This window comes from Clostridium sp. CM039, from assembly GCF_055081075.1.
In genome coordinates this window covers 1,153,428-1,211,098 of the sequence record NZ_CM143649.1, presented here as the reverse complement: position 1 = coordinate 1,211,098, position 57,671 = coordinate 1,153,428, and the positions used below count along the sequence as shown (strand labels likewise).

Sequence of the window (57,671 nt, the reverse complement as noted above, 5' to 3'; positions counted from 1 at the left end):
TAATATAAACCACTGCACACCTAAATGTCTTTTTATTCTTTGGATTTTATTGTCTCACTGAAAAATTCACAGGCTTATTGTAACATTTACAAACTACTATTCAATTTGAAGTCAATATATTTTTCAAAACTAATTACAGTTTTGAATTTACAATGAATTTGTGCGGAAAGCCCACTCCTTAAGGTGTGGGATGGATAGCACTTGTCGATAGGCAATAAAAGAATTATAAAAAAAATAATAAAGGAACAAATATAACACTATAATTAATTATCATTTTTGTATATTGTCCAAGGGATAGGAGAAAATATTATTAATACATAGTGTAGAAGAAGACTTAAATACATAACTAAGGGGATTAAATCATCTCCTGCGGAGCTGAAGTATTAACGACTTCAGAAGGAGATTTATACTTCCACTGAAGTTTTCTGTTTGTTAGGGTATGTAACTCCAGCTTATAGAAGTGGGAGACTTCCTTCTGAAATGTCGTTAAAATTGAAACTTCAACTATAGAAAGTGAGGTGAATATTCAGTGGCAAAAAAAGAAGCTAAACAACGGTTCGTATTGAACCTAAATCTTAAACTTGAAAAATTTGAAGAAAAGATATTGGATAAAAGATTTGAGATTGGAAGGAAGATCTATAATTCAGTTTTAGGTAAAGCTTTAAGTAGGTATAATGAAATGAGCAAGACTAAAAACTGGAGGAAAAATCAATCTGAATTATCAAATATTTATAAAAATAAATTGGACAAGAAAGAATTGAACAAGCTTTGCACTCCGTATTTTGATATTAAAAATGCAATGCTTAAAGAATTTAGGCTAACCGAATATTCACTTCATGAAGATGTAAGATCAACGCAACATACATTTAAACATAATTTAGACAGCTTCACTGCTCAGAAGATTGCATCAAGAGTATGGGAATCTTTAGAAAATAATTTATTTGGCAAAGGTGAACAAGTTCACTTTAAAGGTAGAAACAATCCGTTAAATTCATTAGAAGGTAAATCTAATGGCACTGGAATAAAATATGATATTGAAACAAATACGCTTAAATGGAATGGGTTAAAGATTGAAACAATGCTTAATATAAATAACCAATATGAGATAGATGCTTTAAGGAATAAAATATGTTTCTGTAGAATTAAAAGGAAATTTGTACGAGGGCGTTATAAATATATACTTCAAATAGTTTTGGATGGAGTAGCTCCTACTAAGTTTAACCAAGAGACAGGAGAAATTAGAAATGATATCGGCCTTGGAGATTGCGGAATTGACATAGGCACACAGACAATCGCTTATACTTGTGAATCTGATGTTAAGCTATATGAATTGGCTCCACATGTACAAAATATTGAAAATGAAAAACGTAGAATTCAAAGATATATGGATAGAAGTAAGAGAAAAACTAATCCTAATAATTTCGATGAAAATTGCAGTATAAAAAAAGGTGTTAAATTAGAATGGAAATATTCAAAGAGATACGTAAAAGCTAAGAATAAACTTAAAGATATATATAGGAAACAAAGGGATATAAGAGAACAAGATCATAATATAATGATTAATGAAATAGTAAAAAATTGCAATGTAGTCTATGTTGAAGAAATGAATTTTAAAGGATTGCAAAAACGTGTTAAAAATGCAACTACTAATGATAAGACTGGAAGGATTAACAAGAAAAAGAGATTTGGTAAATCATTAGCAAATAAAGCACCTAGTAAATTTTTAACAATGCTAGAAAATAAGCTAAAATCTAAAGGCGGAAAATACTTTGAAATTAATACGTGGCAAGTGAAAGCTTCACAGTATAACCACTTAAATCAACAATATAGTAAAAAGAAATTATCTCAAAGGTGGAATGATTTTGAATATAATGGCAAACAAATCAAAGTCCAAAGGGATATATATTCGGCATACCTAATTAAAAATGTTAATGATGATTTATGCAGTATAAATTTTGATGCATGTAATAAAGATTTTGAAAAGTTTTTAGTATTGCATAGTAAAGAAATTAAAAGATTGCAAGGATTAGATAATTTAAGTAGTATGGGAGTTTAGAATAAAAAAATGTCTTGAAACGGGCATTATGCTATCGCTAATGGGTTGGTTGCAATCCTTGATGGTGAAATTTTTGGGGAAAATAATTAGTGTTAATATCATTCGTGATATTAAAGAAAGTTATTTAGTACCTAAGAACCACATGCTTTTAATCGTGGGAGTTTCAGAATAAAAGAAGATAGTATAAAAGGGATGAATGTATTAATATTTCTTATCAGCTATGTTATCATTGATATAGATGTTTAGCATTTAGAGAACAATGTTTGCGATAAACAATAACTAAATAAAGGGGAAATGCAATCTTGGTAAAGGATAAATTAAAAGACCATATTATGGAAACTGTTGAAAATCAAATAAAGGATAACAATCCTAAATGTACAACTGAAGTTTTTGAAAAATTAGTAGCTTGTGGATATGCACAAGATATGGCAAAGAAAATGATTGGAGCAGTTTTAGTGGAAGAGCTATATTATGTTTTGAAAAACGAGGAGTTATTTAATGAAGAAAGATATAGTGAAAAATTAGATAAGTTACCATTATTAATTAAGAAATTATATTGAATTCATAGAAAGTGTATAGTAAAATCAAATTTTGCTATGCATTTTCTAATACAAGCTCCATAATGTATTTGTACAATAGAGGAATCATTTAAAAATATAAATAAGACTAAAGAAGGAGTATAACATATGGTTAGATCAATTATGAAAGACATATTTTTTCTTAATCAAAAATCAGAACTTGCTACAAAAGCAGATGCTCAGGTGATACAGGATTTGCTTGATACGCTTAAAGCAAATAAAGAAGGGTGTGTAGGAATGGCAGCTAATATGATTGGTGTCAAAAAAAGAATTATTGTGATCAGTATGGGTGATATGAACGTTCCGATGATTAATCCTGTGATAGCGAATAAATCGGGTCAATATGAAACAGAAGAAGGATGTCTTTCACTTATAGGTGTTAGAAAAACTAATAGATTCAAAGAGATAGAAGTAGAGTATTTTGATTCGGGATTTAAGAAGCGAAGGGGAAAATACTCAGGATGGATTGCTCAAATTATTCAACATGAAGTAGACCATTGTGATGGGATAGTCATATAGAAAAAAGGTAAGAGCGCTGTTCAAGGTGCAATCACAGCAATTAAAGAAAAATTCATGATAATTAACCAGTTATAATATAAAAAGCTATAAGTAAAATAAATACACAAACAAAATTGACTGAATTATACTATATGATATTCTAACGAAGAATATATATATGTAGTTTTTATAAATATCAAAGCATAAAAGGAGTAAAAATGAAATACGAATATAAAACACTTACTGATATTAGACACAAAGTTTTTACGGCCGTAAGTAAGATGGCCTTTGAAGACAATTTAAAAGATATAGAGAATATTCCATATGAGATCATTCGTGGAGAGGTGGGTAAGTATAGAGAAAGTACATTTCTTGAAAGAGCAATAGTTAGTGAGCGAATCCGTTTGGCAATGGGACTAAATTTAAGACCAAGTGATAAACCAAGATCAATTACGGAGGGATTAGAGGGGGCAACCAAACCTTCAAAATATTATGAACCGCCACTTGTAAATATTATAAAATTTGCTTGTAATTCTTGTCCAACAAATAGCTATGAAGTTACAAATATGTGCCGTGGCTGCCTAGCACACCCTTGTGTAGAAGTTTGTCCTAAAGGCGCAGTTAGTATAGCTAATGGGAAAAGTGTTATTGATCAGGAAAAATGTATAAAGTGTGGTTTATGTGCTAAAGTGTGTCCGTATTCAGCAATAATAAAACATGGGCGCCCATGTGCCATGGCATGCGGAGTGGATGCAATATATACGGATGAATATGGCAGAGCATCAATAGATTATGATAAATGTGTTAGCTGTGGAATGTGTTTGGTAAATTGTCCTTTTGGAGCAATATCTGATAAAAGCCAAATATTTCAACTAATTCAGGCAATTAATCAAAAGAAAGAAGTAATTGCAATTGTAGCTCCATCATATGTGGGGCAGTTTGGTAAAAATGTTGGATTTAATGATTTTAAAAGAGCGATGATTACAATTGGATTTAAAGATGTTGTTGAAGTTGCGATTGGTGCAGATATTTGTACAATTGATGAGGCAAAAGATTTTATAGAAAATGTACCTGAAAAACTTTCCTTTATGGCTACTTCATGCTGCCCTTCATGGTCTGTTATGGCTAAAAAATTATATCCTGAATATGCTGAAAATATTTCAATGACTTTGACTCCAATGGTTTTTGCTGCTCGACTTGTGAGAGAAAAACATAAAGATGCAATGATTGTTTTTGTTGGGCCATGTAGTGCGAAAAAATTAGAAGCTTCCAGAAAAAGCGTAAAAAGTGAAGTTGATTTTGTAATTACATATGAGGAGTTATCTGGAATGCTTACAGCCAAAGAAGTAGAAATAATTGGTACAGATATGAGCTTGAGTAATGAAGCAACTGGTTCAGGAAGAGGCTTTGCGGTTGCAGGTGGAGTCGCTAAGGCTGTAGCTGATTTGATAAAAAAAGAACATCCAGGGCGAGAAGTAAAGATTAAAGCTGCGAATGGACTGAGAGAATGTAGGGAGATGTGTAATGATGCCATAAAAGGAAAGTATGATGGATATCTCATTGAAGGAATGGCGTGTCCGGGCGGCTGTGTGGCTGGAGCTGGGTGTATTGTCAAACCTAACATAGCTGGTGCTCAGGTTAAACAAGCGGCTAAAAATTCTGAGCTGAAGATTTCAGATGAGTCTAAATATGCTGATAAACTTTACTTGTTAGATGGAAAAAGCTAGAGGAAGAATAGAAAATCGTATTTATTATACAGTAAAACCCACAACTATTTAATTAGTTGTGGGTTTTCTTACATTTTAAGTTATGTTATATGGATACTAAATTAAGAATTTTTATTTATAATCTGAAGGAGTTCCCCATAGTTCTAAACGATTAAACATAGGATAAACAGAATTAAATTTCACATAAATAGGTGCTTTATCTAAAGAGGGATTTTCTCTGAAAAATTCTCTATCTCCATATCTAAGCGCCTGCAATGCTAGCGGTAATTCTTTTGTGAAAATGCTATTACGTACAGCTGACATTATTGGGTTCTTTTCTTTATCTACCATAACATTAACCAGCAGTGCGTACTCACTATTAACTATGATCCATTCTGCCAGCACTTCATCCCTCATGGCAGTGATTTTATCATAATCATACTTTGCTGCAATAGTCAAAAATAATTCTCCGGTAACGTCTGAATGAGTAAGGGTATATTTCCTAGGAATAATTGGTTTTGTTTCACCTGTTCCCATGCCAAAATTAACGTGTAACATTTCCGTATTAAATTTGCTCAAAGCATTCCCTCCATAATATAAATACATTATATATATTATGAAGTTAACTGTTGTTATGTTCTTGTTATGTACTTAAATCAAGTCCTGCGCAGATGATTTAACAAACTAACATTTTTTCTAAAGTCCAACATACATCGCTTTATTCATTGATACTGATCCCCTTTATAAATTATTTTTAAAATAGTTTGATATATGCGCCAAAATTGTAAACAAAAGCATATATGTATTGTAAAAGGATAAGTTCCACAGAACTATATATGCATCACATTAATAAATATATTAAATTATTATAAATAGGAAGAGAAAGTATAGAAAGTATAGCGATAATAGGGGGTTCGGTTTTGCCATTCTCGTGGCTATATAGTAGAGGGACTAATTAAAAGTCTTAGATAAAACATTAGGAGGAACAAATAATGGCTAAATATAGACAGCTTTATACAGAATTTTGGAGTGATAGCTTCGTTCTTGAACTTACTCCACAGGAAAAGTTTTTTTATTTATATCTTTTAACAAATACTAAAACAACGCAAAGTGGTATTTATGAAATTTCCAAAAGGTTTATAGAGATGGAAACAGGGATTAACAGGGAAACTGTAGATGAATTAATTGAAAAATTCTGTGAGTACAACAAAATCTTATACTGTGAAGAGACAAAAGAGATTATGGTGCTAAATTGGATAAAATACAATGTTCCTAATAATATTAACGCAATTTTAGGTGTTCAAAAAGAATTAAAAAAGGTTAAAAACAAAGAATTTCTTAAAGTTTTGCTTGAAAAATGCAAGGCAGATCAACTCGATGTGGAGAAAATTTTTGAAAATATTATTGTAGAGAAATTTATAGATGATGATTTTTTTTTAGAGAGCAATTCAGATGATGATGTAGAAGAGAAAGAAACTGGACAAGTCAGTGAATTTTCAATTAATAGGCCACTTGATAGCCACTTACAAGCCCCTTACATGAGGCTACCAAGTAATAGAATAAGAAGTAAAGAACAAGAAGTAATAAATAAAGAACAAGGATTAAATAATAAAGAAGAAGAAGTAAAGAGTAAAGAAACAGTGGCAATAGACTATAAAAATAAATCTGCGGCTACTTCAGAAGGCCTAAAAAAAATCATTAAAGTTTTCGAAGAGAACATACATGTCATAACTCCTTTTGTGTATGAAAAAATATTAGATTTTACAAGACAGGTGAGTAGTAAAGTCATCATTATGGCCATCTATGAGGCTGTGAACTACAATGCCAAGACCATTAAATACATTGCAAAAATACTAAATAACTGGATAAGTAATGGCATAAAAACTGATGAGCAAGTAATAATATATCAAAAACAATGGGCTAATAAAAAAAGTAGCAGGACACGTCAAAACGTTAAGAGTGGTGGGTTCTGCGACTATGAACAGAGAACATACGATTTTGATATCCTAGAAAAACAGTTATTGGGACTAGCATAGCAGTAAATTATTTTTGAATATATTCTATATGGAAATTTTTAAAGGCTGTGTTTTATCATGGGAAAACTAGTTGGAAAGGCTAAAAATAAATAAAGTGGGGCAACAGAGGCGATTAGATGGGATGATTTAGCTAATAAAGAAAAATATAAAGTCACTGAAAGAGATATGGTATCTAGGTATTAAAAGAAAAATATTCAACTGTAGCATACTAGATATATATAAACAACCAATACTAATGATGGAAGGATAAATATTATGAAGACACCAAAAGTTATAAAATCTGGAGTATTAGAAATATTTAATGATTTACCATGTTATGTATTAGATGATGGACAAAGAGTTTTAGATTATCTAGTTTGACAAAGGCTTTAAGAGAAAAGGAACATGGTAAGTTCGGTAATTATTTAGCAGCATCAAATATAATTAAATATATACCCAATAGATTGAAACCTTTAACTGATGAAAATCACGATAGAACTCCTCAAGGTGCTATAGAATTTGAATTTGATGAAAAGCTAGAAAAGGGATATAACTCCGAGGATTTCATGGATGTATGTAGTGCATTTGTAATGGCCAACTTGAATAATGAGAAGATATCGGAAGCTCAACAAGAAATTGTTAAAAATGCGAATAAGTTTATTTTAGCTACGGCCAAGATTGGTATTATAGCATTAATAGATGAAGTTAAGAGTGAATTACATGTAATTTTAGATTATGAATTAGTACATACAGGTGGTATTCTTTAATTAAGAAAAACCAAAGGAGTGATGTATTTATGATTAAATCAACAGATTACTGCGATATCTTAAAAGAGGCAAGTATAGAATATGAGGCCGCAGGACGTAAAATGGCAATAGAGAAGATATATATTAATGATAAAGCAAGAGATGAGATTAGATTTGCATATTATAAGAAAAATATAAAGGATAACTACAAGCTTGTTATTCGGCCACTTGATGTAACCGAAGATGAATTATTTGAGTTATTCCAAAAGGCTATAAACAAAGATGTAATTAGCGATGGGTTTGTTAAGAGAATAAATCAGATTATTGAAAATACAAAAGTTGGTAATCCTTATGACGAAGCATTTTGTGATACCGATTATTGTAGATATTATGCTAGAGGATCTTTTTCACTGGGTGATGCTAGGTTTAGTTTAGATCAAATTTTTATCAAAGATCTTGATAGGAGAGAAATAAGATTTGGCTATTATAAGAAAAATAAAAATGGAAAATTTCAACTAGCTCCACGACCAATTGATGTTACTGAGGATGAATTCATAGAAATGTTTGAAGACGCTATTAAAAATGGAGTGTTCTCAAATATATTTCTTTTGGCATTTAAAACAATAATTAATAATAAGATAAAAAGACAGATTTAATAAATTTGTCTTTTATTGATAAATATATTAATATATCAGTCTATAAGTGTTGTTGTGTAATAATGGACGAGAATTAAATTTGTAAGCTATGCTTTATTTTTAGTTTTTAACACGTTCCTATAATAGCTAAATATAATAGTTAAAGAGATTTTAATAGTCCTATTTCATTTATGGACATAATATACCATATAGTGTATGAAGTTTGGAAGTTGGTGAGAAATTTATTTAATAGAGGTATAAAAAATGAAAGTATATCGAGAAAAGGATAGCAGTTATGATGAATTTAATACAATAAATTATTTCTTGCATATAGAAACCGCTGTTCAAATGAAAAACAGTATAGATAATAATCCTGATTTAATGTATGAAATTAATGAAATTGATGTTATTTGTGATTGAGTTGTAAAAATGTTGTTAGCGGTAAACTAAAAGGGTGATATTTCGGCAAACAAAAAAGGAGAATAATTTCCAGTTAAGTACAATAATAATTCCTTCTCTGATACAATTAGAGATATATTTTACAGAGGGGGAATTTAAAATTGAAAGGATGGAATATGTTTAGTGAAATAAAACAATATAAAGCACTTGGATTTAATAAATCACAGGTTGAAAGAGCTCTAAATATAAATTACAAAACAGTTCAAAAGTATTGGGACATGGATCCTGGTGAATATGCTAAAGTCACTATTCAATCGAAGAATAGACATAAAAAAATTGATATCTACAAAGATGATATTTTAGAATGGATTACTGATTTCAGAGATATGTCAGCAGCACAAGTACTTGATTGGATAAAGGAAAGATATGGTGATGTAAAATTTAAAGAAAGGTCTTTAAGGCTTTATATTAGTAATTTAAGGAAAGAATACAATCTGCCTAAGGCTTCGCCAATAAGACAATTTGAGGAAGTACATGAACTTCCCATGGGCTACCAAGCTCAGGTTGATATGGGTCAAATATGGCTCAAAAGATTAAATGGAAACAAAGTAAAAGTGTATTGCTTTGCAATGGTTTTATCACATTCAAGGTATAAATACATACTTTGGACAGACAAACCATTTACTACCGCCTCTTTTATTGATGCTCATAATCGAGCTTTTGAATATCTTGGTGGTATGCCTATTGAAATAGTGTATGACCAAGATCGTGTGCTTGCAGTAGCCGAGAATTCTGGAGACATTATTTATACCGAAGGTTTTCAAAATTATATTAATACTATGAAATATAAAGTTAGGCTTTGTAGAGGTTTTGATCCTCAAAGTAAGGGGAAAATAGAATCTGTGGTAAAATACTCAAAATATAACTTTGCTATAAACAGAGTATTTATAGATGTTGATTCCTTTAATGAAGACTCATTCAAATGGCTAGATAGAACAGGCAATGGTAAAAAACATGAAATAACGAAAAAAATACCGGCAGAAGTGTTTGCTCTCGAAAAGAAACACTTGCTACCAGTACCTGAACTCTTTGAAAAAAATTCATCTAATACTAGTTTAACTTATGCTGTACGAAAAAACAATGTAATTTTGTATAAACAGAACAGGTATCAAGTGCCCAAAGGAACTTATAGCCCAGGTAAAGAACTTAAATTAATGATAAAAGGCTCCAAAATGAATATAGTTGATTTTGATACAGGTGTATTAATAGCAAGTCATCAAGTAAGTACAAGGCAGGGTGAACTTATAAAAATAATTCATCCCGAAAGGGATATTCACAGTTCTATTGACCAAGTTTATGAAAGATTGTTTTTTGCTCTCGGTAAAACTGAAAATGCAAAAATGCTACTAGATGGCATAAAACGTGAAAAACCAAGATACTGCAAAGATCAATTTGGATCAATACTAAATATAGTACATTCATATGAAGCTTCGCTAATAGAACAAGCATTGAATTATTGTGTTATACGAAACTTGTGGAGTGCTGGAATGTTTAAAGAAACCCTTGAATATCTTGCGATACAGGATATTGCAAAAGTTGATAAAAAATCTGTAATTGACAAGTTATCTATACCATCAAAGTATAGAGGGTTAAAACCGGAAGTAAGAAGTATAAGTGACTATATTGATGCTTTGAAGGAGGACAAGCAATCATGGAGAAATTAGAATTAATCAAAGAGTATGCCAAAAATCTTAAGCTAAACTATTTAAATGTAGATGCAGATAAAATTATTGAAAAAGGCGAGTTAGGTAATGTTTCCTATCAAGACTTTCTGTTATCAATACTTAAAAATGAGGTTGGTTTGAAGGATCAGAAAACACAAGAAAAAAGACTTAAATATGCTGGCTTTCCAGTTAAAAAGACAATGGAGGAATTTGATTTTCTATTTCAAAAATCAATAACAAAGAAACAAATAAACAGACTCATGGAAATGGAATGGATAGATAGGATGTATAATCTTATATTTTTAGGCCCACCGGGCGTTGGGAAGTCTCACACAGCTATTGCCTTGGGTTATAAAGCCGTTGAGGCAGGTTATAAGGTAAGTTTTGTAACTATGGATAATCTGATGCATGTTTTGAAAACTCAGCAGATATCAAGAAAAAGCAAAGGTAAACTAAATAGAATCCTTTCTTCAAGCCTCGTTATAATTGATGAGGTCGGATATCTTCCTATAACTAGAGATGAGGCTAATTTGTTCTTTCAATTAATATCATCCCTTCATGAACAGGCATCACTAATTATAACTTCTAACAAAGGATTCGAAGAATGGGTAGAACTTTTAGGAGACCCAGCATTAACAACAGCTGTATTAGATAGAATATCTTATAGGTGCGAACTTTTTAACATGATTGGAAAGAGCTATAGATTGGAGCACAGAAAATCTATATTCTAGCAGTTAAATGGTAAAAATATACTGGGATAAATTCAGTAAAATAGTTTGCCGAAATTTCTCCAAAAGTACTTGCCAATAACAAATGTAAATGATTTAACCTTTATAATGGTATAATATGCTATAAGTGGGGTGATAATCATGTCAAAGAATGTAGAATTAATTAAAAATTTATGTGATAATTGGAAAAGTGAAGTGTTAGGCGAAAATGGGAGTATTTCTATCGGATCAAAATCAGAAAAGTATAGACTTATTAATAATAGGATACAGGTAGGCTTTAAATAGATAAATTTATAATGAAGATATGAACGAAACAATTTCTGAAAAATAGATAAAATTATTAACAAAATTCATATGAGAAAACTAACAATTTTAACAGCTTTTAGAGATGGATAGTAATTTTATTGTATATTAGCGCTGGTATATTGGGGAAATAATAGTCTAAGATGGTGTACATATTTTCTTGAGTTACATACGAAATTATGGGGGATAAAATGAATTTAACATTTGATAAAATAGATATTAAAGAATATCAACAACTTAATCCTGTTGATATTGAATATAAAGAAATAGAAAACACCGAATTTCTATTAAATAATAAGTTAATAGTGAATTCAGAAAAAGGAAATCTATTAGATGAGCTTAAGAGGTGCTTAAATGAGTGTGAAAAGTTTTATTTTAGTGTAGCATTCATTAATTTTAGTGGACTTCAGCTTTTATTAGACACTTTTAAGGAACTTGAGGAAAAAGGCGTGGAGGGTAAAATATTAACATCTACATACCTTAATTTTACTGAACCAAAGGCACTTGAGAGGATAAATAAGTTTAATAATATTGATTTAAAGATTTTTGTTGCTACTAATAAAAAGGGTTTTCATACTAAAGCCTATATTTTTGAAAACAAAGATGAGTATAAAATAATTATAGGATCTTCTAATATAACTCAGAGAGCTTTAAAAAGTAATGTAGAGTGGAATATTAAAGTTATTTCTAAAAAGGATGATAGCTTTACCCGCGAGGTTTTGGAGGAGTATTTAAGTTTGTGGGAAACAACTTCTATTGTTGATGATGAATTTATTAATAGATACAGTGATTTTCTAAAGCAAATAAAAAAAACTCAACAAAACAATAGCTTGGATTTTAGCAGCTATGAATTAATTAAACCCAATTTTATGCAAAAGAAAGCTATGGAGAATTTACATAGATTAAGAGCTTCTGGTGAAGATAAAGCATTAGTTATTGCTGCTACTGCTACAGGGAAAACCTATATGTCAGCATTTGATGCTGTTAGCTATAAACCTGAAAAGTTGCTTTTCTTAGCTCATAGGGAAGAAATATTAAGAGATGCAGAGAGTGCTTTTAAGAAGCTCGTTAAGAATAAAGATAAAACCACAGGGCTTTTAACTGGTACAAGTAAGGAATTAAACGTAGATTATTTATTTTCAACTATACAATCAATGAATAATAATCTTGGGGATTTTAAGCATGATGAGTTTGAATACATGATTATAGATGAGGCTCATCACGCTTCGAGCCAATCTTATGAAAAAGTTATGGAATATTTTAAACCAAAGTTTTTGCTTGGGATGACTGCAACGCCAGAAAGATGTGATGGAGGAAATATATTCGATATTTTTGATAATAATGTGGCCTTAGAAGTGAGACTTAGGGAAGCTTTGGAGCTAGAACTAATTATTCCTTTTCACTATTTTGGTATATCTGATATTGAGGGTATTGACTTAAGTGATGTAAATCTTCAGGATATAGATGAAATAGTTAAGAGATTAAAGGTTAATGAGAGAGTTGACTTTATTATCGATAAGATGGAATTTTACGGTTATGATGGAGAGAAACGTAAAGGGATAGGGTTCTGTGCCAGTATTGATCATGCGCAGTATATGGCAGCTGAATTTAACAAAAGAGGGATAAGAAGTACCTGTTTAACAGGAAAGAATTCTGCTGATGAAAGAGAACATTACATAAAGAAATTAGAAGCAGATGAGGATGACTTAGAAGTTATATTTACTGTAGATATTTTTAATGAAGGCGTGGATATACCAGCTATTAATTTAGTCATAATGCTTAGACCAACTAACTCTCCCATAATATTTATACAACAGCTGGGTCGTGGACTTAGAAATCATAAAGAAAAATCTTTTTTAACTGTACTAGATTTTATAGGAAATCATAAAAAAGTATTTTTAATAGCATTAGCTCTAAATGGTGCAAGATATTATGATAAAGATAGTTTAAAGGTAGCTGTTGCAACTCAATTTGGTAATATACCTGGATGTTCAAATATTCAAATGGATAGAATTGCTCAGGAAAGAATATTAGAACAGTTAACTGAAGAAAATTTTAATTCCATGAAATACTTAAAGGAAGAATATTTAGAATTTAAGATGATGAATTCTGGAAAGACTCCTTATTTTCTTATGGATTATATAAAGTATGATGGAGCTCCAAATCCTTTAAGATTTTTAAATAAGGAAAAAACTTATATTGGGTTTGTGGCAAAGATGGAGAATGATGAAGCTTTAAAAAAACTATTAGAAGAGGATGTTTTCTTCAAAATCCTTAAAGAACTTTCAACAAGATTGCCTATAAAAAGAGTATATGAATTTAGTATAATTAAATATTTACTAAGCCATGAAGAAATATGCTTAAATCAAGCTAAAAATGAAATATTAAAGTATATTGAGTTTGTAGATGATAATAGTATTATTCATGCTTTCCAGTGTTTAAATCAAAACTATTATGATTCAGCTCAAGTTAAAAACAATATTAAATGTTTTGAGCTTAATGGTGACGTTCTAAATTGTACATGGGATTTTAAAATGGTAATACATAATAAGAAATATAGAATATACATTGAAGATGTTATAAATTATGCTCATATAAGATATGAAAAAGAGTTTGAAAGTAAGTATTATGGAGTGCCATTCTTTAAGTTATACGAACAGTATCAAATGACAGATGCAGCACTACTTTCTAATTATACTAAAATTCATAGCTCCTTTAGAGGGAGTGGACTTATAGCAAACGGTCAAGAATATTTTCTTTTTATAGATTTACATAAGGACGAAGATGTTAAAGAAAGTATAAATTATAAAGATAAATTTAAAGGCAGCAAATATTTTCAATGGCAAAGTCCAAATAGTACAGCTCAAAGTTCAGAAAGAGGACAAAATATTATTTTTAATAAACAAAGAGGAATTAACCTTCATATTTTTGTAAGAAAGTATAAGCAAATTGATGGAGCCTCCGAGCCTTACATTTACATAGGCAAAGGTGATGTAATAGAGTATGAAGGAGAGAAACCTATAACTGTTAAAATGAAATTAGAAAATGAAATGCCAGCAGGTTTGTATACAGAATTCATAAAAAAGGTATAGCAAAATTTTTGCTATACCTTTTCTAGTGCAAGCTGATTTACAGCATTCATATCTGCTGGAGCCCATTTTAGAGAAAGTAAATTATCTCTATGTAACCATATCAATTTTGAATGTTCACTCGCAGTGGGGGTACCAGATGCTATGCGGCACCTAACAGTAATTAAATTTACTATGAATTTATCGTATTCGTGAGTGTTATCATTAAATATATCAATGAATTCAACATCGCATGATAGCTCTTCTTTTATTTCTCTTTCAATAGCTTCTTTTAAAGTTTCACCACACTCTATCTTACCGCCAGCAAACTCCCACATGTTTGGAAGAGCCATTATTGGAGACCGAAGAGCGCATAAGATTTCATTCTCTTTATTTTCGATAATAGCTCCTACAACTTTTATTAATTTCTTCATATAAAACACCTCTAAATAAGTTTAGCATAAAAGGGGTGAATGTAAAAGTGATGGCGCATTTAAAAATACACAAGTATTCCAAAATTCAAATTCCATGTTCGAATACTTTTTATTTTAATAGACAAAACAAGAATTACTACCTAAATTAGCAAATTATAATTCATAAGCCTCATTCTGCAATAATAAATTAAAGTAATGTTCAAGTAAAATATCAATTCTTTTTCTGTCATCTGCAATAGAGACTTTAGCTCATAAAAAGCTAGTTGGAGTCGTTGAGAAACTATATTTTAGGATAAAAAGCCACCTTCATATAAAGGTGGCTTTTTATCCTAACAATATTAATTATGAATCAACAGTATTACATTAACTTACCCTTCAAAAATTGAAGTAGCTCCATCTTCATTTATAACTTCTTTTGGTTTAATTAAAATATTAGAAATTACAAAAGCTATTAAAGCAGGTATAAGCCATGAGAATCCAACACTTGATAGAGGAATAAATTTAATAAATCCAATGCTATTTGCGTAGATACTATTTATAGTATCTAAAATACTTATAATTAGCGCTGTGTATGTAGTTATAGCAACAGCCGTATTACTCTTCACAATATCTCCAAGCAATGTAATAACTATTAGAACAATTACAATTGGATATAAAATTTGTAAAACAGGCCCTGCCAATGTAATTATACTATCAACGTCTTTCGTAGCTATTAATCCACTTACTACAGCCATAATAACAGCAGCAGTCTTGTAAGATACTTTATTATTTGAAAGATTAGCAAAGAATGTTGCTCCACTTGCGAGTAACCCTATAGCGGTTGTTAAGCATGCAAGAGCAACACATAAACTAAGAATAACTGCACCAACGCTACCTAGGTCTAACTTAACAAGCTCTGTAACTAGCTTAGTTCTAGATATATCTGCGGGGAACAAAGTACTTGTTTGTGTTCCGAGATACATAAGTCCAGCATATACAAAGGTTAAACCCGCTACAGCAACTAGTGCTGATTTTATAGTCATATTCATTATATCTTTTGTATTTTTATAACCTTTTGCTCTAACAGATGAAATAATTATTCCTGCAAATATAACAGAAGCCATAGCATCCATTGTTTGATAACCTTCTATTAAAGCTTTTGAGAATCCACCTTTATAAGATGTAGCTACAACTGGTCCAATAGGATCTATTATTCCTTTAAATATAATTATAGCTAGCATTAATAAAAGTGCGGGGGTAAGTATTTTACCTATATTATCAATTATTGAAGAAGGTTTAAGCACAAAGGCAAGTGTTATTGCAAAATACAATATAACTACTATGTTTTGTGGCACAGATGGAAATATTGGATGTATTCCAAGCTCGAAAGTTGATGCAGCGGTTCTTGGAATTGCAAATAACGGACCGATAACAAGAATTAAAGCTACACCAGTTATTATAGCAAATTTTTCACCTACTCTATTGGCCATTTTGTCGTAAGTACCATTAATTTTGGCACAGGCAATTACTCCAGTTAGTGGAAGACCAACGCCTGTAATGAGAAATCCTATTATGGATGCAAAAAATGCGCTTCCTGCAGTTTTTCCTAAGAATGGTGGAAAAATTAGGTTTCCTGCACCGAAAAACATTGCAAATAGTGCAAAACCTATAATCACGGAATGTTTTGTTGAATCTTTCATTAATGCATACCTCCAAATTAATTAATATATGTAATTTAAAAATTAAATTAGTTCTATTATAGCTATTTTTCTTAATAAAGCAAGGAATAATTAACTTTTAGTTTCCGCTAATGCCAAAAAACATACACTTTGAGTACAGTGTATGTTTTTCATACAAATTAAGGAAATTGATTGTTTAACACCTTTTTTATTAGCGTTATATTATAAATGTAGAATTCTTATATAAAAATATAAGTTTAAAGAAAGGATGGCGATGATATAATATTAGTAAAATAAACCTGAAATATAAAATATAGGGAGGTATCATTAATGAATAGTTTTGTAAAAAATCCAAATGATATTAAAAAATATATTAGTAAACCTACAACTTTTTACGATGCTCAGATGCTCACAGCTTATTGGGAAACAAAGCCTGAGATTATTGCACGTATACTTCCAGCACCTCTAAAGCCTCTAAAAGTACCTTTGGTACATGCTTTTGTAGCTAATTATCCTAGAACAAATTTTTGCCCTCCATACAAGGAAGCAGCTTTATTTATACCAGCAGATTTTAATGGTCGAATTGGAATGTATTGTCTTTCAATGCCTATAAGTGATGGCATGGCTATGGGGCTTGGCAGAGAAATTTATGGTTTTCCAAAGAAGATGGCAGAAATCGAACTTAAGAAAGATGGAGACTCTGTTTACGGAAGTGTATCTCGAAATGGAATAAACTTCTTTAGTGTAAAAGCAAATCTTAATGGAAAATGTAATGCTGAAGATGGACAGAAAATAATTGCTGATAATTATGGAGAGGGATTACCTATATTTAATTTCAAATATTCTAAGTCACCAGATGGCAGTGGATTCGACTTAAGCCCACTACTTATAGAGCAAGGTGCAACTATGGATAATAAAGTGTTTAAAACTGGAGAATTTGAGATGAATCTGAAAGACTCACCACATGACCCTTGGGCAGAATTAGAAGTTGTAAAGATGCTAGGTTGCACTTACACTGTAGGAACTTCAGTACTTTTAAGGGGTAAAGTTTTGGCAGAAGTAGATCCAATTGCGTATTTACCATATTCAAATTCAAAATGGGATTGGTGGGAAGATACTCTATAAAACAGTATAAAAAGGAGGAGTTATATTATGAAAGAGTTTAAAGGTAAGGTAGCAGTTATTACAGGGGCTGCAAATGGAATAGGATTTGCAATAGCTAAGGAATGTGCACGAAGAGAGATTAAAATAGTTATAGCAGATATTGATGGAAGGGACTTAAAAAGAGCGGAAGAACAACTTAAGGCAGAGGGAGCTGAAGTATTAGCTGTTGAAATGGATGTCATGAAATTTGAGGACATGGAGATGCTAGCGAAGATTGCCCTTGAAAAATTTCAACACATAGATTTATTGTTTAATAATGCAGGAGTCGTAGTTGCAGGGCCAGCTTGGTTACTATCTTTAAATGATTGGGAATGGGTTATGAAAGCTAATGTCTGGGGCATTATCCATGGCGAAAAAGTGTTCATTCCAATAATGTTAAAACAGGATACTGAGTGCCATATTGTTAATACTTCTTCTGTAGCTGGGCTTTTGGATTTGAATGGAATGTCAGCTTACCATACTTCGAAATTTGCAGCGGTTGGTCTTTCTGAATCTACCTACTTAGATCTTCAATGCGAAACGGACAAAATAAAAATGTCAGTATTCTGTCCAGGATTTATTCAAACAGACCTTGATAATTGTGAGAGGCACAGACCAAATATTTATAAAAATGATATGAGCCAGCCTTATTATCAAAGTGATTTATATAAAGAAGAAGAGCAAAAGAAACATAAGGTTATCAAAGGCGGTATACCAATTGACACAATTGGGGCAACTATATTCAAGGCAATTGAAGAAGAAAAATTTTATATCTTAACACATGAAGAGTTAAATCCACTTATAGGTCTGAGAGTAAAAAACATGTTTGAAGGTGGAAGTCCATCTATGAATGTAATAAGAGGCGTTAAGTGATTTTAATACAGTATATGATAAAGGATTAGTGAATAAACCAAAAAATAGGAGGCGAAAATGGAACAAAACTATAAAAATATAAATGAATTTTCTAATGGTGATAATTATAAAATAAAAGCTTATCTTGTTGGAGGTGGAATTGCATCCCTTGCTAGTGCTGTTTATTTTATTAGAGATGGACATGTTTCTGGAAAGAATATATCAATATTTGAAGAGTCTAATATAACAGGTGGTAGTCTAGATGCCCAAGGTTCAGCTGAAAATGGGTATGTCTATCGTGGTGGAAGAATGTTCGATGAAGAAGCCTACACCGCCACTTTTGATCTTTTATCAAGCATTCCGTCATTAACTGATTCAGAAAAAACATTATATGATGAATTTGTTGAATTCAATAAGAAATTTAAGTCCAGCGCTAAAGCTAGATTAGTTGGTGAAAATAAAGAGGTAATTGATGTATCTTCTCTTGGATTTAATCAACAGAATAGATTGGATTTAATTAAAATTATGGCTCAATCTGAGGAATCACTTGGAACAAGTAGGGTAAAAGATTGTTTTGGAGATTCATTTTTCAAAAGTAAATTTTGGTTTATGTGGTGCACAACTTTTGCGTTTCAACCATGGCATAGTGCAGTAGAATTTAAGAGATATCTTCATAGATTTATTCATGAGTTGCCTCGTATTAACACTTTATCTGGTGTCCGTCGCACGCCGTACAATCAATATGATTCTATGGTTTTGCCAATAGTTAAATGGCTAAAAGAACAAGGCGTCCACTTTGAAATGAATTGTGAAGTCACTAATCTAGATTTTAAAACTTCTGAAAATGAAAAAACTGTAGAACGTATTCATTATACTAGTAATGGAAAACCAAAAAGTATTCACATTGAAAACGGGGACTATGTTCTTGCAACCATTGGATCTATGACGGCAGGATCAAGCCTTGGATCAATGTCAACTGTACCTAAGGTTGAAGCTAAGAGCTTAGGAGGCTCGTGGAAACTTTGGGAAAATATAGCGAAAAATAGACCTGAGTTTGGTAAGCCATCCGTTTTTGATGATCATATAGATGAATCGCTATGGGAATCATTCACAGTTACTTTTAGAGATCCAACATTTTTCAGATTAATGGAGAGTTTTAATGAAAATTCTGTATTTACTTTCAAGGACTCCAATTGGCTTATGTCAGTTGTTTTACCTCATCAACCATATTATAATAATCAACCTGAAAATGTTAATATATGTTGGGGCTATTGCTTGTCTCCAAATAAAAAAGGTAACTATGTGCAAAAAAAGATGTCTGAATGTACTGGTGAAGAGATATTAACAGAATTATGTTGCCATCTTGCTTTGAAAGAAGAAATGCCTTTAATTCTTAAAACATCTACATGTATACCATGTATAATGCCTTTTATAACAAGTCAATTTTTACCTAGATCAATGGGAGATAGGCCTGCGGTTGTACCAAAAGGATCAACTAATTTGGCATTTATTGGACAGTTCTGTGAAATGCCTGACGATGTTGTTTTTACAGTTGATTACTCGGTTAGATCAGCACAAACAGCAGTTTATTCTCTTCTCAAATTAGATAAAGAGGTTACTCCTATTTACAAGGGCCAATATGATACCCGTGTAGTAATTGATTCAGCTATGACTATGCTAAGGGATGATAATCTCCGTGAATCACTTAGCTCAGTATTGAATATATTTAAGGCTCCCGAAACAAAATAACAAGTCAAAGATGCCTAAGTAGATTAAATAAACTGGTACCTATAGCGAAATAGCTATAGGTACTTTTTATGGACTCAAAGGATATATGAATAGAATGCGAGCATAATATCAAATTTCAACGATTTTTTAGTATTAAAGAAATTAATAATTTCAATATATGCTTGACATAATCAGTAAACTATCGGTATAATAATATAAATTAAGTAATAATTATTAGTAACGAATAATCTTAAAAAAGGAAATTAAGGAGTGTATTTAAATGAATTTAAAAGAAGTTTTTAAAAATAGAAGAGCTATCAATTTTTTTGATGTAAATAAAGGTCTTGAAGAGGGAACACTAAAGGATATAATTAATCTTGCGGTATTAGCTCCATCAGCATTTAACCTTCAACCTTGGGAAATTATAGCAGTGAAATCTAAAGAAGCTAAAGAGAAATTGTATAAACTTTCAAGTAGTCAGCCTAAGATATTAGAGGCTCCAGTGACCCTAATAATTGTAGGTAATAAAACTGGATATGATGAAACAAATCCTACATGGAAGGATATGTTAAAGCTATTTGGTGGTGATAAAGAAAAATTAGCAGGTACACAAGGGTTTGCACATAGTTTATATGGTACATCAGAGGAAAATAAATTAAAGTTCGCTGAGAGTAATGCAGGACTTCTAGCAATGTCTATAATGTATGCAGCTAAGAACCTTGGAGTAGATTCTCATCCAATGAGTGGCATGGATTTTGAGGGTGTGAGAAAAGAATTTGGACTTGATGAGAATAAGACAGTAGTAATGCTAATCTCACTTGGATACTTAGATGAAAGTAAGACACTTTATCCAAGGGCATATAGAAGAGGCTACGATGAGATAGTTAAAGAAGTTTAACGACATTTCAGAAGGAAAGTCTCCTATAGTTTCCTCGGGGTATTGAACATCTGTATTTGGTTATTCAATACCACAAAAACACATCCAATTGTAGTTTTGTAATTCTACAGCTTGGATGTGTTTTTGTATTATATATGAACACCTTTCTTGATAAATTTTCTTATTATTTTTCATAATGGTTCTTACAACTTTTATTAATTCCTTCATATATAGCACCTCTAAATAAGTTTAGAATAAAAGAGTTTGGATGAAGGTTCGTGAATATGAGAAGACTATGATAGTATATAATTATATAAGGAATACCCTATATTTTTTGTGGATTTTAAGTTCGAAATTGATATTCTTATTAAGTTGTAAAGAGGAATAATAGGATTCAACTTGGAGACTTTAGCATAGAATTTTGCATATTTTTCATGTTGAAACAATAGATGAGGTGATTTAATTGGTTGATTTAGCACTGCTAGGATGTGGAGGGGGAATGCCAATTCCCGAAAGATATTTATCTTCACTTCTCATAAACTATAAAGGAAGAAAAATACTTATTGACTGCGGAGAAGGTACCCAGGTATCCATGAAAATACTTGGCTGGGGGTTTAAGTCGATAGATGTGATTTGTATAACTCATGGACATGCGGACCACATTGTAGGACTTCCAGGTATTCTTGCAACGATTGGTAACAGTGGTAGAACTGATCCCATTACTATAATTGGGCCTAAAGGTATTACTGATATTGTGAAAGGGCTAAGGGTTGCAGCACCTTACCTTCCTTACGAACTTAATATCTTAGAAAATCCTCAAGAACCCGTGAGAATACAAGCTTCATTAAAATGTATTAATACTTCAGTAGGAGAATTTAATGATTTAATAATTTCAACACTAGAACTTGAGCACTCAACTAATTGTTTGGGTTATAGCCTCTATTTTAATAGAAAACCAAAATTTGATGTAGGAAGTGCAGCTAAAAATGAAATACCAAAGAGATTTTGGAGTAGATTGCAAAAAAATGAGATTATAAATGAACATGATAAAACATATTTTCCAAGCATGGTGATGGGAAAAGAAAGAACAGGGATAAAGATTAGTTTTATAACAGATACAAGGCCAACTCCTAAAATAACAACTTTTATTAAAGGAAGTGACTTGTTCATTTGTGAAGGTACTTATGGTAATGAAAATGATATTGAAAAAGCCATAAGGAACAAACATATGACATTTAGTGAGGCGGCAGAACTTGCTTTAAGTGGAGATGTACAAGAACTTTTATTAACGCATTTTAGCCCTTCAATGATTAATCCGGAAGAGTATAAAGATAGAGCAGAAGGCATTTTTAAAAACACTATTATTGGCTTTGATAGAATTGTACGGAGTATGTCTTTTAAAGATTAGAAAAAATATTTCTTAATGTAACCACTACTTATAGGAGTAGTGGCTTTTTTAGCTAGTACTACAAATGACGTAAGTTTTTTTATGGTAGATAAAGAGGTAGTTGTAGCATTTAGCCATGCGTATCAGGATGCGAAATATTGAATTATTTAGACCAATTTGTAGTAATATGAGTATAATCTAGCTAGAGTACCTATGTTGTGAAATTATGCTCTTATTTATGTGATAGAATACTCCTTGTCGTCACAACCGAGTGGCACGATAAGCTAACTGTTAATAACTTTTAAATAAATTTTTCAATGAAAATAAATTAAAAAAATGTTGACAAAACAAGAAATACCTAGTAATATAGTAGAAGTCGTCACATGATGACAAAGCAAATTGGTCTTTGAAAATTAAACAGAGAAATAGGTAAAGATAGCGAAATAATATTTCGTTAAACCAGTTAATTACTTTAGTATAAAGTAAAATTTAGTCGTAAGACTAAAAGTATGTAATGAGCTTGCGTAACAACTTAACAGTTGTCGCAGATTAATCATTTCAACTAAAAAAGTGTAAACTTTTAAATTGAGAGTTTGATCCTGGCTCAGGACGAACGCTGGCGGCGTGCCTAACACATGCAAGTCGAGCGATGAAACCTTTCGGGGTGGATTAGCGGCGGACGGGTGAGTAACACGTGGGTAACCTGCCTCAAAGAGGGGAATAGCCTCCCGAAAGGGAGATTAATACCGCATAATATGTTTTGGTCGCATGATCGAAACATCAAAGGATTTTTCTTCGGAAAATTCCACTTTGAGATGGACCCGCGGCGCATTAGCTAGTTGGTGAGGTAACGGCTCACCAAGGCGACGATGCGTAGCCGACCTGAGAGGGTGATCGGCCACATTGGAACTGAGACACGGTCCAGACTCCTACGGGAGGCAGCAGTGGGGAATATTGCGCAATGGGGGAAACCCTGACGCAGCAACGCCGCGTGAATGATGAAGGCCTTCGGGTTGTAAAGTTCTGTCTTCTGGGACGATAATGACGGTACCAGAGGAGGAAGCCACGGCTAACTACGTGCCAGCAGCCGCGGTAATACGTAGGTGGCAAGCGTTGTCCGGATTTACTGGGCGTAAAGGATGCGTAGGCGGACATTTAAGTCAGATGTGAAATACCCGAGCTTAACTTGGGTGCTGCATTTGAAACTGGGTGTCTAGAGTGCAGGAGAGGTAAGTGGAATTCCTAGTGTAGCGGTGAAATGCGTAGAGATTAGGAAGAACACCAGTGGCGAAGGCGACTTACTGGACTGTAACTGACGCTGAGGCATGAAAGCGTGGGGAGCAAACAGGATTAGATACCCTGGTAGTCCACGCCGTAAACGATGAATACTAGGTGTCGGGGGTCGAACCTCGGTGCCGCCGTTAACACATTAAGTATTCCGCCTGGGGAGTACGATCGCAAGATTAAAACTCAAAGGAATTGACGGGGGCCCGCACAAGCAGCGGAGCATGTGGTTTAATTCGAAGCAACGCGAAGAACCTTACCTAGACTTGACATCCCCTGCATAACCCAGAGATGGGCGAAGTCCTTCGGGACAGGGTGACAGGTGGTGCATGGTTGTCGTCAGCTCGTGTCGTGAGATGTTGGGTTAAGTCCCGCAACGAGCGCAACCCTTATCATTAGTTGCTACCATTAAGTTGAGCACTCTAGTGAGACTGCCCGGGTTAACCGGGAGGAAGGTGGGGATGACGTCAAATCATCATGCCCCTTATGTCTAGGGCTACACACGTGCTACAATGGTGAGTACAAAGAGATGCAAGACCGCAAGGTGGAGCCAAACTCAAAAACTCATCCCAGTTCGGATTGTAGGCTGCAACTCGCCTACATGAAGCCGGAGTTGCTAGTAATCGCGAATCAGCATGTCGCGGTGAATACGTTCCCGGGCCTTGTACACACCGCCCGTCACACCATGAGAGTTGGTAACACCCGAAGTCCGTGAGGTAACCGTAAGGAGCCAGCGGCCGAAGGTGGGATTGATGATTGGGGTGAAGTCGTAACAAGGTAGCCGTAGGAGAACCTGCGGCTGGATCACCTCCTTTCTAGGGAGTAGATGTATTGACTTCGGTCGATGCAATAGAAGAATATTAATTTGTTCTTCAAAAATATCTATTGTAATTAATCGTACCTAGTTCTCTGTTTAATTTTGAGAGACTAATTTTATCTAACTCTTAGGAGTTAGATAATGAATAGTTTTTCTTAAAATGTTCTTTGAAAATTGCACAGTGAAAAAAGTTGTTTTAAAAAAATTAAAACTACGCAAGTAGTTTATAAATTGATTTAATACAATTTCGCAAAATTAATATAACCGTCTATGTAAATAGACAGAATCAAGGTCAAGCTACAAAGGGCGCATGGCGAATGCCTTGGCACTAGGAGCCGAAGAAGGACGCGTTAAGCTGCGATAAGCTTTGGGTAGGCGCAAATAGCCTGTGATCCAAAGATTTCCGAATGGGGGAACCCACATAGTAACAACTATGTACTGCATACTGAATAAATAGGTATGCAGAGGTAGACCCGGGGAACTGAAACATCTAAGTACCCGGAGGAAGAGAAAGAAACATCGATTTCCTAAGTAGCGGCGAGCGAAAGGGAAAGAGCCCAAACCCAGGTCTTTGACCTGGGGGTTGAGGATAGATCATAAATACTGCAATTCCTTAATTGAAGATAGCTGGAAAGCTGCTCCGCAGAAGGTAATAGGCCTGTAAATGAAAAGGAAAAACAGTCAGATCTAATCCAGAGTACCACGAGACACGTGAAACCTTGTGGGAAGCTGGGAGGACCACCTCCCAAGGCTAAATACTACCTAGTGACCGATAGTGAAGAAGTACCGTGAGGGAAAGGTGAAAAGAACCCCGGAAGGGGAGTGAAATAGAACCTGAAACCGTGTGCCTACAACCGGTCGAAGCACTTTATATGTGTGACGGCGTGCTTTTTGTAGAACGAGCCAACGAGTTACGATATGTAGCAAGGTTAAGTACTTAAGGTACGGAGCCGAAGGGAAACCAAGTCTGAATAGGGCGCATAGTTGCATGTCGTAGACCCGAAACCGGGTGACCTATCCATGGCCAGGATGAAGCGGAAGTAAAATTCCGTGGAGGTCCGAACCACGTTGGTGTTGAAAAACCATGGGATGAGCTGTGGATAGCGGAGAAATTCCAATCGAACTCGGAGATAGCTGGTTCTCCTCGAAATAGCTTTAGGGCTAGCGTCGATTAATTGAGTAATGGAGGTAGAGCACTGAATGGGCTAGGGGCTGACAACAGTTACTGAACCCTATCAAACTCCGAATGCCATATACTTTTATTTCGGCAGTCAGACTGCGAATGATAAGATCCGTAGTCAAAAGGGAAACAGCCCAGACCATCAGCTAAGGTCCCAAAGTGTAAGTTAAGTGGAAAAGGATGTGGGATTTCTAAGACAACTAGGATGTTGGCTCAGAAGCAGCCACTCATTTAAAGAGTGCGTAATAGCTCACTAGTCAAGAGATCCTGCGCCGAAGATGTCCGGGGCTAAAACTTACCACCGAAGCTATGGGTGTACACAATTGTGTACGCGGTAGAGGAGCTTTCTGTACTGGCTGAAGTCATACCGTAAGGAGTGGTGGACGGTACAGAAGTGAGAATGTTGGCATGAGTAGCGAGAGTTAAGTGAGAATCTTAACGGTCGAAAACCTAAGGTTTCCTGAGGAAGGCTCGTCCTCTCAGGGTTAGTCGGGACCTAAGCCGAGGCCGAAAGGCGTAGGTGATGGACAATCGGTTGATATTCCGATACCACCAATGGACGTTATTAGAAATGGGATGACGCAGGAGGATAAGATGTGCACACTATTGGATGTGTGTCTAAGCATTTAGGCGGAGCAGACAGGCAAATCCGTTTGCTCTTAACGCTGAGATGTGATGGGGAAGGGAATTTATTCCTGAAGTATCTGATTCCACGCTGCCAAGAAAAGTCTCTATCGAGGATATTGGTGCCCGTACCGCAAACCGACACAGGTAGGTGAGGAGAGAATCCTAAGACCATCGGAAGAATTGTTGTTAAGGAACTCGGCAAATTGACCCCGTAACTTCGGGAGAAGGGGTGCCTACGTAAGTAGGTCGCAGAGAATAGGCCCAAGCAACTGTTTAGCAAAAACACAGGTCTCTGCTAAAGCGAAAGCTGATGTATAGGGGCTGACGCCTGCCCGGTGCTGGAAGGTTAAGGGGATTACTTAGCGCAAGCGAAGGTATGAACTTAAGCCCCAGTAAACGGCGGCCGTAACTATAACGGTCCTAAGGTAGCGAAATTCCTTGTCGGGTAAGTTCCGACCCGCACGAATGGCGTAATGATTTGGGCACTGTCTCAACAACACATCCGGCGAAATTGTAGTGCAAGTGAAGATGCTTGCTACCCGCGATTGGACGGAAAGACCCCGTAGAGCTTTACTGTAGCTTAGCATTGAATTTCGGTATTGTCTGTACAGGATAGGTGGGAGACTGAGAAACATGGGCGTCAGCCTGTGTGGAGTCATCCTTGGGATACCACCCTGACAGTACTGAGGTTCTAACTGGAGGCCATGAATCTGGTCACAGGACATTGTTAGGTGGGCAGTTTGACTGGGGCGGTCGCCTCCAAAAAAGTAACGGAGGCGCCCAAAGGTTCCCTCAGCGCGGTTGGAAATCGCGCGAAGAGTGCAAAGGCAGAAGGGAGCCTGACTGCGACACTTACAAGTGGAGCAGGGACGAAAGTCGGGCTTAGTGATCCGGTGGTACCTCGTGGGAGGGCCATCGCTCAACGGATAAAAGCTACCTCGGGGATAACAGGCTGATCTCCCCCAAGAGTCCACATCGACGGGGAGGTTTGGCACCTCGATGTCGGCTCGTCGCATCCTGGGGCTGAAGTAGGTCCCAAGGGTTGGGCTGTTCGCCCATTAAAGCGGCACGCGAGCTGGGTTCAGAACGTCGTGAGACAGTTCGGTCCCTATCCGTCGCGGGCGTAGGAAATTTGAAGGGAGCTGTCCTTAGTACGAGAGGACCGGGATGGACAAACCTCTGGTGCACCAGTTGTCACGCCAGTGGCATCGCTGGGTAGCTATGTTTGGAAGGGATAAACGCTGAAAGCATCTAAGCGTGAAGCCCACCCTGAGATGAGATTTCCCATAATGCGTGTTTTTAACACAAGTTAGTAAGACTCCTGGAAGACCACCAGGTTGATAGGTTAGAGGTGTAAGCATGGTAACATGTTCAGCTGACTAATACTAATAAGTCGAGGGCTTGACCTAAATAATTAAAAATAATGCGATATACTTCTTTCGTAAGAAAGAAGCGAGGCTTTGAGCGTGAGCGAAAAGACTAATTCACTGTGCAATTTTCAGAGAATATTTATATTCTCAATCTGGTGATTATGGCATGAAGGTAACACCCGTTCCCATACCGAACACGAAGGTTAAGCTTCAATGCGCCGATGGTACTGCAGGGGTGACCTTGTGGAAGAGTAGGTTGTCGCCAGGTAAGAAAAAAACACTAAGTTTAACTTAGTGTTTTTTATTTGGTTATAATAAATATATCTAATTACATCATAAAATACTTTATCACAATTATTCTAAAGGATACGTATAATATAGTATCAAATATTTAGGAGAAATATTATGAGTAAATATAAAATTGTTAGATATAATCCTGTAGGCCCAACTAATGTATATTCATATTTTGTTAGTAGTAATCCACCTACGTCTTTTAATCCTATTAGTATGTATCCCAGTATTGATAAAACTGCTTTCATAGGCCCTTTCGCGAGCATTATAGGCGATGTAAGAATCGACGCAAAAGTATTAATTGGATGTAATACAACTCTTAGAGCGGATGAAGGAACACCATTTTATATTGGAACTAAAACTAATATTCAAGATGGAGTAATATTACATGGGTTGAAAAACATGAAAGTCTCTGTAAATAAAAAAGAATATTCTATTTATATAGGAAATGAAGTTAGTATTGCTCATGGAGCTTTAGTTCATGGTCCATGTATTATTGGAAATAATACTTTTGTTGGATTTAACGCTATTGTTTTTAATTCTATTGTGGAAGATAGCTGTTACATTGATTTGGCAGCTGTTGTTACAGATGGGGTAAGAATTCCTGCTAATAGATATGTTCCTGTTGGTGCCATAATAAATACTCAAGAAAAAGCCAATGCTCTAGCAATGGTATCACAAAGTAATGAGGATTTCGCTAAAGGAGTAGCTAAATCAAATATCGAACTTTCACAAGCTTATTCTCTACAATTTGGTGATACTAGATGTAGTTGTGGTATTTGCTGTAATAGTGATACTTTTAAGAATTTAGAAAATGAATAATACATAAAAGACACAATAATACAAACTGTATTGTTGTGTCTTTTATGTATTATTAGCAAAACAAATTATATTCGTAATTTATTAATATCCCCGGGGATCTTCTAAGTGAGCTTATTAGTTTCAACCTAAAATAAACCAATTTACTATTGACAATGGAGTCATTTGGTTATATAGTTAGTTACATAAGTAATTAACCAAGTAAGTGAAGAAGGTGATAATATGAAATTAGATTTTAATAATGAGCTACCTATATATATGCAGATTGCTAAAGCTATTGAGAACAATGTTCTTAAGGGGGTATTTGAGGAAGAAACTGCAATTCCATCTACAACAGAAATATCTGTTAAGTATAAAATAAATCCAGCTACAGTAGCAAAAGGATTTAATCTACTTGTAGATGAAGGCATTATATATAAAAAAAGGGGCGTTGGTATGTTTGTTGTAACTGGAAGTAAAGAAAAGTTAATGAAAAAAAGAAAAGAAAATTTTTATGAAAGCTATATATTAGTCTTAATAGAGGAAGCTAAAAAATTAGATATTTCAAGTACTGATATTATTAAAATGATTGATGGGGGGATTTAATATGGGCACAATAAAGGTTTTAAATGCAAGTAAGAAATATGGGGATACCTTTGCATTAGATAATATTACATTAACATTAGAAGAAAATAAAATTTATGGATTATTAGGAAGAAATGGTGCAGGTAAGACAACTCTTTTAAACGTTATAAACAAAAGAATTTTCTTGAATGAGGGGACTATTTCTATAGATAATAATAGCTCGCCCTCGGATGGAAATGGTCTAGGGAAAATTCATTTTATGACAGAGCAAAACTTATATCCACAGTCTATGAAAGTAAAAGAGCTATTTAATTGGACTAAAGAATTTTATCCAAACTTTGATAGGTCTTATGCATTAGAGCTTTGTAAAAAGTTTGAACTAAATATAAATAAAAGGATTAAGGAACTTTCAACTGGATATTCCTCCATATGTAAAATTATAAATACCATGGCATCAGGTGCCGAAATATTAATATTCGATGAGCCAGTTTTAGGATTAGATGCTAATCATAGAGAGCTGTTTTATAAAGAACTTATGGAAAGTTATATAGAAAATCCTAAGACTATTATATTATCTACTCATATTATAGAAGAAGTTGCACAACTAATAGAGCGGGTAGTTATTATTAAAGATGGGAAATTAATTAAGGACGAAAGTGTAGAAGAACTATTAAAAGGGTGCTACTGCGTTTCTGGATTAAATAAAAATATAGATGCTTATATTGAAGATAAAAATTGTGTAAGTGTAGATGGAATAGCATCTTTTAAATCAGCTATTATAATAGGAAAAAATGCAGATGATGAAAAAAGGCAACAGAAAAAACTAGATTTAGAAGTTTCAAAGGTTGAACTACAGAAACTATTTATTCATTTGACTACTGACGGGAGGGTAAAATAATGACAAGCTTTAAACTTGCTAAATACAATATTAAAAGCAGCCTAAAACCAATAATAATTTATTACACTATTTTCATAGGTGCATTAACATGTATAGAAATGACAAACAAATTTTCAAATGGAGGAAGTGGTTATACAAAAGGATTAGAATTTTCATCTGTAGTATTTTTATTTGTGATAGGGTTAAACTTTTTTAAAGAAAATTTTCATTTTGCCCAAGCTAATAATATTACTAGGGTAGATTATTTTAAAGCTGCAGCAGTAGCTATTTTATCAATAGGACTCGCTATGTCAATATTGGATGTCATAATAAATAGAGTGTATAATATATTTATGGTAAGTCCAACAATGTATGATATGGTCTATAACGAGTCTTATAGTGTAGGCACAGTATGGATACAAAGCAATAGCATGCAAACACTATTTGGGACAGTTATATTTTTATTTGCTGGTTACATTGTAGCGTTTGCAATAGGATTATTAATAACTATGATATATTATAAGTGTAATAAAATAATGAAAATTTTAGTTTCTTTAATACCTATTACTATATATGGAAGAGCTTCATGCAATAATCCTAACCTTGGAGAAAAGGAAATGATTTTTATTGATAAGATACTTGGGATAAGCACGAGAAACTCTTATATGGCTGTATTAACATTCATATGTTTATTTATAATAACAATGGTTTTTGTTTATTTGCTTGTTAGAAAAGCTGTGGTTAAAAGGGTTTAACAGCTTCGAAGCTGATTTAACGACATAGATATTATGGGAGGGCTATTATGAAAGTCACTGATCTAACACATATTATTTGTTCCGACATGCCAGTTTTTCCAGGAACTGAGAAACCGATTTTTGAAAAGTCAAATACTTTGGAAAAGGATGGTTTTCAAGAGGCTAAAATCACTATGCACTCACATACAGGCACACATATAGATGCACCTGCACATATGCTCAGTGATGGTCCTTATTTAAATGATTTAGATATAGAACATTTTATTGGAAATGCTACTATTCTTGATTTTTCAAATAAAAACATGAAACTAATAGATGTTGATAGCCTAAGGTCCTATGAGGAAAAGATAAAAAATGTTGAGTTCATTATAATAAAAACAGGATGGAGTAAATACTGGGGTGATAAAAAATACTTTGAGGATTTTCCTTCTTTAAGTGAAGAATCAGCCAATTGGTTGTCAAAATTTAATTTAAAGGGTATTGGTATTGATGCAATTTCAATTGATGATATAAACTCAACCACATTTGCAGTTCATAAAATATTAATGCCAAAGAACATTATAATTATTGAGAACCTAGTGAATTTAGATTCCATCAGCAGTGAGTATTTTATCTTAAGTATTATGCCACTTAAAAATAAAAATGCTGATGGTTCACCAGTCAGAGCTATTTCCATAGAAGATATGTAACAAAATTAACTTCTATGACTCTACATAACTCAGCTACTTGCTTTGATTTTTTTTGAAAACTTACTCCCCCCTAATAATTTGTTTGAACAATATTTTAAAAACAGTATAATTACCTTCAAAGAATAGCTGAACATCACTGCCTTTTCTTTCAGCTATTTCTTTTATATTGTAAAGTCCATAGACTCTATTAACCCCTTCTTTAGTAGAAAGACCTCTTTCAAATATTTGTTCTATATTATCAAACTTTACTGTTATTCCGCTATTTTTAACTTCTACAATATTAGAGTTTTCTTCTTCACATATATTTAATATAAAGACCTTATCCTTAGTACTATTTATGACAGCTTGAAAAGCATTGTCCAATAGATTATTTAGCATATCTGAAATTTCATAATCATTTAGACTATTTTCTAGTGTATTATTGGCCGCATTAAATAAGAATTTTATATTTAATCTATTCGCTTCACATAATTTATTGTAGATTATAGCTTTAAAAATAATATTATCTATATATATATATATAATATCTTCTATAATATTATTTGAATATTTTAGAGACATAATATACTTGTTCAATTCATTTTTAACTTCTTTTTCACTTGTAATTTCTACTATTGCAGTTATGGTGTTTTAAAATTTTTAAAATCATGTTGTTTCCACCTTGTCTCTTCTACTATCTCAAATACCAATTGTTTTCATCTTTCAAAGAAAACTTTGGCCATAATAACATAAAGATAGTCAATTCAATAAAACTAAGTAATAATAAATAACTATTTAAAGTTTAATGAGTAAAATATTGAAGATAGGAGAAGATATATGAATAATAAAAAAGATAAAACTTTAATAAAAGCATGTTAGTTATACTGCGTGAGAAAAAGAATCGATAAGCATTAAGGAGGTCCATATGACTGTTGGCTCTAAGGTAAAGCAAACATTAGCCACTTTAAAAGGTTCTGAAGCTACTTTAAGATTATATTCATTGCAAGAACGAAATAAAGAAGCTAGGGCTATTTATACTGAGGCATTTGAAGAGATAGGTAAAATTAAAATAGATTTGGAAAAAAGAGTAGGCTCTATAGAGTTTCAGGAGCCTCAATACAAAGGTGACTAAGTGAGGTGAAATGATGAGTAATTGGTTAACAATATTATTCAACACGATAATTTTATATTTTTTAACACTGGTTTTAACAAGATTTATGAAAAAAAGAAACTTATTTAAGGTTACGCCTTTTGAGTTTATTTCTTATGTAATTATTGCTCTTATAGTTGCTTTAATTTCATTGGGTATAATTACGAATATTTATTTTGGACTAACTGCACTAGCTGTTTGGGTACTGATGCCTATTATCTTAGATTATTCCTCCATGAAAAGTAAATGGATTTACAATGTAATAAATGGAAAAGAAAGGGTATTAATTAAAAATGGTAAAATTATGGAAGATAATCTAGCTAAAGAAAGGATGACTGGGCAAGAGTTTCTACAAGAATTACGTTCAAAAAAAGCATTTGATTTAGCCGATGTTGAATTTGCCGTTATGGAAACAACAGGAGATATCAATGTTAGTTTAAAAGCTGATAAAAAGCCTGTTACTTCATATGATTTAGGAATAAAAGTTGCGTCTAAGGCTGAATCACAAACAGTTATTTTAGACGGGAATATGTTAAATGAAGGTCTTACCAATATTGGATTGAGTAAAGGGTGGCTTAAGACTGAGTTAGAAAACAAAGGAGTAGCAATTGAGAATGTTTTTATTGGTCAAGTAGATTCTTCTGGAGATTTATATCTGGATCTTTTTGATGATTTGATTCAAGTCCCAAAATCACAAATTAAAGAAATGCTATATGCCAGTATTCAAAAAAGTCAGGCGGACCTTATGTCCTTTGCTTTAGAAACAGAAACTGAAGAAGCAAAATCTATGTACTTAAAAAATGCTGAAAATCTAGAAAAGGTTATGAAAAAAATAAAACCATATTTATTACGTTAGAGGGTGAAATAATGTCTAATATGAAAAAGAAAAAACTAACGCCAACTCAACTGCAATATGGTGAAGTGGTGAAAAGCATAGAACCTAAAAGACCTATTTTTAAAAATTGTATTAAAGCATTCCTTGTAGGTGGTATCATATGCACCATTGGTCAATGCTTACAGGTGTTCTTTATCACCTACTTTAATTTTAGTGAAAAAACAGCAGTTAGTCCGACTTCAGTAGTTTTAATCTTTGTTTCAGCGTTACTTACTGGACTTGGGATTTACGACCGCATTGGCCAATGGGCTGGAGCTGGATCTGCTGTTCCAATTACAGGTTTTGCTAATTCGATAGCTTCTGCTGCAATTGAGCATAGAAGCGAAGGATATGTACTTGGAGTCGCTGGAAATATGTTTAGGCTTGCTGGAGCAATCATTGTTTATGGAGTTTTTTCTGCTTTTGTGGTTGCTACGATAAAAATCACAATAAAATGGTTGGGAGTGATGTAGATGCTTAAAGGACATCAATCATGGATTTTCAATTCTAAACCTACAATATTAGGTTCTGCGGCAGTTGGTGGTCCTTTTGAAGGTAATGGGGCCTTAGCTGATGACTTTGATATAATTCATGAAGATTTATGGATTGGACAGGATAGTTATGAAAAGGCGGAAAGAGTTCTTCTTGAACATGCTTGTGAAAGAGCGATAAAGAAATCAAGTATAAAAAAAGAAGATATAAATTTTTTTATAAGTGGAGACTTGATGAATCAGATTACTTCCAGTAGTTTTACTGCGCGAACATTAGGGATACCTTTTTTAGGAGTTTTTGGCGCTTGTTCTAGTTCCATGGAAGGGTTAGCCATGGCCGCTCAATTGATAGAAAGTAAGTCAGCTAAATATGTTATAGCATCTGCAAGTAGCCATAATGCGGCTGCAGAAAAACAATATAGATATCCTACAGAGTATGGTGGACAAAAACCACCTACTGCTCAATGGACAGTAACGGGGGCTGGAGCTGCGGTGCTTGGCAAAGAAGGATTTGGACCTAAGATTACTTCGACTACAATAGGAAGAGTAATAGATATGGGAATTTCAGATCCATTTAACATGGGGGCAGCTATGGCACCCGCGGCTGTAGATACAATTGAAGCACACTTTAGAGATTTAAATGTTGATGCCTCCTATTATGACCTTATTGCTACTGGTGATTTAGGCAAGGTAGGGCATAAACTCGCTATTAGTTTATTAAAAAGCCATGGTATAGAAATGCCATCAGATATATTTACAGACTGTGGACTTTTAATATATAAAAAGGACCAACCAGTTTTTTCTGGAGGTAGTGGCTGTGGCTGTTCTGCTACTGTAACTTATGGGCATTTTCTTAACCGTATGCGAAGAGGGGAATTAAAGAGAATATTAATAGTTGCAACTGGTGCTCTAATGTCTCCAATATCCTATCAACAAAAGGAAAGCATACCTTGCATTGCTCATGCAGTTTCTATTGAAATGTAAAAAAGAGGTGTGAGTTTATTTATGGAAAAATTTATTTATGCATTTGTAATAGGCGGTCTAATTTGCGTTATTGGCCAACTTATAATGGATATTTTAAAGATTACGCCTGCACATACTACGTGTACACTAGTTGTAATTGGAGCAATTTTAGGAGGACTAGGTTTATATAATCCTTTAGTAAAACTTGCCGGTGCAGGGGCATTTGTACCTATAAGCAGCTTTGGAAATACTCTAGTAACAGGGGCTCTAATTGATGCTGAAAAAACAGGATTTATAGGGATATTTACTGGCATTTTCAAGACAGGAAGTTCGGGGATTTCTGCTGCGATAGTTTTTGGATTTATTGGCGCTATACTATTTAAACCCAAAGGTTAAATACATATTTGAAGGGAGGTGAAAACTATGACTGTAGGAACTCAAATGCAACAAGCAATTGCAGGAATGCAAAGCGCTTCTGCTACAATGAAGACTTTTTCTCTAGAAACAGAGGATCAACAAGCAAAAAATGATTTTACACAAATCGCAGAGCAACTTGATTCTGCAATGGACATTTTAAAGGGAAGACAGAAATATATTCAAAAACAAGAGCCTCAATATAAATAGTGTTAATTCTTATATTTACAATATAAAAAGAAGTTCTGAACTCAGATTTTGTATTGAAATTAACCGAATGGTGAAAACATAAAAACTTTAAATTAAATATATTTAGTTTTAGATATTTTTATGCATAAAATAGCAGTGACTGTTAATATAATTATAAAGAACATATCTACATCCTTAAGGATATTTGTTCCTCATTTAGTCCTCCACATTATTATAAGAAAAGTTATTATCTATAGAGATAATAACTTTTCGTCTTTTATTAAATAAATTTTACTTTCATACCCTTATGGAAAATTGCCTATTTCGACATGAGTATGGTATTCGCATTTTGTTAATGCAAGATTACATAACAAAAGACTGCATTTAATTTAACTGATGTCAGTTTAATCAAATGCAGTCTTAATTGCATAATACAAGAAATAAATTAAATCAATAGTTTTTTTATGTAAGATTTAATTTTATTTGCTATTGCTCAAATGTTTATAGCCAAGCAATATTAATTTTAAACCGCCGTAATATCTTCAGATTCTGGTTTTGACCTATCATGTACGTTCCAAGTAAGAGATAGAAATACAATAGCAAGTACAGCAGAAATCATAAGAAGCATGAATCCCCCATCCCAGTTGTATTTATCTACAATCATTCCTAGTACAATTTCAGCTGCAACTTGCCCACCAAGATATCCAAAGAGTCCTGTAAATCCAGCAGCAGTTCCAGCGGCTTTTTTAGGAACTAGATCTAAGGCACTTACTCCAATAAGCATAACCGGTCCATATATTAAGGCACCTATTAAAGCTAAGGTAATATTTATTGCTAAAATACTTGAAGATTGCCAATAAACGAACACACCAACCGTAACACCTACCATGCAAGCTACGCCTACTGGTGCACGACGACCATGGAATATTTTATCACTGATCCATCCGATGAGTATAGTGCCAGGAATTGCGGCATATTCAAATAAAGAAAATGCAAGCGCTGATTCTTTAATATTAAAACCCTTTACTTCTTGTAAGTATAATGGAGCCCAATTAATGACACCATATCGTACTAAATATACAAACACATTTGCAAGAGCAATAAACCATATATATTTATTATTGAGTACATATTTAAATAGTATTTCTTTTCCAGTCATTTCTTTTTCTCTATTTTCTACTTTTACAGCAGGGTAATCATTTTTATATTCTTCTATAGGAGGAAGTCCTACAGATTGAGGTGTATCTTTTGCAAAAACCATATACAAAGTTCCAATTACGATTGCAATAATACCTGGCAAATAGAAAATTCCTTTCCAGCCTCCGAACATATGAACACCAATAAGAGCAATGGTAGCTATAAATCCACCACCAACATTATGTGCGGTATTCCAAATAGACATTTTAACTCCACGTTCTTTATCAGAAAACCAGTGGGTCATGATTCTTCCACATGGTGGCCAACCCATACCTTGAACCCAACCATTCACAAGCATCAACATAAACATTATTGTAAGACTTGAGGTAATTGGGAAAAATAAATTTGTAATACCAGACAAAATTAAACCAATACCTAAAAAATACCTCGCATTGGATCGATCTGATACGTTACCCATAACAAATTTACTGACACCATAAGCCATTCCTAGCGCAGATGCAACAAAACCAAGTTGTGTTTTTGTAAAGCCCTCTTGAATGAGATACATCTTAGCTAATGAAAAGTTACTTCTAACAAAGTAATAACCCATATAACCAATATATATACTTATAAATACTTGTAAACGATATTTTTTGTAAGCTGGGTCAATTTTTTCTTTTGGTAATCTCTCGATAGGTGCAGCAGGTTTTAAAAAATTAAATAAATTCCACACGTTTTCATCATCCTTTCGTTTTTAATTTTATTAATAATCGGTTACTTGAATTTTATAGAAACACGGTATTACATTTATTAATACCGTGAATTTCCTCCATCTAACTGCCTTGAGTTAATACCACTATGCAGCTCCAATATCCTTAGTTGCTATAATATTTACGCCTGTGTCAAGTACGTTTTCTAGAACCACATCACCTATAGAAATAGGAGCTTTTACTATAACATTTTTTAATGCTCTTACGCAGTCATAAATCAGATCCTTTGGAATATCTCTCTCAGTTTTAACAGGAAGTATCTCATTTTCCCCACCTGAAACTAAAACAGAGGATGTAACGACTCTTGTTGGATTAGTGCATTCTTTCTTGCCGTAGGTTTCTCCAATCTTACAGGTATTTCCTTTAACGCTAATAACTTCTTTGCCCTCAAGCGCTACCACAAGAGCACAACCTATTGGACAGCCTATGCATGTTAATTCCCTTGTACTCATAGTTAACTACTCCTTTTCTACCTTTATGGTAATCTTTTTACAGTTACTATATTTATCAAAAACTGCTTTAGTTAATTTAACGCTTTCCATTTCGCCTGGTGTAAGAATCTTTTTCTTTAAATGCATTTCGCGCACATCATCAAAATAAACAGATATATAAGCAGATTTATGTACCTCACCAACCCTAAATCTAACATCTATTATGTTATCGATATTTTCAGGATTGATAGTACTTGGTACTGTATACCTAACTCCGTCTGTCGCGAAGATCTCAATACTCTTTCCGGCATGGTAAATTCCTTTTATGTAATCAGAAGCATTTCTACCAGCAGTGTAGCTTTCAGTGGTTACATTATCTACTAAATCATGAACGTGAAGCACATTGCCACAGGTAAATATTCCAGAAATGCTCGTCTGCATGCTTTCATCTACCTCAGGACCCCCAGTAACTCTGGAAAGTTTAACATTAGCTTTTCTAGAAAGTTCATTTTCGGGTAGAAGGCCAACAGATAAAAGTAATGTATCACAAGCAATGTATTCCTCAGTTCCCTTAATTGGTTTTCTATGGTCATCAACTTGAGCTATAGTAACTCCGCAAAGTCTATCATGCCCATGTATATTTGTTATAGTGTGGCTTAATTTTAAAGGAATATTAAAATCGTCTAAGCATTGTACAATATTTCTCTTAAGTCCACTTGAATGAGGCATTAGTTCTACACAAGCCTTTACATTTGCACCTTCGAGAGTCATTCGTCTTGCCATTATAAGTCCGATATCTCCAGAACCAAGTATTACTACTTCTTTTCCTGGCATTAGACCCTCAACATTAACATATTTTTGAGCTGTTCCAGCTGTATAAATACCTGCGCATCTTGCACCTGGTATGTTTAAAGCTCCTCTTGGTCTTTCTCTGCATCCCATTGCAAGTATAACTGCTTTTGCCTGGAGCTCCAATATACCATCTTCTGTATTTACAGCAGTAACTTGTTTACTATCATTTACATCTAGAACCATGGTATTTAGTTTATACTCGATATTAAGTGCAATAACCTTGTCAATAAACCGTTGTGAATACTCAGGACCAGTAAGTTCTTCTTTAAAGGTGTGAAGACCAAAACCATTATGAATACATTGATTGAGAATACCACCTAATTGATTATCTCTTTCTATAATTAAAATGCTGTTTATCCCTTGATCCTTTGCAGAAACTGCAGCTGCAAGGCCTGCTGGACCTCCACCAATTATGATTAAATCATATTCTTGCATATATATTCCTCCAATTTATAAAGATTGTTTATTTTTGCCAGTGAGCAGTATAGAATTTTCGCCTGATTTTGTGATGGCGCATCGTGGTATATTAAGTTCTCTTGAAAGAATATCTACAACTTTTGTTGCACAAAAGCCCGATTGGCATCTCCCCATTCCAGCTCTTGTCCTTCTTTTAACTCCATCAAGTGTTTTTGCTCCAAGAGGTCTTCTTATAGAGTCTATAATTTCACCTTCTGTTACAGTTTCACACCTACAAACAATTGTTCCATATTCAGGTATTTCCTTGATTATTTTTTTTCGCTCATCGTTTGACATTTCTCTAAATTTTCTTGTACCTTTTCGTATAGGGTTGAATTTTACATTTTCCTGCGGTGCTAATTTTTCTGTTACTATATCAGCTACCATTGCAGCAATACTTGGAGCACTAGTTAAACCTGGAGAATCAATTGCTGCTACATTAATAAAGTTCTTAGCGTCTTCTGCTTCCCCAATTATAAAATCATTTCCCTCGCATTTTGATCTATTCCCTGCAAAAGAAGTTATAACCATATTCATAGGAAGTGGCATTTGGATACTTAATTGAGCATTTAAAACGATATCATCGATGCCTTCGCGAGTTGTACTAAGATCAGCTTTGTTATCTTGATCTACAGCATTAGGTCCAATTAGAAGGTTACCATCAACAGTAGGGGTAACTAAAACTCCTTTTCCAAGTTTAGTTGGAAGTTGAAAAATAGTTTTTGTAACTAAATCTCCGCAAGCTTTATCAAATAAGACATATTCTCCTAGCTTGGGAAGTATTTTAAATTTATTATTGCTTACCATATTATTAATTTCATCCGAAAATAAACCGGCTGCATTTATTACTACTTTTGTTTCAATGTCGCCTTTATTAGTTTTTATAACGTAACAACTTTGTTTTTTTTCTATATTAAGGACCTCAGTTCCAAATTCAAATTCCACGCCATTGGTGTATGCGTTTTCAGCCATAGCAATAGTCATTTCATATGGGCAAACAATTCCTCCTGTTGGAGCATATAAGGCACCGACACAGCTCAATGTTACATTAGGTTCCATTTCTCTAACTTGATCTCCATCAAGAATAGCTAAATTAGGTACTCCATTTTTTTCGCCTTGTTCTAGTAATTCTTTAAGATCATTCATGTGTTTCTCGTCGAAGCACAGAACCAATGATCCATTCCTCTTAAATGGGAAATCTAATTCCTTTGCAAGCTTTGTATACATTTCATTACCTTTTGCGTTTAATTTCCCCTTAATAGTACTTGGATTAGCATCATACCCTGCATGTACTATTGCACTATTTGCTTTTGTTGTACCAGAAGCAACATCACTAGATTTTTCAATAACACATGTTTTTAAATTATATTTAGATAGTTCTCTTGATACTGAGCATCCAACAATACCAGCGCCAATAATAGTTACGTCAAACATTATCTTACCTCCTAAATGCGAATAAAAAGAGAACCTTAATTAATAGGTATGAAATACCCATACATTAAGGCTCTCTTTTCTCCGCCCTTAATTATTTAATGTTATATTACCATAATAACCAAATTAATGCAAAGCAAAATAATGGATGATGTAGCGAATTCAGTTGTTCTTCCCTCATAAATATTCGTCGAGTAACTTGTTTTTACATTTATGTAAAATACGCTGTTAATTTAAAGTTAGTGATAAAATATGAAAATGCTAGAAAAATTTTCTGTTTTTTTCTTGAATTCTTCGTTTAGTTTAGTTATAATCAATTTGGTAGCTAACAGAAAACGTTATCACATCTACAAGATTTGAAAACGTATAACTAGATTATACAAGGGGGATATAACATGAAGAACGAAAAAAAACTAATTGCTCTAGCATGTACACTTACCATAACAGCAGGATTATTCGCAGGATGTAGACAGAAGTCTAAACAGTCTCCTCCAGTAGCAAGTAATACCACAACTGTTTCAACAAAAAATAAAAGCAATAAAATAGTGATTGGACATAGGGGTGCTTCTGGATATTTACCTGAACATACTTTAGAGTCCTATGCTTTAGCTTATGGACTAGGGGCAGATTACATAGAGAGTGATGTTTGTTTATCTAAAGATGGTGTTCCAGTAATAATGCATGATAATATGTTAGATACGACAACAGATGTAGCAAAGCGTTACCCAAATAGAAAACGAAGCGATGGACATTACTATGTAATTGATTTCACGCTAGGAGAAATTAAAACACTTAACGTGCACGAACGTACAAAAGAAGGGTCTAAGGATCCTGTTTTCCCTGATAGATTTCCTTTAAATAGTGCTCATTTTGAAGTTCCAACATTAGAAGAAATGATACAACTTGTACAAGGGCTGAATAAAAGTACAGGTCAAGAAAAAGGAATTTACCCTGAATTAAAAGAGCCTAAATTTCATACAGATAATGGACAAGATATTGGATCTGTGGTATTAAAAGTTCTTAGAAAATATGGATATGATACGCCTGAATCAAAAATTTATTTACAATGTTTTGATCCAACTTACTTAAGAAAAGTTAGGACAGAAATGGGCGCAAAAATGAAAATGGTCCAGCTAATTGGTGAAGAAGCAGATTGTCCAGGGGCAAATTATAAAAAAATGATGTCGGATGAAGGACTAGCAAAAGTAGCTGAATATGCAAATGGTATTGGACCTTGGTACCAACAAATAATAGATGAAAATGGGAAGAACGATAAAGAACCAGTTATTAATCCTAATTTAGTAAAAGATGCACATAAACATAATCTTGTTGTTCATCCATATACATTTAGAAAAGATGAAATCCCTAAATATGTAACTAGTGTAGAAGAGTTAATGCAAAAATTCTACTTTGAAGCTGATGTAGATGGTTTATTTACTGATTTTCCTGATTTTGGAATAAAAATATTAGAAAAAGGACCTAAAAAATAATTTTATATTAAAATGAGAGCACATAAGGATTGATTACCTTAAGTGCTCTTTTTTATTAATAACTAACGTCCTGGAAGTTAGATCGTTGGTAAAAAATAATTTTAGAAAATATGTGATATTAGTCACATATTTTCTTTTTCTGTAATGATATAATGTGGGTATCTTTTATAGAAGGAAGTGGTATGTCTTGTTTAGTGAAGAAATTAACAAAGTTTCAATATCGGCGGTAAAAAAATCTGAACTTTTAAAGAAAAGTAAAATGAGGTACCTCACTGCAGCGGCCCTAGCTGGTGCTTATGTGGGATTTGGAATTTTATTGATATTTACTATTGGAGGATCATTTGCAGCGGCTGAGTCACCGGCAACGAAAACTATTATGGGAGCTTCCTTTGGGATTGCCTTAAGTCTTGTAATAATGGCGGGCTCCGAACTTTTTACAGGAAATAACATGATTATGACCATAGGGTCTCTAGAAAAGAAAGTTCCTTTACTTGATTCAATAAATATTTGGATATACAGTTTTATAGGAAACTTTATAGGGTCAGCAGTGCTAGCAGCAATATTTGTAGGTTCTGGGCTTGCAAAGGGTAGCACAGCAACTTTTATTTTAAAAACATCACAAGGGAAAATGGCAACGCCAAGCATAGAATTATTTTTAAAAGGGTTACTTTGTAATATGTTAGTCTGTTTAGCCGTATGGTGTGCTATTAAATTAAAGGAAGAAACGGCTAAACTTATAATGATTTTTTGGTGCCTATTTGCATTTATAACTATAGGGTTCGAACATAGTGTTGCGAATATGACTTTGCTTACAACGGCACTAATGATTCCTCACACCGCAGCGATTTCTATAGGAGGATTAGCGCACAACTTAATTTGGGTTACCCTAGGAAACTTTGTAGGTGGAGCTGTATTTATTGGAGCAGCATATTGGTACGTAGCAAAAGAGAAATAAAACAATAAAAATATATATTATTAAAGCTAGGATTAATAAAGGTAAGTAATGTATAATTTCTTTTTTTGTTTTATTTTAAAATTTATTGCTATATAATAAGAATATTAGTATTTTTATTATAATGAGATTATAAAATGAAATCATAAGGAGAAGTTAATATGACACAAATATCGCTTAGGCAATTAAAAGACCTTCCTTTATTTAAATGTGTTGAGGATAAAACTTTGGATTTAATAAGAGAGAGTGTTGTAGTAAAAAAATTGAAAAAATCACAAATGTTATTTGCTGAAAGAGAAATCACAAATAATATATATATAGTGCTAGAGGGAAAGGTAACTATGTACAGAGTATCGGAAAAGGGTCAAAAGAGGGTTATCTATATCCTAAACAAAGGTGAGATTATAAACGAGGTCAATTTTGACAATTTTACGACATCTATTAATTGTGAAGGGTTTGAAGATAGTGAAATTATAAGTATATCAAAAGTAGACTTATTAAATATTATGAAACAGGATTTTAAGCTTACAGAGATTATATTAAACTCTATGAGTAAAAAAATAAGAAGAGTGTATAGACAAATTAAGAACACAGTTCCTACTAAAATGGACAAAAGGGTAGCCGCAAAGCTTTGGAAGCTATCTAAAGATTATGGTGTAGAAACAGAAGATGGCGTTTTAATAGATATTAAAATAAACATAACTTATTTAGCAGATATGTTAGGTAGCTCTCGCGAAACTATTTCAAGGGCAGTAAAAGAGCTTGAAAACATGGATATGGTTAGAATAAAATATAGAAAATTCATAGTTAATAGAGAAAAGTTAAGCAAATACTTTAAAGGTGTGTGATGAAAATCACATACTTTTTTTATGATTTAAAATACAATATGCATAGTTAGTTATAAATTTAATTTTTATAGGAACTAACTAATGAAGTTAATTAATTAACAATATTTAGCGAATAGGTAAAATTTATTATAATGGAAGGTGTGCATTTATGGGCTTTAAGTTGAAAATAGAGAAGTTTGATGAGTATCTTGAAACATTGCGACATGAATATAAGGTGTATGCACCAGTAGTGCTCAAGGGAAAAGGAACTTTTGCGGATACAGATACTGTTAGGTATAGGGAAATAAAGAGTATAAGGGAAGTAGAGTTTGATTTAAAATCTAGTTTTTCTCCTAAAGAAATAACATTGCCAATTACTCAAACATTATTTTACTTTACTGAAAATGATTGCGTAGAGCCAAAATGCGATGAGAAGAAAATATTAATATTCTTAAGAAGTTGTGATATTCATGCTATAAAGAGATTAGATGAAATTTACCTTAAAAATGGAAATGAAGATTATTATTATAAGGTTTTAAGAGATAAAATTAAATTTGTACTTATGGGTTGTAGTGAAAGTTTTGAAAATTGTTTTTGCGCAAGTATGGGATCGAATATGATAGAAGATTATGATATGTACACTAAAATTCAAGATGATGAGGTCTTTGTGAATTGTAAATCCGAGGAACTGATGAAGTACTTTAACATAGATAAACCTAGTAACGTCGTGGTAGAGCCTGAATTTGTTTTGACTAATGAAGTAAAGGTTAATATACCTGAAAACTTAGATCAAAGAATTTTTAAATCAAAGATGTGGGATGAATATTCTTCAAGATGCATTGCTTGTGGCAGGTGTAATTTTGTCTGCGGTACTTGTTCTTGTTTTACTACGCAGGACATTTTCTATAAAGAAAATAAAAACGTGGGAGAAAGAAGGCGTGTTTGGGCATCTTGTCATGTAGACGGATACAGTGATATGGCAGGCGGACATGGATTTAGACAGGATAAAAAAGACAGAATGAGATTCAAAATTATGCACAAGGTATATGATTTTAAAAAGAGAGCCGGATATCATATGTGTATAGGTTGTGGTAGATGTGATGATATATGCCCTGAATATATATCTTTTTCAAATTGTGTAAACAAATTAAATAAAGCAATGGATGAGGTGGAATAAATGAAAAATATATACATGCCTTTTAAATCTAAGATACTTAATATAAGTAAGCATACAGAAACGGATTATACATTTAGAATGGAGTTCGAAGGTGTTGTAAAGCCGGGTCAATTTTTTGAAGTATCCATACCAAAATTTGGAGAATCACCTATATCCGTTAGTGAGATAGGTGAGGGTTATGTAGATTTTACAATTAGACGTGTCGGCACTGTTACGGATGTAATTCATAGCTTTTTTGTAGGAGGAACCTTGTTTTTAAGAGGGCCTTATGGTAATGGATTTGATGTTAACCTTTATAAAAATAAAGAAGTTATTGTAGCTGCTGGGGGAACTGGACTGGCACCAGTAAAAGGGATAGTAGATTATTTTGCTAAAAATCCAAAGGAATGTACGGGCTTTAATTTAATGGCAGGTTTTAAGTCGCCTAGTGACATCTTATTTAAAGAAAATTTCAAAGTTTGGGAAAAGAGTATCAGTGTAACGTTAACTGTAGACAGTGCTGATGACGGCTACACTGGAACTGTAGGACTCATAACAAAATATATTGCAGATATTCAAGTTCTGAATATGGATGAAGTACAGGTTATTGTAGTAGGACCACCAATGATGCTTAAGTTTACAGTAGCTGGATTTATAAAAAAAGGAGTAAAAGAAAAAAATATATGGGTATCTTATGAGCGAAAAATGTGTTGTGGAGTTGGGAAATGTGGGCACTGCAAAATTGATGATACATATATATGTTTAGATGGGCCTGTTTTTAACTATTTAGATGCAGTTCATCTAGTAGATTAAGGGGGAGAATTTAATGGATATAAATACCAAGTTGATGAAGAAAAATGCATACAGAATAACTAAAAAAAGAGGTAAAACAGCTATAAGAATAAGGGTGCCTGGTGGCCATATAGAAGCCAAACATTTAGAAGTTTTGCAAAGGGTAGCAGAAACTTACGGAGATGGAAATATTCATATAACTATAAGACAGGGTTTTGAAATACCTAATATTGATATAGATAAAATACCAGAAGTTAATAAGATGATTCAATCAGTTATAGAAGGCCTTGATATAAATCAGATTTCAGAAAATACAGGATACTTGTCTGCAGGTACTAGAAATGTGTCAGCCTGTATAGGGGCAAATGTCTGTCCTTTTGCAAATTACAATACTACAGATTTTGCAAAAAAGATTGAAAAGGAAATATTTCCCAATGACTATCATGTGAAAGTAGCTTTAACAGGTTGTCCTAATGATTGTATAAAGGCTAGAATACAAGATTTTGGGATCATAGGAATGACAGAGCCCCAATATGAATCTTATAGATGCATCAGTTGTAAATCTTGCGTAACTAACTGTAAAAAAAGAGTTACTGGTGCACTTAAAATGGAGAACTTTAAAGTAGTACGCAACCAAGACAAGTGTATTGGATGTGGAGAATGCATAGGTAAATGCCCGACTAGTTGCTGGAGCAGAAGTTATGAGAAATATTATAAACTTGTGATAATGGGTAGGACTGGCAAGAAAAATCCTAGGCTGGCTCAAGATTTTATAACTTGGGTGGACGAGGAAAATATAATCAAAATAATAAAAAACACATATTCATATATCGATAAGTATATTGATGGAAATGCTCCAGGAGGAAAAGAACACATTGGGTATATTGTTGATAGAACAGGATATCCAGTGTTTAAGGAATGGGTTTTAAAAGACGTAACTTTAGGGGAGAAAGCAGAGGTTAAGGAATATATTAACTGGTAATAATAAAAAGTATGTAGTAATTGTTCGGTGAGTGACATAACAGGTGAGTAACCATTAACATTAGAAAGCACCTTGTGAAATCAAGATTATTTATAAGAGTTGGCATCAGCTTAGGCTGGTGCTATTTTTTTTAGGTGGAAATCTTATTTTAAAGAGATTTATATAAATTAGAATTAAAATGTTTACATACAAGTAACAAGTGAAAACTTGTTGAAATTACCCAATTAAGCAGTATAATAAATTACATAAACAGATAAAAAATACATCCAAGGGGAGGGTACGATGGGAAATTTAGAAAGTATAATATCAATTAAAGATTTACAAATGAGCTATGGGAGTAAAAAGGTGCTTAACGGAATAAATTTAGAAATTCCTAGAGGTCAAATAATCGGATATATAGGGACTAATGGCGCTGGTAAAAGTACAACTATAAAGATAATGCTTGGGATATTAGAAGGATACTCGGGAAAAGTAGAAATATTAGGACAAGATATAAGTAATGGAAGCATAGAGTATAAAAAGAAAATAGGGTATGTACCAGAGCTTGCAGATATATATGAAAACTTAACTGCTTATGAGTATATAAGCTTTTTAGGCGGAATATATGGATTAGAAGAAAAAAAGCTTATCGAGAGAGTAACGAAGCTAATGGGCTTATTTGGAATTGAGGATGCTATAGATTCTAGAATATCCTCATATTCAAAAGGTATGAAGCAAAAGTTAATTATAATCTGTAGTTTAATTCATAATCCCGATATTTTATTTTTTGATGAGCCTTTAGGGGGACTAGATGCTAATAGTGTAATGGTGTTTAAAGAGGTTATGAAGAGTCTTGCAAAGAGCGGAAAAACCATATTTTACTCTTCACATATAATGGATGTTGTAGAGAAGGTAAGTGATAGAATATTACTTTTAAATGAGGGACAGATAGTTGCTGATGGAAGTTTTGAAGAGCTTAAGAATAATAAGAAGGAAGGAACACTTGAAGAAATATTCAATCAGCTAACAGGATTTAATGAGCATGCAGAGGTTGCTAAAGAATTTGTTTCTTTGGTTTGCGAGGTGTAATTATGAAGAATTTCACAGTACTCGCGATATTGGATAAATTTCAATCTTTATATGAAAAATTAGGCGTTAACTATAAGACTATGAGAATGATTCTTCAGATAAAATTAACCACAGATGGTCGTAGAGTAAGTACTGTTATGGGGAATAATAAAAAGAGAGATGAAAGTAAGGACAAGAATAATTATCTATCATTATTGATGTTCAATTCAGTTATGAGCATTTTTATTGGATTAATAATAATGACGGGTGGTATGTCATCTATGCAATCTGCGAATGTTGTAATAGGTATAAATCTATTTATGATGATTTCACTTATGATATCTGATTTTTCAGCAGTATTACTAGATGTAAAAGAGAAAAATATATTACTACCTAAGCCAATCGATAGTAAAACATTTAATGCAGCAAAGACTACTCATATATGTATATATTTAATAGGTTTATCACTATCATTAAATTTGATTCCACTAGTTATTGGCAGCGTAAAATATGGAGCTTTATTTTCTGTGATATTTTTTATAGACAATATACTTGTAGTGTTCTTAGTTATAGCTTTAACATCTTTACTATATACTTTAGTTTTGAATTTTTTTGATGGAGAAAAATTAAAGGATATAATAAACTATTTTCAAATATTATTAGCGTTTGTATTTGCTTTTGGATACCAACTAGTTGCAAGAGTCTTTGATGCTACCAATATGAACAGTGAATATATGCCCAAATTGTGGCATGCATTACTTCCATCTATGTGGCTTGCATCTCCATTTGGTATACTAATAGATGGGAATAAACAACCTTTTCTAATATTTTTATTTGCACTCGCAATAGCAGGACCGATTATGTTAATGACGCTTTATATTAAAAGCGTAGTGCCTTATTTTGAAAAGAACCTTCAAAAATTAAATGATAGAGGGGGAGCCGTAAGCCGCAAAAGTGAAACTAGAAAAGAATTTATAGCAGGACTTGTTTGCAAGGACAAGATTGAAAAGGGTATGTTTAAATTTACTCAAAATATGATAGCTACAGAGAGAAACTTGAAGCTTAAGGTGTATCCAACGCTTGCAATGGCAGTATTTATGCCAGTGCTATTTATGTTTATGGGTAACGGACAAGATAAATCATTCATGGCTAATATTAAAACAGGATATGGTGGGAAAATTCATTTGTTAATGTATATAACTATATTCTTGCTTTGCTTTTGTACAGCGTTTATAAATAATAGTGATAATTATAAGGGGGCATTTATATACAAGGTATTGCCAATAGAAAATCCAGGAGTAATATTAAAAGGGGCAGTAAAAGGAACTATATTCAAACTAATACTACCACTCTATATATTAGAATCTATAGTGTTCACAATTTTTAAAGGACCGTCAATAATTTTAGACTTAATAGTAATGTTTCTAGTTCTTTTAATATTATTATTGGTGTATTTTAAAGCATCAAATAAGGCAATGCCCTTTAGTGTAAAGTTTGCTACATCGGATAGTGGTAAGCTTATAAAGCCATCAGTAATTACAATTATGCTGCTTTTAGTATTTGCTGGAATCCATGTAGCTATTAGAAATAATATGATATATATTGGTGTTTATGCGGTCGCGCTTTTGATATTTAATGTAATTCTTTGGAAAACTAGTTTTAATGTCAACTGGAAGGATATAGAAATGTAAGGGAAAAGATTTTTACCCACATACAAAAAACACTTGCATAACATATTCAACAACTCTTCACATTGAATATGTTATGCAGTTTTTTTTCAACAAGACTAATTATAGCATCAATAGAAAGTCTACATACCTTGGATATCCTCTTTCTGAATATCAATTATTTCTGCATCAGTATTAGATTCTATAAAAGTTATAATATGCTCCATTGTAGAATCTAGCTGAGATGAAGTTCCACATATTCCTACGATACCGATAACTATTGTTTGATGAATATCCTGCTCAGCTACTTCTGCTACTGATATATTAAACTTGTTTTTTAGTTTTTGAACTATGCTTTTTACAACCATTCTTTTTTCTTTTAATGAATGCGACCATGATGCCCTTAGGGTAACTGTCATAAATAAAATTTTCATTTATTCTTCACCGCCAATTTTACTATAAATATAGTATGTGTAAAAAAACTATTTATACTTATTGCTGAAACATATTTACTTATAACTGATTTTTATATATGACTCATACTTAATAACCTATTAAAATAGAGTTCATTAGTTTCCTGTTATACTTTATAACAAAATGGTTAAACTATATAGTGTAATATATAGTTTAATTTCAGTATTGGAAGGGAGATACTAATGAATAAAAATAAGTTAGGAAAAGCAAAAAAATCAATTAATCAATTAGATGCTAATAAAGGAATTAGTGGCGTTTCAAATACTGAGATGTCTATTATGTATAACATATCTAATATGACTAGTGACATTACTGATGTTACTTTAGAAGAAAAAATAAAATCAAGTGATAGTTCTACACAATCAAGGCATTAGCGTTTATCAAATGACTCTCCAGTAGATAAAATTCAGGGTTATTTTCTATCACATCAAAATAGAAGGAGGTTTAAGAATGAATAGCTTTCAGCAAAAAATTGGAGATGTAATGGAATCAATAGAGGAATCAAATTCTTTTAAATGTGAAACAAGAAGGGATTTTAAAAAAGTAGCAAAAGCTTTAGTTGAAACAGGTGGAACTATACCAGACTTTAAAAAGTATGATTTAGCTTCAAAACATTGGAAGAGTGCTGAAAAATTTATTTAAACACGTTTTTCTAAAAGGGATAGAGCATAATAAATTAGACATTTTAATGTTATTTCTGTAGTATTCAAAAAAATAAAAAATAGAGTCGCGGATAAAAATTTATCTGTTGGCTCTATTTTTTAGTAATACTTTTGCTTATTTAGAAAGAAGTTGACTCTATAGTAACAATACAGTTTATAATAAGAAAGTGTGAAAATAATGAAAAAAGGTGGATATATATGACAAAGAGATTTTTGAAATATGCTATTCCATCAGCACTTGCTATGTTTATTTCATCTTTATATACAGTTGTTGATGGAATGTTCGTAGGACAAGGTGTTGGTGATTCAGCATTAGCAGCAGTTAACATAGTGCTACCATTTACAGTTATGTTATTTGGATTAGCTTCTATGTTTGCAATAGGTGGAGGAGCTCTAGTCTCTAAAAATTTTGGAGCAAGTAATACTGAAAAGGCAGTAAATATATTTAGACAAGTATTTAAATTTCTGCTAATAATTAGTGTTGTAATAAGTGTAATTGGTGTTATATTTACAGAACCAATAGTAAAGTTATTAGGAGCAACAGAGAGGCTACAGGGTTTATCAGTAGAATATTTAAGGTTTTATGCACTGTTTTGTATTCCTAATTTAACGGGAATAGTTCTTAGTAGTTTTGTTAGGAACGATGGAAGACCAAAACTTGCAATGGTTTCTACAATAAGTGGTGCAATAACTAATGTAATATTAGATTATATATTTATATTTCAACTTGGTTTTGGAATAAAAGGAGCAGCTATAGCTACAGGCCTTGGTCAAATAGTTACGGTATGTATGCTATTACCTCACTTCTTAAAAGGAGAAGGTCAATTAACTTTTGGGAATGTAAAGATTAGTAAGGAACTTATTAAAGAGTTTTCACTTATAGGATTCCCATCATTCTTTGCACAAGCAAGTTATTCAATAATTGTGTTATTGCATAATATAGCTTTAGCAAAATATGTAGGTGAGGTAGGAATTTCTGCATATAGTATAATAAATTATTTAACTACAAATATATATATGGTTCTTTATGGAATAACACTTGGAGTACAACCACTTTTAAGTTACAGCTATGGAAGAAAAGATGTTGAGAAATTGATAGGATTCTTTAAAATAACATGCGTAGCATCAATTTTAATAAGTGCTTTTTTTGTTATAACAAGTTTTATCTTTGGACAGAAGGTTATAGGAATATTCACAACAGATCCATACATAGCGCAGTTAGCATATAAGGCCCTTCGAATAGCAAGTTTTAGCTATTTTGTAGTAGGAATAAATTTAAATACCCTTGTGTATTATCAAGCTATAGAAAAACCAAAGTATGCAAATATAAGTTGTGTATGTAGATCAGTTATTTTCTTGCCAATATGCTTAACTTTATTTGGAAGTATGTTTGGGATAAATGGAATATGGGTAAGTGCGATGGTATCCGAAAGTTTAACATTTATAACTATAAAACTAATTGCAAACATAAAAACTTCTACACAAGCGGTTTTAACCGATTTAAATGTGGAACTTAAAGGAAAATAATAGTTTGAAGATGCATTAAAAATAAAAAATAGCATCATTATTTGGAAATATTAAATACAAATGAGGTGAGAATATGGGGACAAACTTTTCAATAGGAGAAATGTCAAAGTTACAAAATATATCAGTTCAGACATTACGATATTATGATAAAATTGGATTACTAAAACCTTCATATATAGACGAGAAGAGCAGATACAGATATTATTCTGCAAAACACTTTGTAATACTTAATTCAATAAAACAATGTAAGGCTATGGGCTTATCTTTAGATGAAATAAAGGAATTAATAGAAAATTATACTTCATTTGATTCCATACTTAATATAATAAGTAAGCAAAAGGAAATGATAGATACCAAAATAAAAGATTTAAACGCAGTAAAAAATAATATTAGTTTTCTTGAGAAGCGTATAAAAAATTCTTTAAAAGAAGGGATTAATGATGTTTTTATTAAATATAACAAGGAAAGAAAATTCAAAAAATATAATAATACAAAGAGATATACAGAAGAATTTGAAATAAATCTAAGTGAAATATTAGTATCGATGGAGCAGAAGTATAGTAGTTCAATTAAAGAACTTGCTTTTGCTGTATCATATGAAGATATAAAAAAATATAATGAACTAATATATAATAATATGCTAATTAATGGTTTCGAGTGTGTTACAAATGATGATAATTTAATAACTTTGCCAAAGGGGGAATATATAACATTAAATTTTGATGATGATTATAATGATACTAGCAAGTATTATAAAAGTCTTATTGAGTATATAGATAGAAATAATATTGAGGTAAGCGGAGATTTTTATGAAATATACATAATGACTAGAGTTGGGAATGATGGCGAGGAAAGATCTTTAGGACAAATTCAAATATTAAAGAAAAAGTAAAGGGTATAATAAAAAAGCTGCATTCAATGCAGCTTTTTTATTTATATATATCGGAAAATTCAATTTGAATTTTTTCACTGTTTGTTTGATTCATTAAACCTATTTTTGAATTCGGATTATCGTTACCGTCAACTATATTAACAGGCAAGCTTATTGTAAATTCTGTACCTTCTTGATACTTACTTTGTACATTAATTATACCACCATGCATTTCAACTAAAGATTTAACTAGAGCAAGTCCTATACCACTACCTTCATGTGCTCTACTTAGTATAGGGTCCACTTGCTTAAACCTTTCAAAAATTTGTGATAACTTATCTTCTGGAATTCCTATGCCATTATCCTTTACAGAAAGTATAATGTGACTATCTTTATCGTAAACGCAAACTTCGATTTTATCTCCAGGCCTAGTAAATTTAGTTGCATTAGAAATTAAATTAAGTAAAATTCTCTCCATCTTTTCTTCATCGAAAGCCATAATTTTTTCTTCTATATCCGTATCAAAAATAATTATTCTTGACATGCCTTGCACATACGGAATAGTTGACAGGGTTATTTCCTCAACAACTTGTATTATATTTTGATTCTTTAAATTTAACTCCATAAATTTAGAATCGATTTTACTAATATCAATTATATTATTTACGAGTCGTAACAGTCTATAACAATTTTGTTTTATATAATTTGTATATTCGTTTAACTTGTCCATGTTATTTGAAGTTATATCTTTGCTTATATATACAGAAAATAATTGTGCTGTAGAAAAAATTATATTTAACGGTGTCTTTAATTCATGAGACATATTGGCAATAAATTCAGTTTTTAATTTATCATATTGTACTAATTCTTCTATCAAATGTTTATTTTCAGTTATCATATTATTAAAACTATCGGATAATACCCCTATTTCATCTTTGTTTTTTATGTCCGAATGTACTGTTAAATCGCCTGAGCCCGCAATCTCCATATATGACTTTAATTTATTAATGGGTTTAACCAAATTGTTAGCCATAAACACAGCTATAATCCCACCTAATAAAATCATTAATAACCCACTTAATAATGTGGTATTCAAAATTGATTTACTTGACGATGCTAAGTCATCATAGTTAGCTGTGGTAACAATATACCAATCCCAAGGTTCGAAATACATAGAGTAAGCTAATTTATGCACACCTTTATATGTGTATTCAATTAATCCATCTCTTTTTGAAATTATTTTTTTACTTGATTCATAGTTGCTTAGATTCTTTCCCTTATCAGTAGGATGGACAATCGCTTTTCCATTAGAATCCATTATGTATACATAACCTGTTTTTCCAATTTTAAAGTTATTTAATGTTTTTTCTAAATAATCATTAAGTAACGTATTCCCTACAGCTATCGCTCCTACAACCTTTTTATCTTTATTAAGTAATGGTTTGATTCTTGACAAATAACTTTCATTTTCAGATAAATTTACGCCCCAATACTCTTGATTATTAATTATTGTATTGTAAATATCTGAGCCAGCAGGGTAGTATGTTCCTTCAAGTCTTTGGTTGCCTTTAATACGGGTTGTAGATACCCTTATTAATTTATTATTACTTAATAAAAATATAGAAGCTGTGCTACCTATAGATTTATGTATATCATCAACAATATTAGTGTCTAATGATAGCTTATGTGTTCCAGCATATAAAACTGGTAAATAATAATCCCCTACTTTTATACTTTGGGTATTATCTACGTTTATATTACCAAAACTACATAATAATTTCTCAGCAGAATCTAAATTACTATAAGACTTTTCTATAATGGAATCATTTCTTACACTTATTGTAGTATTAATTAATTCTGTTACAGTTTGACTTTTTTCTTTAACTTCTTTAAATACTGCATCCTTTGATATTTTACCAATTAAAATACCTAAAAAACTTGATGTAAGTATAATTAATATTAGGTAACTAATAATTATTTTAATTTTAATACTCATACATTAAATCACTTCTCCTTAGATGATAAAAGAACATATTCAAATAATGATACACTTGACTAATGTAAATTTTCAAGTTTTTACTTTTAATTTATTAGATTCTACAATCTATCATGCTGTAAGGTTTACAGTAACTAATACTAGGTGTAAAAAAATGTTGTTACTTCACAATTTATAACAATTATGGACTAATTTTAGCATTTAAAGGCTTGTTTGTAAATAAAAAAATATGCGCAGTTATGGTAATGGCCTAGGGGAATTGCAACAGCAAAAAAATGTATTGATTGCATCGCAGTGATACGGAAGTTAGCTCATTGGTATACTTTTCATAGTTGTTATTATTCACGCATTGTTATACAATGCTATTATTCAAATAATTTAATAAGGAGATTTTCTCATGAATTCAGATTTTGAAAACGGTAAAATAGGAAAACTATTGTTCAACCTAGCATTACCATGCATTATGGCTCAATTAGAAATTAAAAAGATAAGGTAAGCCTTATTCTTAAAATAATAGTATGGATTTAATTATTTTTTAAAATTACATAAATTCATCATCTGGAGGTATACACAAATGAAAACTTCAACAAAACATTCCTTGGTTATAGGGTTTGCACTATTTGCAATGTTTTTCGGTGCAGGAAACCTAATTTTTCCACCATACTTAGGGAAAGCGGTAGGAAGCAAGTTTATTATAGCTATTATAGGGTTCCTCCTTACAGGAGTTGGTCTTCCTCTAATTGGAATAATTGCCTGTGCTAAAATTAATGGTTCTTTCGATAAAATGGCAAATAGAGTAGGTTCAAAATTTGCAATAATAACAGGTGTAGCTTTAATTCTTGTTATAGGACCTTTATTTGCAGTTCCAAGAACAGCCGCAACGACTTTCGAACTTGGAATACAGCCTTTATTCCCATTTATGGGGCAAAACATAACTATTATATTGTATTTTGCAATAACACTTGCATTCGTGCTTAAACCTTCTTCAATAATTGATAATATAGGTAAAATACTTACACCAGCACTTTTATTAATGCTCGCTATAATTATATTTAAAGGGATAATATTTCCTATTGGACCAATTGTAAATACATATTACCAAGGTGCATTTTCAAAATCTTTATTAGAAGGTTATCAAACGATGGACGGTATGGGCTCTGTTATATTGGCATCAATAATTCTTTCAGCTGTTAGAGCAAAGGGTTATGAAAATCCAAAGGATATAATGAAGATGACTATAAAGGCATCTATGGTGGCTGTAGTGGGTTTAGCCTTTGTATATTCTGGACTTATGTATCTTGGATCTCAAACATCTACTTTGTTCTCTGAAGATATAGCTAGAACTAATCTAGTTACACAAATTGTAAAACTAGACTTAGGCAGTATTGGTAGCGTTATTCTTAGTTTATCTGTGAGTCTTGCATGCTTAACAACTTCTATAGGATTACTTTCAAGTGGAGCAAAATACTTTACTGAACTCTCAAATGGTAAAGTATCATACACGACTAATGCTATTTCTATGGCGTTAGTAAGTGGAGTAATAGCTACAAAAGGCGTTGATAGTATAGTTATATTGGCAGTTCCAATTTTACAAATTTTATATCCAATTGTAATTATTCTAATAGCTATTACCTTTCTTGGTGATAAAGTGAAAAATGATAAGATTGTTGCTATAACTGTATACACGGCTTTAATAATAACTATTTTAGATACAGTAAATGGTTTATTTGGGAATAACATCGCATTTATTAAATTTATTCCTCTAGCAAGTGCAGGATTCTCATGGCTTGTACCTTCTTTACTAGCTTTTGTAATTTCAAACATTTTAATAAAATCGAAAGAAGATGCTACTTCAATTGTTGAAATGTGAGAATGTTTCAGCGATATAAATAATTAATATTTATAGTATAAAAAGCCACCTTTATGCAGGTGGCTTTCAGGTTGTTTACAAACCCAGTATAATTTTTTTATTATACTGGGCTTTTTACATGCAATTATGCGATAGCATTTTGAGTTATGGATAAATGTAAAATAACAACTATCTTCTTAGTTAGAAAATCAAAAAACAGTAAAGATAGCAGGCTAGCTATCTTTTTCATATTCTGCACTGCTGCTGTAAGCAGACACTGCTCTTGCACATTTTCTAATCCACGCATATGGCAATAGCGAAGCCCATGCAGTTGTTTTGAATCTGCGAAGCTTCGCTCTATAGTTTCTTTTCTTCTTCTATATATATTTCTGCCTTTATCTGTTCTGGTGAACTTTACAACATCTTCTTTATAC

Annotated in this window: 53 protein-coding genes and 3 rRNA genes (1 of these 56 only partly in view); 44 read left to right on the top strand and 12 right to left on the bottom strand. The window is 32.7% G+C overall.

The window, feature by feature from the left end:
• Positions 1-529: 529 nt before the first annotated feature.
• The 4 genes from ACWJJ2_RS05690 to ACWJJ2_RS05675 all read left to right on the top strand — a co-directional run bounded on the left by ACWJJ2_RS05690 (position 530) and on the right by ACWJJ2_RS05675 (position 4,859).
• Positions 530-2,056, top strand: coding sequence for a transposase (locus ACWJJ2_RS05690; protein ID WP_216304106.1), 1,527 nt, complete (start codon positions 530-532; stop codon positions 2,054-2,056).
• A gap of 302 nt (positions 2,057-2,358) precedes the next feature.
• Positions 2,359-2,616 carry a hypothetical protein gene (locus ACWJJ2_RS05685; protein ID WP_216304105.1) on the top strand — a complete coding sequence of 86 codons (258 nt, stop codon included), beginning with the start codon at positions 2,359-2,361 and terminating at the stop codon, positions 2,614-2,616.
• Positions 2,617-2,742: 126 nt separating this feature from the next.
• Positions 2,743-3,153 (top strand): peptide deformylase, encoded by a 411-nt coding sequence (locus ACWJJ2_RS05680; protein WP_216304104.1) that lies wholly within the window; start codon positions 2,743-2,745, stop codon positions 3,151-3,153.
• Positions 3,154-3,350: 197 nt separating this feature from the next.
• On the top strand, positions 3,351-4,859 hold the full coding sequence (locus tag ACWJJ2_RS05675) for a 4Fe-4S dicluster domain-containing protein (protein ID WP_220320547.1): 1,509 nt from the start codon (positions 3,351-3,353) through the stop codon (positions 4,857-4,859).
• Between the two features lie 111 nt (positions 4,860-4,970).
• Here ACWJJ2_RS05675 and ACWJJ2_RS05670 read toward each other — a convergent pair whose 3' ends face one another.
• Complete coding sequence (locus ACWJJ2_RS05670; protein WP_258876472.1) at positions 4,971-5,417, bottom strand: staygreen family protein; 447 nt, start codon at positions 5,415-5,417, stop codon at positions 4,971-4,973.
• A 413-nt stretch (positions 5,418-5,830) separates the two neighbouring features.
• Here ACWJJ2_RS05670 and ACWJJ2_RS05665 point away from each other — a divergent pair, with 413 nt between their 5' ends.
• From ACWJJ2_RS05665 to ACWJJ2_RS05630, 8 genes are all read left to right on the top strand, one after another.
• Complete coding sequence (locus ACWJJ2_RS05665; RefSeq protein ID WP_220320546.1) at positions 5,831-6,874, top strand: DnaD domain-containing protein; 1,044 nt, start codon at positions 5,831-5,833, stop codon at positions 6,872-6,874.
• Positions 6,875-7,230: 356 nt separating this feature from the next.
• On the top strand, positions 7,231-7,620 hold the full coding sequence (locus tag ACWJJ2_RS05660) for a hypothetical protein (RefSeq protein ID WP_258876471.1): 390 nt from the start codon (positions 7,231-7,233) through the stop codon (positions 7,618-7,620).
• A 29-nt stretch (positions 7,621-7,649) separates the two neighbouring features.
• The gene (locus tag ACWJJ2_RS05655; protein WP_220320545.1) at positions 7,650-8,255 is read left to right on the top strand and encodes a hypothetical protein; all 606 of its coding nucleotides are present in this window, start codon (positions 7,650-7,652) and stop codon (positions 8,253-8,255) included.
• Between the two features lie 243 nt (positions 8,256-8,498).
• The gene (locus ACWJJ2_RS05650) at positions 8,499-8,654 is read left to right on the top strand and encodes a hypothetical protein (RefSeq protein ID WP_220320544.1); all 156 of its coding nucleotides are present in this window, start codon (positions 8,499-8,501) and stop codon (positions 8,652-8,654) included.
• Between the two features lie 140 nt (positions 8,655-8,794).
• A complete protein-coding gene (gene istA, locus ACWJJ2_RS05645; protein ID WP_258280587.1) occupies positions 8,795-10,357 on the top strand; it encodes an IS21 family transposase in 1,563 nt (520 codons plus the stop codon).
• Positions 10,345-11,088, top strand: a complete 744-nt coding sequence (istB, locus tag ACWJJ2_RS05640) for an IS21-like element helper ATPase IstB (protein WP_258280588.1) — start codon at positions 10,345-10,347, stop codon at positions 11,086-11,088. The genes istA and istB overlap by 13 nt, the downstream gene beginning before the upstream one ends.
• 138 nt (positions 11,089-11,226) lie before the next feature.
• Complete coding sequence (locus ACWJJ2_RS05635; RefSeq protein WP_220320543.1) at positions 11,227-11,370, top strand: hypothetical protein; 144 nt, start codon at positions 11,227-11,229, stop codon at positions 11,368-11,370.
• 209 nt (positions 11,371-11,579) lie between these two features.
• Complete coding sequence (locus ACWJJ2_RS05630) at positions 11,580-14,480, top strand: DEAD/DEAH box helicase (RefSeq protein WP_462953959.1); 2,901 nt, start codon at positions 11,580-11,582, stop codon at positions 14,478-14,480.
• 11 nt (positions 14,481-14,491) lie between these two features.
• On the opposite strand, the gene ACWJJ2_RS05625 is transcribed toward ACWJJ2_RS05630, so the two are convergent.
• The gene (locus tag ACWJJ2_RS05625; RefSeq protein WP_220320541.1) at positions 14,492-14,890 is read right to left on the bottom strand and encodes a (deoxy)nucleoside triphosphate pyrophosphohydrolase; all 399 of its coding nucleotides are present in this window, start codon (positions 14,888-14,890) and stop codon (positions 14,492-14,494) included.
• Positions 14,891-15,258: 368 nt separating this feature from the next.
• On the bottom strand, positions 15,259-16,569 hold the full coding sequence (gene brnQ / locus ACWJJ2_RS05620) for a branched-chain amino acid transport system II carrier protein (protein ID WP_462953958.1): 1,311 nt from the start codon (positions 16,567-16,569) through the stop codon (positions 15,259-15,261).
• A gap of 309 nt (positions 16,570-16,878) precedes the next feature.
• Between brnQ (ACWJJ2_RS05620) and ACWJJ2_RS05615 the strand changes: the two genes are divergently transcribed.
• From ACWJJ2_RS05615 to ACWJJ2_RS05600, 4 genes are all read left to right on the top strand, one after another.
• Entirely contained in the window at positions 16,879-17,673 is a 795-nt protein-coding gene (locus ACWJJ2_RS05615) for an acetoacetate decarboxylase family protein (protein ID WP_216304089.1), read from the top strand.
• Positions 17,674-17,700: 27 nt separating this feature from the next.
• Positions 17,701-18,564: an SDR family NAD(P)-dependent oxidoreductase gene (locus tag ACWJJ2_RS05610; RefSeq protein WP_220287455.1), complete on the top strand. Its 864-nt coding sequence runs from the start codon at positions 17,701-17,703 to the stop codon at positions 18,562-18,564.
• Between the two features lie 57 nt (positions 18,565-18,621).
• Positions 18,622-20,292 (top strand): oleate hydratase, encoded by a 1,671-nt coding sequence (locus tag ACWJJ2_RS05605; protein WP_462953957.1) that lies wholly within the window; start codon positions 18,622-18,624, stop codon positions 20,290-20,292.
• Between the two features lie 259 nt (positions 20,293-20,551).
• The gene (locus ACWJJ2_RS05600; RefSeq protein ID WP_220287451.1) at positions 20,552-21,169 is read left to right on the top strand and encodes a nitroreductase family protein; all 618 of its coding nucleotides are present in this window, start codon (positions 20,552-20,554) and stop codon (positions 21,167-21,169) included.
• A 60-nt stretch (positions 21,170-21,229) separates the two neighbouring features.
• On the opposite strand, the gene ACWJJ2_RS05595 is transcribed toward ACWJJ2_RS05600, so the two are convergent.
• Positions 21,230-21,376: a hypothetical protein gene (locus ACWJJ2_RS05595; RefSeq protein WP_462953956.1), complete on the bottom strand. Its 147-nt coding sequence runs from the start codon at positions 21,374-21,376 to the stop codon at positions 21,230-21,232.
• Positions 21,377-21,611: 235 nt separating this feature from the next.
• On the opposite strand from ACWJJ2_RS05595, the gene ACWJJ2_RS05590 reads away from it, so the two are divergent.
• From ACWJJ2_RS05590 to ACWJJ2_RS05550, 9 genes are all read left to right on the top strand, one after another.
• On the top strand, positions 21,612-22,556 hold the full coding sequence (locus ACWJJ2_RS05590; protein WP_462953955.1) for a ribonuclease Z: 945 nt from the start codon (positions 21,612-21,614) through the stop codon (positions 22,554-22,556).
• 560 nt (positions 22,557-23,116) lie between these two features.
• Positions 23,117-24,634 (top strand): 16S ribosomal RNA (locus ACWJJ2_RS05585).
• Positions 24,635-24,926: 292 nt separating this feature from the next.
• Positions 24,927-27,852 (top strand): 23S ribosomal RNA (locus ACWJJ2_RS05580).
• A gap of 112 nt (positions 27,853-27,964) precedes the next feature.
• A 5S ribosomal RNA gene (gene rrf, locus ACWJJ2_RS05575) occupies positions 27,965-28,081 on the top strand.
• The 16S, 23S and 5S rRNA genes sit together here, the layout of an rRNA operon.
• Before the next feature lie 137 nt (positions 28,082-28,218).
• Positions 28,219-28,926: an LbetaH domain-containing protein gene (locus ACWJJ2_RS05570; RefSeq protein ID WP_462953954.1), complete on the top strand. Its 708-nt coding sequence runs from the start codon at positions 28,219-28,221 to the stop codon at positions 28,924-28,926.
• Positions 28,927-29,145: 219 nt separating this feature from the next.
• Positions 29,146-29,508, top strand: coding sequence for a GntR family transcriptional regulator (locus ACWJJ2_RS05565; RefSeq protein ID WP_216304564.1), 363 nt, complete (start codon positions 29,146-29,148; stop codon positions 29,506-29,508).
• A gap of 1 nt (position 29,509) precedes the next feature.
• Positions 29,510-30,385: an ATP-binding cassette domain-containing protein gene (locus tag ACWJJ2_RS05560; protein ID WP_216304563.1), complete on the top strand. Its 876-nt coding sequence runs from the start codon at positions 29,510-29,512 to the stop codon at positions 30,383-30,385.
• Entirely contained in the window at positions 30,385-31,119 is a 735-nt protein-coding gene (locus ACWJJ2_RS05555) for a hypothetical protein (protein WP_216304562.1), read from the top strand. Before ACWJJ2_RS05560 ends, ACWJJ2_RS05555 begins: the two co-directional genes overlap by 1 nt.
• Positions 31,120-31,166: 47 nt before the next feature.
• Entirely contained in the window at positions 31,167-31,808 is a 642-nt protein-coding gene (locus ACWJJ2_RS05550) for a cyclase family protein (RefSeq protein WP_216304561.1), read from the top strand.
• A 60-nt stretch (positions 31,809-31,868) separates the two neighbouring features.
• On the opposite strand, the gene ACWJJ2_RS05545 is transcribed toward ACWJJ2_RS05550, so the two are convergent.
• On the bottom strand, positions 31,869-32,384 hold the full coding sequence (locus ACWJJ2_RS05545; RefSeq protein WP_216304560.1) for a GHKL domain-containing protein: 516 nt from the start codon (positions 32,382-32,384) through the stop codon (positions 31,869-31,871).
• A gap of 328 nt (positions 32,385-32,712) precedes the next feature.
• On the opposite strand from ACWJJ2_RS05545, the gene ACWJJ2_RS05540 reads away from it, so the two are divergent.
• Genes ACWJJ2_RS05540 through ACWJJ2_RS05515 form a run of 6 tightly spaced genes read left to right on the top strand, consistent with a single transcriptional unit; the run spans position 32,713 to position 35,889 of the window.
• Positions 32,713-32,919 (top strand): DUF1657 domain-containing protein, encoded by a 207-nt coding sequence (locus ACWJJ2_RS05540; protein ID WP_216304559.1) that lies wholly within the window; start codon positions 32,713-32,715, stop codon positions 32,917-32,919.
• A gap of 13 nt (positions 32,920-32,932) precedes the next feature.
• Entirely contained in the window at positions 32,933-33,793 is an 861-nt protein-coding gene (locus ACWJJ2_RS05535) for a DUF421 domain-containing protein (protein ID WP_220287836.1), read from the top strand.
• An 11-nt stretch (positions 33,794-33,804) separates the two neighbouring features.
• A complete protein-coding gene (gene spoVAC, locus ACWJJ2_RS05530; RefSeq protein ID WP_216304557.1) occupies positions 33,805-34,284 on the top strand; it encodes a stage V sporulation protein AC in 480 nt (159 codons plus the stop codon).
• The gene (gene spoVAD, locus ACWJJ2_RS05525) at positions 34,285-35,286 is read left to right on the top strand and encodes a stage V sporulation protein AD (protein ID WP_216304556.1); all 1,002 of its coding nucleotides are present in this window, start codon (positions 34,285-34,287) and stop codon (positions 35,284-35,286) included. It begins immediately after the preceding gene.
• A 21-nt stretch (positions 35,287-35,307) separates the two neighbouring features.
• Positions 35,308-35,661 carry a stage V sporulation protein AE gene (gene spoVAE / locus ACWJJ2_RS05520; protein WP_462953953.1) on the top strand — a complete coding sequence of 118 codons (354 nt, stop codon included), beginning with the start codon at positions 35,308-35,310 and terminating at the stop codon, positions 35,659-35,661.
• A gap of 27 nt (positions 35,662-35,688) precedes the next feature.
• The gene (locus tag ACWJJ2_RS05515) at positions 35,689-35,889 is read left to right on the top strand and encodes a DUF1657 domain-containing protein (RefSeq protein WP_165414803.1); all 201 of its coding nucleotides are present in this window, start codon (positions 35,689-35,691) and stop codon (positions 35,887-35,889) included.
• A gap of 502 nt (positions 35,890-36,391) precedes the next feature.
• Here the strand turns inward: ACWJJ2_RS05515 and glpT are convergent.
• From glpT to ACWJJ2_RS05495, 4 genes are all read right to left on the bottom strand, one after another.
• Entirely contained in the window at positions 36,392-37,738 is a 1,347-nt protein-coding gene (gene glpT / locus ACWJJ2_RS05510) for a glycerol-3-phosphate transporter (protein ID WP_216304554.1), read from the bottom strand.
• A 123-nt stretch (positions 37,739-37,861) separates the two neighbouring features.
• Positions 37,862-38,227, bottom strand: coding sequence for a DUF1667 domain-containing protein (locus tag ACWJJ2_RS05505; RefSeq protein ID WP_220287838.1), 366 nt, complete (start codon positions 38,225-38,227; stop codon positions 37,862-37,864).
• Between the two features lie 6 nt (positions 38,228-38,233).
• Positions 38,234-39,493: an NAD(P)/FAD-dependent oxidoreductase gene (locus ACWJJ2_RS05500; RefSeq protein WP_304518689.1), complete on the bottom strand. Its 1,260-nt coding sequence runs from the start codon at positions 39,491-39,493 to the stop codon at positions 38,234-38,236.
• Positions 39,494-39,508: 15 nt separating this feature from the next.
• Complete coding sequence (locus ACWJJ2_RS05495; RefSeq protein WP_258280700.1) at positions 39,509-40,948, bottom strand: NAD(P)/FAD-dependent oxidoreductase; 1,440 nt, start codon at positions 40,946-40,948, stop codon at positions 39,509-39,511.
• A 392-nt stretch (positions 40,949-41,340) separates the two neighbouring features.
• On the opposite strand from ACWJJ2_RS05495, the gene glpQ reads away from it, so the two are divergent.
• The 8 genes from glpQ (at position 41,341) to ACWJJ2_RS05455 (ending at position 49,882) form a co-directional block, all read left to right on the top strand.
• Complete coding sequence (gene glpQ / locus ACWJJ2_RS05490; protein WP_165414443.1) at positions 41,341-42,435, top strand: glycerophosphodiester phosphodiesterase; 1,095 nt, start codon at positions 41,341-41,343, stop codon at positions 42,433-42,435.
• Between the two features lie 187 nt (positions 42,436-42,622).
• Positions 42,623-43,390, top strand: a complete 768-nt coding sequence (locus ACWJJ2_RS05485) for a formate/nitrite transporter family protein (RefSeq protein ID WP_216304374.1) — start codon at positions 42,623-42,625, stop codon at positions 43,388-43,390.
• A gap of 158 nt (positions 43,391-43,548) precedes the next feature.
• On the top strand, positions 43,549-44,235 hold the full coding sequence (locus ACWJJ2_RS05480) for a Crp/Fnr family transcriptional regulator (RefSeq protein WP_165414445.1): 687 nt from the start codon (positions 43,549-43,551) through the stop codon (positions 44,233-44,235).
• Positions 44,236-44,383: 148 nt separating this feature from the next.
• Positions 44,384-45,391, top strand: coding sequence for an anaerobic sulfite reductase subunit AsrA (asrA, locus tag ACWJJ2_RS05475; RefSeq protein WP_216304376.1), 1,008 nt, complete (start codon positions 44,384-44,386; stop codon positions 45,389-45,391).
• The gene (gene asrB / locus ACWJJ2_RS05470; RefSeq protein ID WP_165414447.1) at positions 45,392-46,183 is read left to right on the top strand and encodes an anaerobic sulfite reductase subunit AsrB; all 792 of its coding nucleotides are present in this window, start codon (positions 45,392-45,394) and stop codon (positions 46,181-46,183) included.
• 13 nt (positions 46,184-46,196) lie between these two features.
• On the top strand, positions 46,197-47,144 hold the full coding sequence (asrC, locus tag ACWJJ2_RS05465) for a sulfite reductase subunit C (RefSeq protein WP_216304377.1): 948 nt from the start codon (positions 46,197-46,199) through the stop codon (positions 47,142-47,144).
• 282 nt (positions 47,145-47,426) lie between these two features.
• Positions 47,427-48,212 (top strand): ABC transporter ATP-binding protein, encoded by a 786-nt coding sequence (locus ACWJJ2_RS05460; protein WP_216304379.1) that lies wholly within the window; start codon positions 47,427-47,429, stop codon positions 48,210-48,212.
• Between the two features lie 2 nt (positions 48,213-48,214).
• A complete protein-coding gene (locus ACWJJ2_RS05455) occupies positions 48,215-49,882 on the top strand; it encodes a hypothetical protein (RefSeq protein ID WP_462953952.1) in 1,668 nt (555 codons plus the stop codon).
• A gap of 119 nt (positions 49,883-50,001) precedes the next feature.
• Here ACWJJ2_RS05455 and ACWJJ2_RS05450 read toward each other — a convergent pair whose 3' ends face one another.
• Positions 50,002-50,292 carry a DUF503 domain-containing protein gene (locus tag ACWJJ2_RS05450; RefSeq protein WP_220286898.1) on the bottom strand — a complete coding sequence of 97 codons (291 nt, stop codon included), beginning with the start codon at positions 50,290-50,292 and terminating at the stop codon, positions 50,002-50,004.
• A gap of 222 nt (positions 50,293-50,514) precedes the next feature.
• Here ACWJJ2_RS05450 and ACWJJ2_RS05445 point away from each other — a divergent pair, with 222 nt between their 5' ends.
• The 4 genes from ACWJJ2_RS05445 to ACWJJ2_RS05430 all read left to right on the top strand — a co-directional run bounded on the left by ACWJJ2_RS05445 (position 50,515) and on the right by ACWJJ2_RS05430 (position 53,413).
• Positions 50,515-50,706, top strand: coding sequence for a hypothetical protein (locus ACWJJ2_RS05445; protein ID WP_462953951.1), 192 nt, complete (start codon positions 50,515-50,517; stop codon positions 50,704-50,706).
• A 76-nt stretch (positions 50,707-50,782) separates the two neighbouring features.
• The gene (locus ACWJJ2_RS05440; RefSeq protein WP_216304383.1) at positions 50,783-50,974 is read left to right on the top strand and encodes a hypothetical protein; all 192 of its coding nucleotides are present in this window, start codon (positions 50,783-50,785) and stop codon (positions 50,972-50,974) included.
• A gap of 218 nt (positions 50,975-51,192) precedes the next feature.
• Positions 51,193-52,521 carry an MATE family efflux transporter gene (locus tag ACWJJ2_RS05435; RefSeq protein ID WP_216304384.1) on the top strand — a complete coding sequence of 443 codons (1,329 nt, stop codon included), beginning with the start codon at positions 51,193-51,195 and terminating at the stop codon, positions 52,519-52,521.
• Positions 52,522-52,594: 73 nt separating this feature from the next.
• Positions 52,595-53,413 carry a MerR family transcriptional regulator gene (locus ACWJJ2_RS05430; protein ID WP_216304385.1) on the top strand — a complete coding sequence of 273 codons (819 nt, stop codon included), beginning with the start codon at positions 52,595-52,597 and terminating at the stop codon, positions 53,411-53,413.
• Positions 53,414-53,450: 37 nt separating this feature from the next.
• Here the strand turns inward: ACWJJ2_RS05430 and ACWJJ2_RS05425 are convergent, their stop codons facing one another.
• Positions 53,451-55,388 carry a Cache 3/Cache 2 fusion domain-containing protein gene (locus ACWJJ2_RS05425; RefSeq protein ID WP_462953950.1) on the bottom strand — a complete coding sequence of 646 codons (1,938 nt, stop codon included), beginning with the start codon at positions 55,386-55,388 and terminating at the stop codon, positions 53,451-53,453.
• Between the two features lie 574 nt (positions 55,389-55,962).
• Here ACWJJ2_RS05425 and brnQ (ACWJJ2_RS05420) point away from each other — a divergent pair.
• Positions 55,963-57,258 carry a branched-chain amino acid transport system II carrier protein gene (brnQ, locus tag ACWJJ2_RS05420; protein ID WP_216304388.1) on the top strand — a complete coding sequence of 432 codons (1,296 nt, stop codon included), beginning with the start codon at positions 55,963-55,965 and terminating at the stop codon, positions 57,256-57,258.
• 124 nt (positions 57,259-57,382) lie between these two features.
• Here brnQ (ACWJJ2_RS05420) and ACWJJ2_RS05415 read toward each other — a convergent pair whose 3' ends face one another.
• On the bottom strand, positions 57,383-57,671 hold the final stretch of the coding sequence (locus ACWJJ2_RS05415; protein WP_462953338.1) for an IS1182 family transposase. It continues 1,130 nt past the right edge of the window; 289 of the gene's 1,419 nt are visible here — the last part of the coding sequence; the start codon falls outside the window, past its right edge; the stop codon is at positions 57,383-57,385.

Excerpts from the sequence above, each read along its gene's own strand:
- ACWJJ2_RS05605 (WP_462953957.1), top strand. The coding sequence starts at position 18,622 with ATGGAACAAAACTATAAAAATATAAATGAATTTTCTAATGGTGATAAT.
- ACWJJ2_RS05570 (WP_462953954.1), top strand. The coding sequence starts at position 28,219 with ATGAGTAAATATAAAATTGTTAGATATAATCCTGTAGGCCCAACTAAT.
- istB (WP_258280588.1), top strand. The coding sequence starts at position 10,345 with ATGGAGAAATTAGAATTAATCAAAGAGTATGCCAAAAATCTTAAGCTA.
- ACWJJ2_RS05425 (WP_462953950.1), bottom strand. The coding sequence starts at position 55,388 with ATGAGTATTAAAATTAAAATAATTATTAGTTACCTAATATTAATTATA.
- ACWJJ2_RS05535 (WP_220287836.1), top strand. The coding sequence starts at position 32,933 with ATGAGTAATTGGTTAACAATATTATTCAACACGATAATTTTATATTTT.
- ACWJJ2_RS05445 (WP_462953951.1), top strand. The coding sequence starts at position 50,515 with ATGAATAAAAATAAGTTAGGAAAAGCAAAAAAATCAATTAATCAATTA.
- brnQ (WP_216304388.1), top strand. The coding sequence starts at position 55,963 with ATGAAAACTTCAACAAAACATTCCTTGGTTATAGGGTTTGCACTATTT.
- ACWJJ2_RS05450 (WP_220286898.1), bottom strand. The coding sequence starts at position 50,292 with ATGAAAATTTTATTTATGACAGTTACCCTAAGGGCATCATGGTCGCAT.
- ACWJJ2_RS05430 (WP_216304385.1), top strand. The coding sequence starts at position 52,595 with ATGGGGACAAACTTTTCAATAGGAGAAATGTCAAAGTTACAAAATATA.
- spoVAD (WP_216304556.1), top strand. The coding sequence starts at position 34,285 with ATGCTTAAAGGACATCAATCATGGATTTTCAATTCTAAACCTACAATA.
- ACWJJ2_RS05500 (WP_304518689.1), bottom strand. The coding sequence starts at position 39,493 with ATGCAAGAATATGATTTAATCATAATTGGTGGAGGTCCAGCAGGCCTT.
- brnQ (WP_462953958.1), bottom strand. The coding sequence starts at position 16,569 with ATGAAAGATTCAACAAAACATTCCGTGATTATAGGTTTTGCACTATTT.
- asrB (WP_165414447.1), top strand. The coding sequence starts at position 45,392 with ATGAAAAATATATACATGCCTTTTAAATCTAAGATACTTAATATAAGT.
- ACWJJ2_RS05505 (WP_220287838.1), bottom strand. The coding sequence starts at position 38,227 with ATGAGTACAAGGGAATTAACATGCATAGGCTGTCCAATAGGTTGTGCT.
- ACWJJ2_RS05615 (WP_216304089.1), top strand. The coding sequence starts at position 16,879 with ATGAATAGTTTTGTAAAAAATCCAAATGATATTAAAAAATATATTAGT.
- ACWJJ2_RS05515 (WP_165414803.1), top strand. The coding sequence starts at position 35,689 with ATGACTGTAGGAACTCAAATGCAACAAGCAATTGCAGGAATGCAAAGC.
- glpQ (WP_165414443.1), top strand. The coding sequence starts at position 41,341 with ATGAAGAACGAAAAAAAACTAATTGCTCTAGCATGTACACTTACCATA.
- ACWJJ2_RS05555 (WP_216304562.1), top strand. The coding sequence starts at position 30,385 with ATGACAAGCTTTAAACTTGCTAAATACAATATTAAAAGCAGCCTAAAA.
- ACWJJ2_RS05600 (WP_220287451.1), top strand. The coding sequence starts at position 20,552 with ATGAATTTAAAAGAAGTTTTTAAAAATAGAAGAGCTATCAATTTTTTT.
- ACWJJ2_RS05565 (WP_216304564.1), top strand. The coding sequence starts at position 29,146 with ATGAAATTAGATTTTAATAATGAGCTACCTATATATATGCAGATTGCT.
- ACWJJ2_RS05560 (WP_216304563.1), top strand. The coding sequence starts at position 29,510 with ATGGGCACAATAAAGGTTTTAAATGCAAGTAAGAAATATGGGGATACC.
- spoVAE (WP_462953953.1), top strand. The coding sequence starts at position 35,308 with ATGGAAAAATTTATTTATGCATTTGTAATAGGCGGTCTAATTTGCGTT.
- ACWJJ2_RS05435 (WP_216304384.1), top strand. The coding sequence starts at position 51,193 with ATGACAAAGAGATTTTTGAAATATGCTATTCCATCAGCACTTGCTATG.
- asrC (WP_216304377.1), top strand. The coding sequence starts at position 46,197 with ATGGATATAAATACCAAGTTGATGAAGAAAAATGCATACAGAATAACT.
- ACWJJ2_RS05495 (WP_258280700.1), bottom strand. The coding sequence starts at position 40,948 with ATGTTTGACGTAACTATTATTGGCGCTGGTATTGTTGGATGCTCAGTA.
- ACWJJ2_RS05610 (WP_220287455.1), top strand. The coding sequence starts at position 17,701 with ATGAAAGAGTTTAAAGGTAAGGTAGCAGTTATTACAGGGGCTGCAAAT.
- ACWJJ2_RS05595 (WP_462953956.1), bottom strand. The coding sequence starts at position 21,376 with ATGAAGGAATTAATAAAAGTTGTAAGAACCATTATGAAAAATAATAAG.
- ACWJJ2_RS05630 (WP_462953959.1), top strand. The coding sequence starts at position 11,580 with ATGAATTTAACATTTGATAAAATAGATATTAAAGAATATCAACAACTT.
- spoVAC (WP_216304557.1), top strand. The coding sequence starts at position 33,805 with ATGTCTAATATGAAAAAGAAAAAACTAACGCCAACTCAACTGCAATAT.
- ACWJJ2_RS05665 (WP_220320546.1), top strand. The coding sequence starts at position 5,831 with ATGGCTAAATATAGACAGCTTTATACAGAATTTTGGAGTGATAGCTTC.
- ACWJJ2_RS05455 (WP_462953952.1), top strand. The coding sequence starts at position 48,215 with ATGAAGAATTTCACAGTACTCGCGATATTGGATAAATTTCAATCTTTA.
- ACWJJ2_RS05680 (WP_216304104.1), top strand. The coding sequence starts at position 2,743 with ATGGTTAGATCAATTATGAAAGACATATTTTTTCTTAATCAAAAATCA.
- ACWJJ2_RS05625 (WP_220320541.1), bottom strand. The coding sequence starts at position 14,890 with ATGAAGAAATTAATAAAAGTTGTAGGAGCTATTATCGAAAATAAAGAG.
- ACWJJ2_RS05540 (WP_216304559.1), top strand. The coding sequence starts at position 32,713 with ATGACTGTTGGCTCTAAGGTAAAGCAAACATTAGCCACTTTAAAAGGT.
- ACWJJ2_RS05675 (WP_220320547.1), top strand. The coding sequence starts at position 3,351 with ATGAAATACGAATATAAAACACTTACTGATATTAGACACAAAGTTTTT.
- ACWJJ2_RS05550 (WP_216304561.1), top strand. The coding sequence starts at position 31,167 with ATGAAAGTCACTGATCTAACACATATTATTTGTTCCGACATGCCAGTT.
- ACWJJ2_RS05655 (WP_220320545.1), top strand. The coding sequence starts at position 7,650 with ATGATTAAATCAACAGATTACTGCGATATCTTAAAAGAGGCAAGTATA.
- ACWJJ2_RS05635 (WP_220320543.1), top strand. The coding sequence starts at position 11,227 with ATGTCAAAGAATGTAGAATTAATTAAAAATTTATGTGATAATTGGAAA.
- ACWJJ2_RS05440 (WP_216304383.1), top strand. The coding sequence starts at position 50,783 with ATGAATAGCTTTCAGCAAAAAATTGGAGATGTAATGGAATCAATAGAG.
- ACWJJ2_RS05460 (WP_216304379.1), top strand. The coding sequence starts at position 47,427 with ATGGGAAATTTAGAAAGTATAATATCAATTAAAGATTTACAAATGAGC.
- ACWJJ2_RS05480 (WP_165414445.1), top strand. The coding sequence starts at position 43,549 with ATGACACAAATATCGCTTAGGCAATTAAAAGACCTTCCTTTATTTAAA.
- ACWJJ2_RS05650 (WP_220320544.1), top strand. The coding sequence starts at position 8,499 with ATGAAAGTATATCGAGAAAAGGATAGCAGTTATGATGAATTTAATACA.
- asrA (WP_216304376.1), top strand. The coding sequence starts at position 44,384 with ATGGGCTTTAAGTTGAAAATAGAGAAGTTTGATGAGTATCTTGAAACA.